Below are 56,356 nucleotides of genomic sequence, written 5' to 3'. Positions count from 1 at the left end.
ATCCGCACGCTGTCGATCGAAGCGCGCATGACCCTGTGCAACATGACCGTCGAGGCCGGCGCGCGCGCCGTGCTGATCGAACCGGACGACACGACCTTCGCGTATCTGCGCGCGCATCGCGGCAATCTGGGCGAAGCGCAAATGGAAGCGGCGATCGCGGCATGGCGCACGCTGCGCACGGACCCCGGCGCGCAGTTCGACGCCGACCTCGCCATCGACGCCGCCGACGTCGCGCCCTACGTCACCTGGGGCACGAGCCCCGACCAGGCGATCCCCGTCGATGGCCTGATTCCCGCGCCCGAAGACAGCGCCGATCACGTCGTGAGCGCGGCGACCGCGCGCGCACTGGACTACATCGGCCTCGCACCGGGTTCGAGCATCGAGGGCACGCCGATCGATCGCGTGTTCATCGGCTCGTGTACCAACGGCCGCATCGAAGACCTGCGCGCGGTCGCGGCGATGCTGCGCGACGGCATGCACGTCGCCCCCACCGTGCGCGCGATGATCGTGCCGGGCTCCGGCGCCGTGCGCGCGCAAGCGGAACAGGAAGGGCTGTCGGATACCTTCATCAAGGCCGGCTTCGAATGGCGCCAACCCGGCTGCTCGATGTGCCTCGCGATGAACGACGACGTGCTGCGCCCCGGCGAGCGCTGCGCTTCGACCACCAATCGCAATTTCGAAGGCCGTCAGGGACGCGACAGCCGCACGCATCTGATGAGCCCGGCAATGGCCGCCGCCGCCGCGATCACCGGACGCATCACCGACATCCGCAAATGGGAGCACCACGATGCCTGATTTCTCGCGCATGGAAGGCGTGGCCGCACCGCTGCCGATCGCCAATCTCGACACCGATCAGATCATGCCGAAGCAGTTCCTGCTCGGCACCGACAAGTCCGGCCTCGCCGCCGGCCTGCTGTACGACCTGCGCTTCCTGCCGGACGGCAGCCGGCGCGACGACTTCGTGCTGAACACGCCGGCCTATGCGGGCGCGAAAGTGCTGGTCGGCGGCGCCAACTTCGGCTGCGGATCGAGCCGCGAGCACGCGGTATGGGGGCTGCTGCAAAGCGGCATCGAAGCGGTGCTCGCGCCGAGCTACGGCGAAATCTTCTACTACAACGCGGCGAACAACCGGCTGCTCGCGATCATCCTGAAGCCGGAAGAGATCGACGAGATCAGCGCTGAAATTTCGAACCCGGCGGCGAACCGTCTGTCGATCGACGTTGCCGCGCAAACGGTGCGCACCGCGTCGGGCCGCACGTATTCGTTCCGGATGGACGAGCGGCACCGGCAGATGTTCCTTGAAGGTCTTGACGTGCTCGGCGCATCGCTGAAGATGCTGCCGCACATCGAAGCATTCGAAGCGCGGCATCGCGCGGAAAACCCCTGGGCGCACGTGCTGCCGCTGCCTGCCGGCGCGGCCTGATCGAGCCCGCGCGGCGCTGCCGCATTGCCCACTTCTCTCAACTACAACCGATATGGAGAACCCCCACATGAAACCGCTGATCGGCCTGATGCTCGGCGACGTCACCGGGATCGGCCCGGAACTGGTCGTCAAACTGCTGTCGCTTCCCGAAACCCGTGAAAAAGCGAACGTCGTGATCATCGGCGACGAGCGTGTGCTTGAACTCGGCATGAAAGACGCCGGCCAGCGCATTCCGTACGTGAAGATCGCGAACGTGAAGGACGCGGTGCACGACGCGGCGGAGATTCCGCTGATCGATCTGCACAACGTCGACCCGGCGCTGTACCCGCGCGGCGAGTTGAATGCCGAGTCGGGCCGCCTCACCGGCGAGACGCTCAAGTACATGACGGACCTCGCGCTCGCGGGCGAACTCGACGGCATCTGCTTCGCGCCGCTCAACAAGGCGGCCCTGCATCGCGGCGGCTGGAACTATCACGACGAACATCAGATGTTCGCCGCCTGGACGAAGCACGAAGGCTACTTCGGCGAAGTCAACATCATTCCGCAGTTCTCGACCTTCCGCGTAACCTCGCACGTCGCGCTGCGCAAGGCCGTCGACATGGTGAAGCCCGACCGCATCGAAGGCGCGCTCACGCTCGCGCACGACACGATGCGCGCGTTCGGCAAGACCGCGCCGCGCATCGGCGTCGCGGCGCTCAATCCGCACGGCGGCGAAAACGGCCTGTTCGGCGACGAGGAAATCACGATCATTCGCCCGACCCTCGAAGCGCTGCGCGCGAAAGGTCTCGCGAGCGAAGGCCCGTTCCCGTCCGACACCGTGTTCATCAAGGCGCGCCGCGGCGATTTCGACGCGGTGGTGATCATGTATCACGACCAGGGGCAGATCGCGACGAAGCTGCTCGGCTTCTCGCAAGGCGTCACGCTGACGGGCGGCCTGAAGACCGTTTATGCGACGCCGGCGCATGGCGTGGCGTACGACATCGTCGGCACCGGCACCGCGGATGTCGGCGCGACCGCCGCCGCATTCGACGTCGCGACGCGCACCGCGGTCGCCCGCAAGAGCGCACGCGCGGCGCTCGCGCACTGAAGCACACGCACCACGATCGCATCGAAAGCCCGCCGCGCCGCCTGGAGACGGCGCGCGCGGCGGACCCGCAATAACCTGCTTACGCATTGCCATAGAGGTCAGTCATGCCCATGTTTGAGAATTTCACCAAAACGACGATCAAAACGAGCGGCGCCGAGATTGTGACGGTCAAGGGCGGCGAAGGCCCGCCGCTGCTGCTGATGCACGGCAACCCGTTCAATCACCTGTCCTGGCACAAGATCGCGCCGCGCCTCGCGAAAGAGTTCACGGTGGTCTGCACCGACCTGCGCGGCTACGGCGACAGCTCGAAGCCGCCCGGCGGCGGCGATCACTCGGACTACTCGTTCCGCGCGATGGCGCAGGACCAGGTCGAAGTGATGGCGGCGCTCGGCTTCGACAAGTTCTATGCGGCGGGCCACGACCGCGGCGCGCGCGTGCTGCACCGCATGTGTCTCGACCATGAATCGACGGTGCTCAAGGCGGCCTTCGTGGACATGCTGCCGCAACACCATCTGCTCAACAACGTGACGCGCCAGTGGGGCAAGTTCTCGTGGCACTGGTTCTTCATGATTCAGGACTATCCGACGCCGGAAAAGATGATGGGCGCGGACCCCGAATTCTTCATCCGCCGCAAGCTGTCGAAGACCGACCAGGGCACGAGCTTCTTCGGCCCGGAAGCGCTCGCGGACTACATCCGCTGCATCAGGAATCCGGACGTGATCCACGCGATGTGCGAGGACTACCGCGCGACCTTCGGCATCGACCTCGACATGGATACCGCCGACTTCGACGCGGGGCGCCGTGTCACCACGCCGTCGATGATCCTGTGGGGCGCGAAAGGCGGCGTCGGACGCAATCACAACGCGGCCGAAGTGTGGAGCCGCTACGCGACGAACATCGTGCGAACCGCAACCGTGCCGTCGGGCCACTATCTGCAGGAAGAATGCCCCGACGAGACCTACGAAGAGCTGAGCAGCTTCTTCCGCCAGTAAATCCCGTGCCATGACCGCCGCGCGCGCGGGCTCCGCTGGTCAGAGAGCCGCGCGCGGCGCGATCGCGCCGTAAAACAATGAATGGAGGAAGACATGTCCCCTTCGCAGCCTACGCGAAGCAGGGCAAGGATCACGTTCGTCCTGCTTTGCATCATGGCGTTCATCATGTACGTCGACCGCACCAATATGTCGGTCGCCGCCCCCGTGATGAGCAAGGAACTCGGTTTTAGCAACACCCATCTCGGCTTCATCTTCTCCGCCTTCGCCCTCGCCTACAGCTGCTTCATGATTCCGGGCGGCTGGCACAGCGACCGTATCGGCTCCCGCAAAGGCCTGTTGCTGTACGGCTCGCTGTGGGCAATCGCGACGATCGCCACCGGGGTCGTCGGCAGTCTGTACGCGCTGGTCGCCGCGCGCTTCTTCGTCGGCGTGGGCGAAGCGCCGATTTACCCGACCGCCGCGCGGATGATCGCCCGCGTGATTCCGGAAGAGCGCCGCGGCGCCGCGCAAGGCCTCATGCACGCGACCGGCCGCATCGCGAACGCGCTTGCTCCGCTGATCGTCACCGGCCTGATCGTCACGTTCTCGTGGCGGCTCACGTTCATCATTCTCGGCGCGGTCACGCTCGTTTACATGGTCGTGATGTATATCGGGCTCAACGAGGCGAAGCGACATGGCGCGACCCTAGGCGACGCAGCAGTTGCCGCGGCTGCGACTCCGGCGCGCAAGCCGATCAACTGGCCGGACATGATCCGCCGCGTATGGCCCGCGACTGCCGCGTGCTTCTGCCATGGCTGGGTCTTGTGGTTCTTCCTCAACTGGATTCCGACGCTCTTCTCGCAACGCTACGGCATGAAGCTCTCGCACAACGCGATCTTCTCCACGCTCGTGCTGCTCGGCGGCTCGCTCGGCACGGCGGTCGGCGGGATGATGACCGACTGGCGCCTCAAGCGCACCGGCAACCGGCTGCGCGCACGCCGCGAAGTCATCATTTTCGGCTTTCTCTCGTCGATCGTTTGCCTGATTCCGCTTCTGCTCACCCGCGATATCACCGTCAGTTCGATCTGCCTCGGGCTCGCCTTCTTCTGCTCGGAACTCGCCGATTCGCCGCTGTGGGTGGTCGGCACCGAGGTTTCTCGCGAACACTCGGCCACGTCGAGCGCATGCACGTTCACCGGCATGGCGTTGGCCGGTGCCGTCTCGCCCATCGTCGTCGGCCTGCTGCTCGACGTGTCGCACGGCAGATGGGTCGTTGCCTTCGCCGCCTCGATCGTCGTGCTGCTGCTCGGTCCGCTTTTCACGTTCTGGATCAAGCTCGACGACGAACCCTCCGCGGCCACCGACCACGCCGACATTCAGGCCATGACATCCCGGCCGGACGTTTCGCACGCCGCGTCGCGCTAACGCGCAGCACGGGAATCCTCAACGCGAACACCACCCGCCGGGTTCGCTGATTCCACACGGCGCGGGCCCGAACCGGCAGCGAACGGCACGCGCCGCACCGCACTACCGAAACGGTGTATCGCCGTTTCGGTAGTGCCAGGTATAACTATCTATCCACCGAAAATCGATCCGTCCCGCCATCAGGTCGGGCGAGCCGGCTATCGACCCCATAAGGAGAACAAGAATGCGTCATCAAGGGATCTTCACCGGAATAAAACCGCTTTTTCTGGGAGCGCTTCTGGCATCGCTGAGCGCGGGTGCCCATGCGCAGTCGAGCGTGACGCTGTATGGCATCGCGGACGCCGGCGTGGAATTTCTCACCGGTGTCCCCAATAGCTCGGGCAAAGCGTCGAATCTGCTGCACATGGAGTCGGGCGGCGTCAAAAGCAGCCGGATCGGACTCAGGGGCGTGGAAGATCTCGGCGGCGGTCTGAAGGCGATCTTCACGCTCGAGGGCGGCATCGACATTACCACGGGCAAGTCGCAGCAAGGCGGACGGCTATTCGGCCGGCAGGCGTTCGTCGGCCTGAGCAGCCGCTACGGGGCGCTCACCTTCGGCCGGCAGAAGGTGCCGATGTATGACTTCTCGGTACGTTACGACCCGCTCAACTACACCGTCTACGGCCTGAAGCAGACCGACGCGCAATTCGCGGGCAGAGCCGACAACTCGGTCAAATACCAGGGCAGTTTCGGCTCGATCCACTACGAGGCGCTGTATAGCACCGGATACGACTCGACGATTGCGAACGGCAGCCAGGTGCCGGGCGAATTCAAGGTCGGGCGGGAAATCGGCGCCGCCGTCGAATATGCGGCCGGCCCATTCGCGGCGATGGTGGTCTACGACCTGCGCAACGGCACTTCTATCGCCACACAATCCGGCAAGGAGCAGCATCTCGCGGCGGCCGCGACCTACCGGATCGGCAAGGCCAAGGGTTTTGTCGGCTACCGGTGGTTGAGCAGCACCTTACCGCTCGATGCGAGCACGCAGGGTCATGCGAACGAGTTCTGGACCGGCCTCGAATATCGCGTGTCCGGCCCGCTCACGCTTGCCGGCGCCGTCTTCTGGACCGACATTACTTCGGCGGGACAGCGGCCGCTGTATCTGGCCGCGACCGCGAAATATCAGTTGTCGAAACGCACGGCACTGTATTCCGAACTCGGCTACGTGAAAAACAGCCATGGCTCGAACCTCGGCCTGAACGGCTACGACACCGACGTCGTCGCGGGCCACAACCAGACCGGCGTGATGATGGGCGTCGTCCATTACTTCTGAGAGCGGCACCGAAACGAGCGAATGCCCAAGCCCCCGGCTCGGGCATTCGTGGCAAGCCCTTGGTCACACCGTTTTCCCGTCGCTTCTTCCTACAGATCTTTCCTCAGTTCTTTCTTCCGTAGACGGCATTGCGCTGCGTCCGTATTCCTGCTGTTAGAATGCTGAGCATGCGACACAGCGCTCGATTCCCCTCCGTTCTCCTGCTCTTTGGTTGGCGTTAAGCCAGCCAACCTTCCTTTGCGGCCCCACCGCGGGCATCCGCGTAACCCCGTGCGACCGGGGCGACAGCGCGGCAAATTTATCCAGGCCCCCAATCCACAGGGGAAAACCCCGGTTCTCTCAGGAATCCAGGAGCAATCATGCTGCTCATGATCGACAACTACGACTCGTTTACCTACAACCTGGTGCAGTACTTCGGCGAACTCGGCGAAGACGTGCGCACCTACCGCAACGACGAAATCACGCTCGACGACATCGCGAAACTCAACCCCGAGCGCATCTGCCTGTCGCCGGGACCGAGCAATCCGCAACACGCGGGCATCACCCTCGACGTACTGCGCGAATTCGCCGGCAAGACGCCGATTCTCGGCGTGTGCCTCGGCCATCAGGCGATCGGCGAGGCGTTCGGCGGGCGCGTCGTGCGCGCGCGGACCATCATGCACGGCAAGGTCAGCACGATCGAAACCGACTGCAGGGGCGTATTCGCAGACCTGCCGAAGCACTTCACGGTGACGCGCTACCACTCGCTCGCAATCGAGCGCGAATCGCTGCCCGACTGCCTCGAAGTATCGGCATGGACCGAAGACGGCGAAATCATGGGCGTGCGCCACAAGGAACTCGCCGTGGAAGGCGTGCAGTTCCACCCGGAGTCGATCCTCTCCGAACACGGCCACGCGCTGCTCGAAAACTTCGTCAAGCAGTCGAAGCTCGCCGCCGCCGGCAAGACACCGGGTCACGCCGCGTCCGGTCACGCCTGACACACAAAGAGAGGAGACCATGTCTATTACGCCCCAGGAAGCCTTGCAGCGGACCATCGAGCACCGCGAAATTTTTCACGACGAAATGCTGCACCTGATGCGCCTCATCATGCGCGGCGAACTCTCGCCCGTGATGTCGGCGGCGATCATCACCGGCCTGCGCGTCAAAAAAGAGACCATCGGCGAAATCACCGCAGCCGCCACGGTGATGCGTGAATTTGCCCGGCACGTCGAGGTGCAGGACAACTCGAACTTCGTCGATATCGTCGGCACCGGCGGCGACGGCGCGCATACGTTCAACATTTCCACCGCGACGATGTTCGTCTCGGCCGCGGCCGGCGCGAAGGTCGCGAAGCACGGCAATCGCGGCGTGTCGAGCAGGTCGGGCAGCGCCGACGTGCTCGAAGCGCTCGGCGTCAACATCGATCTGCAACCGGAACAGGTCGCCGCGTCGATCACGGAAACGGGCATGGGCTTCATGTTCGCGCCGAACCATCATCCGGCGATGAAGAACGTCGCGCCGGTGCGCCGCGAACTCGGCGTGCGCACGATCTTCAACATTCTCGGCCCGCTCACCAATCCGGCCGGCGCGCCGAACCAGTTGATGGGCGTGTTTCACGCGGACCTCGTCGGCATTCAGGTGCGCGTGATGGAGCGTCTCGGCGCAAAACATGTGCTGGTCGTGTATGGTATGGACGGCATGGACGAAGTCTCGCTCGGCGGGGCCACGCTGGTCGGCGAGTTGCGCGACGGCGAGGTCCGCGAATACGAGATCCATCCGGAAGACTTCGGCATGCAGATGGTGTCGAACCGCACGCTCAAGGTCGCCGACGCGAGCGAATCGAAAGTCATGCTGCTCGAAGCGCTCGACAACAAGCCCGGCGTCGCGCGCGAAATCGTCACGCTGAACGCGGGCACGGCGCTCTATTCAGCGAATGTGGCGGCATCGATCGCGGACGGCATCCAGCTTGCGCGCGAGGCGATCGCGAGCGGCAAGGCGCGCGCGAAGGTCGACGAACTCGTGCGCTTTACCCAGCAATTCAGGCAGTAATCACGTAGGGAAATATTGATGAGTGACATCCTCAACCGCATCATCGCGGTCAAACGCGAAGAAATTCGGGCGGCCGAACAAAGTGCGCCGCTCGAAGCACTGCGGCTCGAAGCCTCGTCGCGCGACGTCCGCGACTTCGTCGGCGCGTTGCGTGCCAAGCACGCGGCGGGTCTCGCCGCGGTGATCTCCGAGGTCAAGAAAGCCAGCCCGTCGAAGGGCGTGCTGCGCGAGCACTTCGTGCCGGCCGACATCGCGCGCTCGTACGAGAAGCACGGCGCGGCGTGTCTGTCGGTGCTGACCGACGTGCAGTTCTTCCAGGGCAGCGCCGCGTATCTGCAGCAGGCGCGCGCGGCATGCAATCTGCCGGTGCTGCGCAAGGACTTCATCGTCGATCCGTACCAGATCGTCGAAGCGCGCGCGATGGGCGCCGACGCGATCCTGCTGATCGCCGCCGCGCTCGACACCGCGCAGATGCAGGACTTCGAAGCGCTCGCGCATTCGCTCGGCCTCGCGGTGCTCGTCGAAGTGCACGACAACCACGAACTGAAGGAAGCGCTCACGCTGAAGACGCCGCTGATCGGCATCAACAACCGCAATCTGCGCACGTTCGAAACCTCGCTCGACACGACGCTCGGCATGCTCGACGCGATTCCGGACGACCGCATCGTCGTGACCGAATCGGGCATCCTGTCGCGCGAGGACGTGGAGCGCATGCGCGCGCGGGACGTGCATACGTTCCTCGTCGGCGAGGCGTTCATGCGCGCGGACGAGCCTGGCGTGGCGCTTGAGCAGATGTTTTCCTGAGCGTTGCCGTCTCGAAGTATCGACGTCGACGCATCGGCCGCGCACAAACGCTCGCCACGAGGACACGCATCATGGGCATGGAACGCGAAATCAAGCTGGCGCTGCCGCCCGCGCAGGTGCAGGCGGCGACGCAGTGGTTTGTCGCACGCGCCGGCAAGGACGGTCAGGCGATCAGGCTCGTGAACCTTTACTTCGACACGCCGCAGTTGACGCTGGCGTCGTCGAAGAGCGCGCTGCGTTTGCGGCAGACGCCGGACGGCTGGCTGCAAACCTTCAAGACGGTCGGCCACGCGACGAACGGTTTGCATAGCCGGCACGAATGGGAATTGCCGGTGGCCGATGCGAAGCTCGACATCGACGCGTTGCTGCGCGTCTGCGACGAGCCGGCTGCTGCGGCGGCGTTGCAGCAGGCGGCGCCGTCGCTGATCGAGTTGTTCCGCACCAATTTCACGCGCACGCTGTGGCTGCTCGAAGTGGACGGCGCGCGGATCGAGGCGGCGATCGATCAGGGCAACGTGCTCGCGGAAGTCGGCGGTGAGACGCGTCGCGCGCCGATCTCCGAAATCGAACTCGAACTGAAATCCGGCGACGAAGCGGCGCTTCACACGCTCGCGGCGGAACTCGGTCAACACATTGCCGGCCTCGCGCCGGACGATATCAGCAAGGCGCAGCGCGGCTACCAGTTGCGGGCCGGCGAATGACGCCGACGCGGCGGCGCGAGTCAGTGCTTTAGGCGCTTTAGGCGCTGCTCGCGGTCGAACGCCGTGCACTCATGGCAATCACGGCCAGCCCCGGCAACCGGATTCCCGGCCACGCAATCCCCGCTCCGCCGCACCTTGAGCTAGCCGCCGTTTGCTGCGACACTTCCCCGCCATGACATCCGCTTCCCGTACCCGCTCCAATCCATCGCAGGCTTCGCTGTTCGGCGATGCTGAGGCCGCGTCCCCGACGCCGGCCATGCCCGCCACCGCACCGCAACAGCCGGCCGACCCCACCGCCCCGCCCACGCTCGAAGCCCAATTCGATGTCCTGCCCGCCGCGTGGCACGCGCATCTGAAGCCGTTCATCGACAGCAACGCCTACGCGCCATTGTGCCGTTTCGTCGACGGCGAGCGCGCCGCCGGTAAAACGATCTACCCGGCCGACGTGTTTCGCGCGCTGCGCCTGACGAGCCCCGATGACGTCAAAGTCGTGATCCTCGGCCAGGACCCGTATCACGGCGAAGACCGTGGCACGCCGCAGGCGCACGGGCTCGCGTTCTCGGTCGCGCCGCACGTGCGCCCGCCGCCGTCGCTGCGCAACATCTTCAAGGAAATCGCCGCGAATCTCGGCCATGAAACGCCGCGGCACGGCTGTCTCGACAGTTGGGCCAAACAGGGCGTGCTGCTGCTGAACACCGTGCTGACCGTCGAGCGCGACAGCGCCGCGAGCCATGCGAAACGCGGCTGGGAGAAATGCACCGACACGCTGATCCACGAACTCGCGACACGCCACGATGGCCTCGTGTTCATGCTGTGGGGCGCGCATGCACAGGCCAAGCGCGCGCTGCTCGGCGGCAAGTCGCATTGCGTGCTCGAGGCGCCGCATCCGTCGCCGCTGTCGGCGCATCGCGGCTTTCTCGGCTGCGGGCACTTCGCGACGGCGAACGAGTATCTCGTGAAGCACGGCCGCGAACCGATCGACTGGCGCCTGCCGGACGAAGCGCAGATGCTTGCCTGACTGAACACGCGGTAACCGGCGCGCAGAACCGGTCGCACTGCCAGAAAACAAAAACGCCACGGATGGAGAACCCTATCCGTGGCGTTTTTTCGTTTCACCACCGGCGCCGCGATCAAGCGGCACCACACGGCGCAACGAGATGACTCAGACTGCGGCGATCGCTTCGCGCGCGTTGCTCAGCGCGGCGCTGGCTGCGTCCGGGCCCAGGTTCAGACCTTCGGCGTAGATGAAGTTCACGTCGGTCATGCCGAGGAAGCCGAGGAAGCTCTTCAGGTACGGCGTTTGGCTGTCGTTCGGCGTGCCGATGTACTTGCCGCCGCGTGCCGACACGACGTGCACCTTCTTGCCCGTCACGAGGCCGACCGGGCCGTTCTCGGTGTAGCGGAACGTGATGCCGGCGCGGGCGATGAAGTCGAAGTACGTCTTCAGTTGCGACGAGATGCCGAAGTTGTACATCGGTGCGCCGATCACGACGATGTCGGCGGCTTGCAGTTCGGCGATCAGCGCTTCGCTGCGCGCGGCGATCTCGGCTTGCTCCGGCGTGCGCTGCTCGGCCGGCGTGAAGAACGCGCCAAGCACGGCGTCGTCGAGGTGCGGCAGCGGTTCGGCTTGCAGGTTACGGACGACGACTTGCGCGCCCGGGTTCGATTGTTGCAGCTTCGCGGTCAGCTCGTTGACGAGCATCGTCGAGTTCGCGCCTTGCGAGCGGGCTGCCGAGTTGATTTGCAGGATCGTGGTCATGGTTGACTCCAGTAGGGGGCGCGCTGTGTTGCGCGAGTGGAGCCATTGTGTTTTTTTACCGGTCCGCGAAAAAGCTATCCGGCAGCGAAGGATTGTTGCATTGATAGAACAATCCCCGCCCTCAGCCGTCAATCAATAACGTTAGGCATGACGCTCAGCTTGCAAGCCAGCGTTCGCGAGCGCGGCGCGTGGCGGCCCGCTTGTCGGTGACCGCGAGCTTGTAGCGCGCCACTTCGGGACCGTCGAGCCGCACCTGCGTGACGCGCAGCTCGTCGCGGCGGAATGCGTGGAGCTCGACCTTCGCGCCCGGCTGATAGCGCGCGAGCAGCGCGTCGATATTGCCGCCGGTCACGCGCAGGCCGTCGAGCGCGATCAGCACGTCGCCGGCGGAAAGCCCGGCCTTCTGCGCGGCGCTGCCCTCGTGCACGGCCGCCAGCATGCAATCCGCGCCGCCGCGCAGACGCACGCCGAGCGACGGCTTGCCATTGCGGTCGAAGTCAGGCGCGAGCGCCACGCCGAACGGCGCGAGCAATTCGGCAAGCGGCAAATCGCGCGTGCCGTACACGGCCTCGGCGAACAGCCCGCCGAGCTGCACGCCGGTCGCTTCCGCGAAAATCGCCTCGATCTCGTCTTCCGCGACGCCGGCCGGCTTGCCGCGATAGAAATCGCGACCGAAGCGCTGCCACAGGAGACGCATCACGTCGTCGAGCGATTTGCGGTTGCCCGTTTGCGCGCGGATCGCAAGATCGAACGAGAGCGCGACGAGCGAGCCCTTCGTGTAATAGCTGACGATCGCGTTCGGCGCGTTCTCGTCCTGCCGGTAGTACTTGACCCACGAGTCGAACGAACTTTCAGCGACGCTCTGCTTCAGACGGCCGCTGCCGCGCTGCACGCCGCCGATCACCTTGCCGAGCAGCCCGAAATAGTCGTCCTGCGAAATCACGCCGCTGCGCACGAGGATCAGATCGTCGTAGTACGAGGTGAAGCCCTCGAACAGCCACAGCAGCGAGGTGTAGTTTTCGACGCTCAGGTCGTACGGCGCGAATGCGGCCGGCTTGATGCGCTTCACGTTCCAGGTGTGGAAATACTCGTGGCTGCACAGGCCGAGGTAGGTCCGGTAGCCCTCGTTCATCGCCTCGCGGCCCTGCACCGGCAGATCGGTGCGATTGCAGATCAGCGCCGTCGAGGCACGATGTTCGAGCCCGCCGTAGCCGTCGGTCACGGCCTGCGTCATGAACACGTAGCGCTCGACCGGCGCCTTCTTCGACTTCGGTTCGAACAGCGCGATCTGCGCCTCGCAGATGCGCTTCAGGTCCGCGCACAGCCGCTCCATGTCGAGCCCGATCACGCGCCCGCCGATCACGACGTCGTGCGGCACGCCATGCGCCTTGAACGTCGCGAGCGCGAACGTGCCGAGTGTCACGGGATGGTCGATCAGTTCGTCATAGTTCTGCGCGCGGTACTCGCCGAAGCCGTAGCGCTTCGTGGCGCGCGCTTCCGGCAGCGCGGTCGCGACGCGCCAGTTACGGTACGCCTCGCCTTGGGGCTTCTGAATCTCGACCACGCATGGCGCGTCCTCATGGCCGAGCGGCGAGAGGAACACGCTCGTGCCGTTGAAAAAGCCGGTCGTATCGTCCAGATGCGCGGCGCGCACCGACAGGTCCCATGCGTACACCTCGTAGCGCAGCGTCAGCGCGCCCTTTACCGGCGCGGCCTGCCACGTGTGCTTGTCGATCTTGTCGATGCGCACCTTGCGGCCCGCCTCGTTCACCGCGCGCAGCGTGACGATGTTGCGCGCGAACTCGCGCACCATGTAGCTGCCCGGAATCCATACCGGCAGCATGAAACGCTGCCCGGCCGGATCGGGGTCGGCAACGGTCACGGTAACTTCGAACAGATGGGCGACGGGGTGACTCGGAACGATGGTGTAGCGGATCGGCTTCATCGGCAGCGGTGGGCAAATTGGAATGGGGGAGTCGAAAACGGGGCGGCCTGGGATAACCCGAGATGGCGCCCCTTGATGCGAAAGAAGGCGCTTCCCGCGCCTTCTTTCCGATGATTGTGCGGGGCTCAGTGCACCGCGGAGAGTTCCCGGTCGAGCCGGTCGGCCGGCACGGCGCCGGGCAGGCGGCGACCGTCGGCGAGGAACACCGTGGGCGTGCCGTCCACGTTCATGGCATGACCGAGCGCGAGGTTCTTGTCGATCGCGGCGGTGTCGCAGGTGCCGGCGGCGGTCGGCGCCTGATGGTTCTGCATCCACGATTCCCAGGCCTTCGCGCGATCGGCCGAGCACCAGATCGACTTCGACTTGACGGCCGAGTCCGGCGACAGCACCGGGTACAGGAACGTGTAGACCGTGACGTTATCGATCGACTTCAGCGAGGTTTCGAGCTGCTTGCAGTACGGGCAGTTCGGATCGGAGAACACGGCCATCTTGCGCGAGCCGTTGCCGCGCACGACCTTCACGGCATTCGCGAACGGCAGGCTCGCGAAGTCGATGCGGTTGGTTTCCGACAGCCGCGCTTCGGTCAGATTCTTGCGGGTCTTCGCGTCGACCATGTCGCCGAGCATCAGGTAGTCGCCGTTGGCGTCGCTATAGATGATCTGCGTGCCGAGGTTGACTTCGTACAGCCCGGCGATCGGCGACTTCGTGATGCTCTTGATCGTCACGTCGTTCAGGCGCGTTTGCAGCGTCGCCTTGAGCTTGTCGGTGGTCTGGTCGGCCTGGGCCGAGCAGCCGAGCGTGGCGGCGGCGATCGCGAGTGCGGCGGCGGCCATGCGGAAGGTCGTTTTCATGCTGGAGTCCTGAGTTCAGTCGCGCATCGAGCGCATTTTTTCACGTTCCGGCTGCGCTTTTCAGGCGCACATTGGGTCAGACCGCAAGGCGGCGATCCGCTCATGATACCCGCCCCGACCGCCGCTTATCGGCCATCGGCCATCGGTTCTCCGCACGGCGGCGGCCCCGCGCGCCGTGCCTCATCCGAGCGCGGCCGACACGAGCCAGCGCTTGACGAACGGCTGGGCACCGACGAACGCCATGCCCGTATTGCGCACGACCCGCGCGAGCGGGCCCGGTATCGAGAAGAGTTTTTGCAGACCGTCGGTGGCGATCATCAGCGCGCGGATATCTTCGCGGCGCGAGCGTTCGTAGCGGCGCAGCAGCACCATGTCGCCGAGGTCGCGAAACGCTTCCTTGCCGGCAACCGTGCTCGCGAGCGCCGCGACGTCGCGCAGGCCGAGGTTCATGCCCTGCCCCGCGAGCGGGTGGATCAGATGCGCGGCATCGCCGACCAGCGCGACGCGCGGCGCGACGAGCCGGTCCACGGTTTGCAGCGCGAGCGGGAAGCCTTGCGCGGGCGTCACGCAGTCGAGCGCGCCGAACTGGCCGCCGCTCACCTGCTCCACTTCGGCGGCGAGCCGCTCGGGATCGAGCGCAAGCAGCTGCTCCGCGTGCCCGGTACGCGCCGACCAGACCAGCGACACATGGCCGTCCGGCATCGGCAGCAGCGCGATGATCTCCCCATCGCGGAACCATTGGTAGGCGGTTTCGCCGTGCGGCTTCGCGGCCTTGAAATTGGCGACCACGCCGGTCTGCTTGTAGTCGCGCCGCACCATCTTCGAGCCGATCTGCGCGCGCACCCACGAATGCGCGCCGTCCGCGCCGACCACGAGGTCGGCTTCGAGCACGCTGCCGTTGGCGAGGCCGACGCTCGCGCTGTCGGCGCTGAAATCGAGCGCCTGCGCGCGCGTGTCGATCCACGTGAGATTGGGCTGGAAGCGCAGCGCGGCGTCGAGCGCGCGCTCGATCACCGACGACTCGACGATCCACGCCAGTTGCGGCACCGAAGCCTGGAACGCGGAGAAGTGCAGCTCGGCGTGCGCGTCGCCGTACACGCGCATGTCGTAGACGGGCCCGAGCCGCGCCGGGTCGAGCGCCTGCCAGACCCGCAGCCGTTCGAGCAGGGCCTGCGAACTCGACGACAACGCGTAGACCCGCGAGTCGAAGGCCGCGCCGGCAGGTGGCGCCGCGCAAGGCTGCGCGAGCAGCGCGACGCGCAGCCCGCCTTGCGTGAGCGCGAGCGCCGCGGTCTTGCCGACGAGCCCGCCGCCGATCACGGCGGCATCAAAGGTCTGGTGGTGTGCGTTCATGCGCGCATTATAGCCGCGGGGTTGCGGGCCTTCCGCCCCCATCGGACCCGCTCGGCCCTAGTGCGGCGCGCTCGCCGCAAGCGCCGCGTTGGCCTCGCGGATGCGCATGAAATCCGGATCGGACGACAGGATGCGCCACGCGGCCGCTTCGAGCTGGGCCTTGCGATCGCGTTGATCGCCGCGCACCGCGCAGTCGGGGAACACGCGGTCGTACACGTGCCAGAGCGAATCGAAGTCATTCCTGTCGGCGAACTGCGCGATGCTTGCCCGATCTTCCTGACTCAGGCGGCCCGTCAGGCATTCGATCGTCTGCCGGTCCGTGGTGGCCTGGGCTTCGTCGAAATTCGGCGAGACCCATGTCGCGACCCCGCCCACGATCAGCGCCACGACGACGCCGGTTCCGACCCATCCGATGATTCGCACGTTCTTCCCCCGAAAAGTGGGCTCTGACGGCCCTGATTTAACGATTTTACAGTGGATATGACGAAATGCATCACAGCGGAAAGCCCATCCGGACGGGTTACAATTGCGCTTTCCGTGAAAACTCGCACCCAATCGTCGAGCCAACGCCCCGATTCGGTGACTTGTCCGCTCCGCTGAGCCTGCCGCGCCACGCCCCGCGCGAAGGCTTGCCGAATCCGCGCACAGCGTCGAGCGCCTCACGCAACCTACTGATTCACTGAAGGATTTCCATGAGCCTCAAATGCGGCATCGTCGGCTTGCCTAACGTCGGCAAGTCCACCCTGTTCAACGCGCTGACCAAGGCAGGCATCGCCGCCGAAAACTATCCGTTCTGTACGATCGAGCCGAACGTCGGCGTGGTCGAAGTGCCGGACGCGCGCCTGAAGGCGCTCGCCGAAATCGTCAAGCCCGAGCGCATTCTGCCGGCCGTGGTCGAATTCGTCGACATCGCCGGTCTCGTGGCCGGTGCGAGCAAGGGCGAAGGGCTCGGCAACCAGTTCCTCGCGAACATCCGCGAAACCGACGCGATCACGCACGTGGTGCGCTGCTTCGAGGACGACAACGTGATTCACGTCGCGAACAAGGTCGATCCGCTGTCGGACATCGAAGTCATCAACACCGAACTCGCGCTCGCCGACCTCGGCACCGTCGAAAAGGCGCTCGCGCGCTACTCGAAGGCGGCCAAGTCGGGCAACGACAAGGAAGCGGTCAAGCTCGCCGCGGTGCTCGAGAAGGTCCGCGTGCAGCTCGACCAGGCCAAGCCGGTCCGCGCGCTCGCCCTGACCGACGAGGAACAGGCCACGCTCAAGCCGTTCTGCCTGATCACCGCGAAGCCGACCATGTACGTTGCCAACGTGAAGGAAAACGGCTTCGAGAACAATCCGCACCTCGACGCGGTCACGAAGTTCGCCGCGGCCGAAGGCGCGCCGGTCGTGGCCGTGTGCGCGGCGGTCGAAGCGGAAATCGCCGACCTCGACGAAGCCGACATGGAAGTGTTCCTCGCCGACATGGGCATGGAAGAGCCGGGCCTGAACCGCGTGATCCGCGCGGGCTTCAAGCTGCTCGGCCTGCAAACCTACTTCACGGCCGGCGTGAAGGAAGTGCGCGCGTGGACAATCCATATCGGCGATACGGCGCCGAAGGCGGCCGGCGCGATCCACACTGACTTCGAACGCGGCTTCATCCGCGCGCAGACGATCGGCTTCGACGACTACATCGCCTACAAGGGCGAGCAAGGCGCGAAGGAAGCCGGCAAGATGCGCGCGGAAGGCAAGGAGTACGTCGTGCATGATGGGGACGTGATGAACTTTTTGTTCAACGTCTAAGCCACTTCACGCGCAGCATAAGCACCTGCGACTGCAATCAGGTCCGTGTCGAATCTCGGAACAGTCGCCCCTAACAGTCGCAGGGCATCACATATAATCACCAGCCGCTAAGAAATCGTTCGTTCGATCCTCGCTTTCCATGACCAAGAATATTGCAGACAACCCGGCGCATAGGCTGCACGAGATTCTGAAACAGTGCAAAGAAACCGCGGCCGGGGAAAATTGCCGGTCAGTGTGGCGAAGAATTCTCAGGACCGAGGATGAAGGCGAACTGCTTGCTCGCATCGCGAAACTACTCTACCTCTCGCGAGAGGTCGTTGATATCGTCAACGATTCGTTTTCGAAGCATCTGCAATCCATCCAGACGCTTCACCTGCAACTGAAGACGGGCATCACCCAGCAGAATCTGAACGGGCAGTGGGCCAGCTTCATTTCGCACGTACACGACCATTCGATAGTGTCTCTCGGATTCACCGCATCGTTGCTGGAGGAGCGGGAGAAGCTTCAGGCAGTTGACATCAGCAGCCTTAGCGATCAGCGAGACAAGCTGGTGGAGCTCCGCAAGGAAATTGTCTCGTCCAATGAACTACCGGACGACGTCAAGCTCACTATCGTCCGTTACCTGGGCCGCTTGATTGAGTGCCTGGACGAATATTTCATCACGGGTATATTTCCTGTGCTTGACGCAACGAACACCGCCATCGGCAACGTTGCATTTGATGAGGCCTACGGTCGAGTCCTGCAAGACACCGCACTGGGGCAGAAAGTCGCGAGCGCGTTGGCCAATGTGGCGAACTCCGTGACAATCGCCACCGGCATGTTGCAACTGGCAGAGCCTGTCGCACACCTGCTAAAACTGCTTCCTGGCAATAGCTAGAATGCGAGCGCGCAAAGCACGCGCGCTTTTCCATCGCGGCATGAGCTTTCCGAAAAGCCTGCTCCAAAGCCCGCCCCAAGCGGGCTTTTTCATTGCCGCCGCCTTTCGCCGCATCCCCCATCCCCCGCCCACCACCTCGCCCCGCCTGTTTCCGTTTCCTGACAGCCGGTGTTACATTGCGGCTTCCGGCCCCCGCCAGAAGCGCTTCCACGCCGCCTGGCCGCCGACGCCGGAATGTCATCGAAGCCAAATAGAATCGCGCGATTCGCGTCCGCGCCCGTCCGCATACCGTCATGGAATCGGAGTCAGCGTTAAAGCGCTGACCCCGATCGACACAGGAGACAAATCGATGAATTGCAAGCCGTTGATCCGTTCACTTTCCGTCGCCGCCGTATTGAGCGTCGGCCTCAGCCAGGCGGCCCACGCCGCGACCGAAATCCAGTTCTGGCATGCCATGGAAGCCGCGCTGGGCGAACGTCTGAACGACATCGCGAACGACTTCAACAAATCTCAGAGCGACTACAAGATCGTGCCCGTCTTCAAGGGCTCCTACGACCAGACCCTCGCCGCCGGCATCGCCGCCTATCGCAGCGGCAACGCGCCGGCCATCCTGCAGGTCTACGAAGTCGGCACCGCGACGATGATGCAGGCGAAGAAAGCCATCGTCCCGGTCACGCAGGTCTTCAAGGACGCCGGCGTGCCGCTCGACCAGAAAGCCTTCGTGCCGACCATCGCGAGCTATTACAGCGACTCGAAAACCGGCGAGCTGATCTCGATGCCGTTCAACAGCTCGACGCCGGTGCTCTACTACAACAAGGATGCATTCAAGAAGGCCGGGCTCGATCCGAACCAGCCGCCGAAGACCTGGACCGAACTGCACGCCGACGCGCAGAAGCTGAAGGCCTCGGGCATGTCGTGCGGCTATTCGTCGGGCTGGCAAAGCTGGATTCAGCTCGAGAACTACAGCGCGTGGCATGCGGCGCCGTTCGCGTCGAAGAACAACGGCTTCGACGGCATGGACGCGCAGCTCGAATTCAACAAGCCGCTGCAGGTCGCGCACATCCAGTTCCTGCAGAACATGGCGAAGGACGGCTCGTTCACCTATGTCGGCCGCAAGGACGAACCCGTGTCGAAGTTCTATAGCGGCGACTGCGGCATCATTACGAACTCGTCGGGCTCGCTCGCCACGATCAAGAAATACGCGAAGTTCAACTTCGGCACCGGCATGATGCCGTACGACGAGAGCGTGAAGGGCGCGCCGCAGAACGCGATCATCGGCGGGGCGAGCCTGTGGGTGCTGTCGGGCAAGGACCCGGCCGTCTACAAGGGCGTCGCGAAGTTCCTCGCGTATCTGGCCACACCGCAAGTCGCCGCGAAGTGGCATCAGGACACCGGCTATCTGCCGATCACCACCGCCGCCTACGATCTGACGCGCCAGCAGGGCTTCTACGAGAAGAACCCCGGCAGCGACACCGCGATCCGCCAGATGATGAACAAGCCGCCGCTGCCGTTCACGAAGGGCCTGCGTCTGGGCAACATGCCGCAGATCCGCACCGTGATCGACGAGGAACTCGAACAGGTGTGGGCAGGCAAGAAGACGCCGCAACAGGCGCTCGACTCGTCCGTCGCGCGCGGCGACGATCTGCTGCGCCGCTTCGAAAAGGCCGGCAACTAGACCGGGCATCGCCCGCGGGCGGGTTGCGATGCCGCTGCGCCGCAACCCGCCGCCATTGCAGCCCCCTTGGGAATCCCGATGGAAAAGCGCTCTTACTTCGGCACCAGCGCGCTGCCCTACCTGCTCGTCGCGCCGCAGCTGCTCATCACGCTGGTGTTCTTCCTGTGGCCCGCAGGCGTTGCGCTCTGGCAATCGACGCAAAGCCAGGACGCGTTCGGCACGTCGAGCGAGTTCGTCGGCCTCGCGAACTTCAAACAGCTTTTCGCCGATCCGCTGTATCTGGCCTCGTTCAACACGACGATCGTGTTCTGCACGCTCGTCACCGTGTCGGGCCTCGTGATCTCGCTGCTGCTCGCGGTCTGCGCCGATCGCGTGACGCGCGGCAAAAAGGCCTATCAGACGCTGCTGATCTGGCCGTACGCGGTCGCGCCCGCGATCGCCGCGGTGCTGTGGTCGTTCCTGTTCAACCCGAGCATCGGCCTCGTCACCTATGCGCTCGCGAAATACGGCGTCGTGTGGAATCACGCGCTCAATCCCGGCCAGGCGATGTTCCTCGTCGTGCTCGCCTCGGTGTGGCAGCAGGTCAGCTATAACTTCCTGTTCTTCTACGCGGGCCTGCAGGCGATTCCGCGCTCGCTGATCGAAGCGGCCGCGATCGACGGCGCCGGTCCCGTGCGGCGCTTCTTCGGCATCGCGTTGCCGCTGCTGTCGCCGACCACGTTCTTTCTGCTCGTCATCAACATCACCTACGCGTTCTTCGACACTTTCCCCGTGATCGACGCGGCGACCGGCGGCGGCCCCGGCCAGGCGACTCGCACGCTGATCTACAAGATCTTCGCCGAAGGCTTCCAGGGGCTCGACATCGGCAGCTCGGGCGCGCAGTCGGTCGTGCTGATGGTCATCGTCGTGGCGCTGACCGTCGTGCAATTCCGCTTCATCGAACGCAGGGTTCAATACTCATGATCGAGAACCGCCGCGGTTTCGACCTGTTCTGCCACGCGGTGCTGATCGTCGGCGTCGTGCTGGTGGTGTTTCCGGTCTACGTCGCGTTCTGCGCGGCGACCATGAGCGAGCACGAAGTGTTCACGGTGCCGCTATCGCTCGTGCCGAGCACGCATCTGTTCGAGAACATCGTCACGATCTGGACGCAGGGCACCGGCAACGCGGCCGCGCCGTTCAACCGCATGCTGCTCAACAGCCTCGTGATGGCGCTCGTGATCGCGATCGGCAAGATCGCCGTGTCGATGATCTCCGCGTACGCGATCGTCTATTTCCGCTTTCCGTTTCGCACTGCCGCGTTCTGGCTGATTTTCGTCACGCTGATGCTGCCGGTCGAAGTGCGCATTTTCCCGACCGTGCAGGTCGTGTCGTCGATGCATCTGAGCAATACGTACACCGGCCTGACGCTGCCGCTGATCGCCTCGGCCACCGCGACGTTCCTGTTCCGCCAGTTCTTCAAGACGCTGCCGGACGAGCTGATGGAAGCCGCGCGCATCGACGGCGCGGGCGCGCTGCGTTTCTTCTGGGACGTTGTGCTGCCGCTGTCGCGCACCACGATGGCCGCGCTCTTCGTGATCACCTTCATCTACGGCTGGAACCAGTATCTGTGGCCGATCCTGATCACGAGCCAGCAGTCGCTGATGACCGCCGTGGTCGGCATCAAGGGCATGATCGCCTCGGGCGATACCGCGACCGAATGGCATCTGGTGATGACGGCCACGCTGCTCGCGATGCTGCCGCCGCTCGTCGTCGTGCTGACGATGCAGCGCTGGTTCGTGCGCGGCCTCGTCGATTCGGAGAAGTGATCGACACGGCGCGGCACGGCGGGCCGCGCCGCGAGGCGTCGTTATGCGCCGCATAGAAAAACCCCCGCGCGCCGCCCGTCGAACGGCGCAGAAAGGCAACGCGCGGCAAGCAACTCAAAGGCTGGAACAGCATGGCTGCACTGACTCTGCAAGGCGTGAAGAAAACCTACGACGGCAAACAGTTCGTGTTGCACGGCATCGACGTCGACGTGGCCGACGGCGAATTCGTCGTGATGGTCGGCCCGTCCGGCTGCGGCAAATCGACGTTGCTGCGCATGGTCGCGGGGCTCGAGCGCATCTCCGACGGCCGCATTTCGATCGCCGGCAAGGTCGTCAACGAACTGGAGCCAAAGGACCGCAACATCGCGATGGTGTTCCAGAACTACGCGCTCTATCCGCATATGAGCGTGGCCGAGAACATGGGCTATGCGCTGAAGATCGCCGGCGTCGATCGCGCACAGATCGCGAAGCGCGTCGAAGCCGCCGCGCAGATTCTCGAACTCGGCGCGCTGCTGCAACGCAAGCCGCGCGAACTGTCGGGCGGGCAACGGCAGCGCGTCGCGATGGGCCGCGCGATCGTGCGCGAGCCGGCCGTGTTTCTGTTCGACGAGCCGCTGTCGAATCTCGACGCGCGTCTGCGTGTGCAGATGCGCCTCGAAATCCAGCGTCTGCACGCGCGGCTCAAGACCACGAGCCTGTACGTGACGCACGATCAGATCGAAGCGATGACGCTGGCGCAGCGCGTGATCGTGATGAACAAGGGCCACGCCGAGCAGATCGGCGCGCCGACCGAGGTCTACGAGCGGCCGGCCACGGTGTTCGTCGCGAGCTTTATCGGCTCGCCGGGGATGAACCTGCTCGACGGCCGCGTCTCCGACGACGGCGCGACCTTCGAGGTCGCCGGCAACGGTCCGAAGCTGCCGCTCGCGGGCGTGCCGTCGATCGGCCGCGAAGTCGCGGCGGGCCTCGAATGGACGCTCGGCATTCGCCCCGAGCACATGAGCCCGGGTACGGCCGACGCGCCGACCGCGCCGCTCACGGTCGAATCCTGCGAACTGCTCGGCGCGGACAATCTCGCGCACGGCCGTTGGGGCAAGCACGACGTGACTGCGCGGCTGCCGCATGCGCATCGTCCGGCAGCGGGCGAGACGCTGCAGGTCGTGCTGCCCGCGCAGCATCTGCACTTCTTCGATCCGCAGACCGGACGGCGCGCGAACTGAGCGATGTCGGGATGCCATGACGGCGTCCAGCGGCTCGCGCCGCAGCCGGAACAAAGAACGAACAACAACGCATCACCACGCTTCGGGGAATCATGAAAAGCCTCGCCCTCCGGGCCCTCCGCCCGTATGCGGTGATTGCCGCTGCGCTGCTGTTGAGCGCAGCGCAGGCATTCGCCTACGTCGCGCCGGGCACGAATCCCGACGAATCGAACCTCAGCAACCACCACACCTATACGAATCGCGACGGCAACACCGTGCATGCGCCGGTCCGTTCGCTATCGGGCAGGGCGCCCGAAGGCGCGACCGCGCGTTGCCGCGACGGCAGCTACAGTTTCAGCCAGCATCGCAGAGGCACCTGCTCGCGGCACGGCGGCGTCGCGCAATGGCTCTGAGAATCGGCGGAACGGCGCGCGAGAGGGTGTACAAGACGCTGCCCGGCCCGCCGCGCGAACCGGTCTGCCACTGGAATTCCCGCTGCCTTGCCAGCCCCGCCGCGAAGTACAATGCCACCTGAACCACACGCCGCGCGCGGCAGCGTCGTCCGAGTCCGGCGCCGCGCCGGCCGGCGCCGGGTGTTCCGCCCGGCCCTCACACCGATTACCCATCCACCCTCGACTGCCCGCCCCTCGCGCGGCCGGCGTCGTTAACGTCTACTGCAAGCAAATGGCCCAATACGTTTTCACCATGAACCGGGTCGGCAAGATCGTGCCGCCCAAGCGCCAGATCCTCAAGGACATCTCGCTGTCGTTCTTTCCCGGCGCGAAGATCGGCCTGCTCGGCCTGAACGGCTCGGGCAAGTCGACGCTGATCCGCATCATGGCCGGCGTCGACACCGAGATCGAGGGCGAAGCCACGCCGATGCCGAACCTGAACATCGGCTACCTGCCGCAGGAGCCGCAGCTCGATCCGCAGAAGACCGTGCGTGAAGCGGTCGAGGAAGGTCTCGGCGACGTCTTCAACGCGCAGAAGAAGCTCGACGAAATCTACGCGGCCTACGCCGAGCCGGATGCCGACTTCGACGCGCTCGCCGCCGAGCAGGCGAAGTACGAGGCGATTCTCGCGACGAGCGACGGCAGCGCCGAGCAGCAGATCGAAATCGCCGCCGACGCGCTGCGCCTGCCCGCGTGGGACGCGAAGATCGAACATCTGTCGGGCGGCGAAAAGCGCCGCGTCGCGCTGTGCAAGCTGCTGCTCGAAAAGCCGGACATGCTGCTGCTCGACGAGCCGACCAACCACCTCGACGCGGAATCGGTCGAATGGCTCGAGCAGTTCCTCACGCGCTTCCCGGGCACCGTGGTCGCCGTCACCCACGACCGCTACTTCCTCGACAACGCCGCCGAGTGGATTCTCGAACTCGACCGCGGCCACGGCATTCCGTGGAAGGGCAACTACAGCAGCTGGCTCGATCAGAAGGAAGCGCGCCTGAAGCAGGAAGAAGCGTCGGAATCGGCGCGTCAGAAGGCGATCAAGAAGGAACTCGAATGGGTGCGCCAGAACCCGAAGGGCCGTCAGGCGAAGTCGAAGGCGCGTATTGCCCGCTTCGAGGAACTGAACAGCCAGGAATACCAGAAGCGCAACGAGACGCAGGAAATCTTCATTCCGGTCGGCGACCGTCTCGGCAATGAAGTGATCGAGTTCAAGAACGTCAGCAAGTCGTATGGCGACCGACTGCTGCTCGATAACGTCAGCTTCAAGATTCCGGCCGGCGCGATCGTCGGCATCATTGGGCCGAACGGCGCCGGCAAGTCGACGCTGTTCCGCATGCTGACGGGCCGTGAGCAGCCGGATTCGGGCGAGATCGTCCAGGGCCCGACCGTCAAGCTCGCCTACGTGGACCAGAGCCGCGACGCGCTCGACGGCTCGAAGACCGTGTTCGAGGAAATCTCGGGCGGCGCCGACGTGCTGACGGTCGGCCGCTACGAAACGCCGTCGCGCGCGTATATCGGCCGCTTCAACTTCAAGGGCGGCGACCAGCAGAAGGTCGTCGGCAATCTGTCGGGCGGCGAGCGCGGCCGTCTGCATCTGGCGAAGACGCTGATCGCGGGCGGCAACGTGCTGCTGCTCGACGAACCGTCGAACGACCTCGACGTCGAAACGCTGCGCGCGCTCGAAGACGCGCTGCTCGAATTCGCGGGCTCGGTGCTCGTGATCTCGCACGACCGCTGGTTCCTCGACCGCATCGCGACGCACATCCTCGCGTTCGAAGGCGATTCGCAAATCACCTTCTTCGACGGCAACTACCAGGAGTACGAAGCGGACAAGCGCGCGCGCCTCGGCGAAGAAGCCGCGCGGCCGAAGCGTCTGCGCTACAAGCCGATCTCGCGCTGAGCGGACGGCGGGTGGGTGAGGTGACGTGACGTGAGGTGACGCGGCGTGGCATGGCTCGTCCGGCGAACGCCGGATAGGGTTGCCGACGCGGCACGGGCATTGCTGGCACAGGTGCGGTGACGGCGATCGTTCGCCAAGTCGGCGTGATACCGGCATCACGCCGGTTCATGCGGGGCTCATGCCGCATGACGCCGGCACCACGCCAGTTGCCCGCGCCCCGGTCCATGCGCCCAGCGTGCGCATGGACCGTTCACAGCCATACCGCGCCGCGCGGTGACGAGGAGACAAACATGGCGATGTCGAAGGGCAAGCGCTGGATCGTCATCGTAGGCGGCACGCTGCTGGCATTGATGCTCGTCGCAATCGGCGTGCTGCTGTTCGCGCAACAGGAAGTCAGAACTCGCGTCAACGCGGCGCTCGGCCCGCTCGGCAGCGTCGAACGCATCGACGTCGGCCTCACCTCGGTTCACCTCTCCCACGTTCTGCTGAAGGCACCGCCCGGCTGGCCCGCCGGCGAGCCGCTGCGCGCCGACGACATCACCATCACGCCCGATCTGCGCGATCTGCTCGCGCGGCGCATGCATATCCGCGAAGTGGTCGTGCGCGGCTTCGACCTCGCCGTGCTGCGCACGAAGGACGGCTCGCTCAGGCTACTGCCGAATCTGCGCGAATCGCTGAACCGTGGCAATCCACCCGGCAACGGCGCCGGGCCGTCGACTCCGCGCGAGAAGCAGGTCGATCACATCCGCTTCGAGCAGGGCAACTTCCATTTCTACGACATGACCGTCGGGCCGCCACCGTTCAGAGTGACGGTCAGCAACGCCCATGCGAGCGTCGACAATCTGCATCTGCCGTCGCTCAACGAGCCGACCAGCGTGAGCGTGCGGGGCTCGCTCAAAGGTCCGGTGCATACGGGCACGGTCACGTTCGACGGCTGGATCAGGATCGCAAGCCGCGATTCGCAGACCACGAGCAGGCTGCAAGGCGTCGATATCGCGCTGCTCGATCCGTATCTGCTGAAGAAGGCCGGCGCGCGTGCCCAGGTGACGGGCGGCACGATCGACCTGACGGTGGAATCGACGGTGCGCGACTATCGCCTGCATGCGCCCGGCAGCGTGACGGTGCGCAATCTGCAACTCGCGGAAAGCGACAATCCGCTCGACACCTTCATGTCGATTCCGACGCGCGCCGCCGTCGCCGCGCTGAAGTCGCACAACGGCAACGTCTCGCTGCATTTCGTGCTCGATGGCGATTTGCGCGATCCGAAGTTCTCGGTGCGCGAAGGCCTGCTCGCGCGCATCGGCGCCGGGTTCGCGCAGGCCCTCGGCGTGAGCGTCGAGGGTGTCGCGAAAGGCGCGGGCGAGACCGTAAAGGGGCTCGGGAATGCGTTGAAGAACCTGTTGGGGCAGTAGGCCCGCACGTCCGGCTCAGACCGGCAGCCCCAGCCCGCGCAGCTTCGCGCCGGTTTGCGCGGCGCTCGTGTGATGCACGCCGTGCCAGCCGAGCGCGCTCGCGGCTTCGGCGTTCTTGAGGTTGTCGTCGATAAAGACCAGTTCGGCGGGTTCGATGCCGGGCAGTTGCGCGTCGATGCGCCGGCGCATTTCCGCGAAGATTGCCGGGTCGGGCTTCACGAGCTTCACCCGCCCCGACACGACGATGTCGCGAAACCGCCGCAGCACCGGGTAGTGCTCCCATGCGTACGGAAAAGTCTCGGCCGACCAGTTGGTGAGGCCGAAGAGCGGCACGTTGGCGGCTTCGAGCGTTTCCATCAGCGCGACGCCGTCTGCGAGCACGCCCGCCACCATCTCGTGCCAGCGCTCGTAGAACGCGCGGATCAGCGGCGCGTGGCCGGGAAACCTGGCGATCAGTTCAGCCGTCGCCTCGGCGATCGGCTGGCCGCCGTCCTGGCGAATCACCCAGTCCATCGAGCAGACGTGCGTGAGAAACCAGCGGCGCTCGGCTTCGTCGGGAATCAGTTCGCGGTACAGATACTCGGGACTCCAGTCGATCAGCACACCGCCAAAATCGAACACCACTGCCTTGATCGCCATGCAGGCTCCTCGCTCGGGTCTTGCTTGAGTCTTGCTCGGGTCTCGCTACGTTCAGATCGGCTGCGTGCGCAGTTCGAGCCACGCTTTCGCGTCGCCCGTCACATGCGGCGACAGGCGCGCGCGCACCGTCTCGTGATACGCGTTGAGCCACGCGCGCTCGTCGTCGCGCAGCAGCGCGAGTTCGATGCAGCGCGTGTCGATCGGGCACAGCGTCAGCGTTTCGAACTTGAGGAAATCGCCGAATTCGGTTTTTTCGGCGGCCACGTTCAGCACAAGATTTTCGATCCGCACGCCCCACTTGCCCGACCGGTAGAGACCCGGCTCGTTCGACGTAATCATGCCCTCTTCCATCGCGGTCCACGGCTCGGCGGGCGCGTAGTGCGAGATCACCTGCGGACCTTCGTGCACGTTCAGGAAATAGCCGACGCCGTGGCCAGTGCCGTGGCCGTAGTCCGCACCCGCTTCCCAGATCGGCGCGCGCGCGATCGCGTCGAGCATCGGCGAGCGGATGCCGCGCGGGAATTGTGCGCGCGACAACGCGATCATGCCTTTGAGCACGATCGTGAAATCGCGCCGCTGTGCCTCGCTCGGCGTGCCGATCGGCACCACGCGCGTGATGTCGGTCGTGCCGCTCAGGTACTGGCCACCCGAGTCGATCAGCAGCAGGCCGTCGCCCTCGATCACCGCGTGCGACGCCTCGGTCGCGCGATAGTGCGGCATCGCGCCGTTCGCGTTGAAACCGGCGATCGTCGAAAAGCTCAGCGACACGAAACCGGGACGGCGCGCGCGGGCGGCCGTCAGGCGTTCGTCGATGGTCAGCTCGGTGATGCGCTCGCGGCCCAATGCGCTTTCGAACCACGCGAAAAATTCGGCGAGCGCGGCGCCGTCCTGTTCCATCGTCGCGCGTACGTGGGCGGCATCGGCGGCGGTCTTGCACGACTTCAGGAACGTGGACGGGTTGACCGCCTCGACCACCGTCACCGACGACGGCACCGCCTGCAGCGAGCCGTACGTGATGCGGCGCGGGTCGATCAGCAGCGTGCTGCCGGCCGGCAGCACGGCGAGCGCGGCCGCGGCATTCGCATAGGGCTCGACGCCGATGCCGTCGCGCGCGAGCACCTCGGCGAGCGCCGGCGAAACCTTGCCGTCGGCGATGAACAGCGACACGCGATCCGTGCCGATCAGCGCATGCGCGACGAACACCGGGTTGTAGCTGACGTCGGCGCCGCGCAGATTCAGCAGCCACGCGAGATCGTCGAGCGTCGAGATGAAGTGCCACTGCGCGCCTTTGTCGGCCATCGCGCGGCGCACCTGCGCGAGCTTCTCCGCGCGCGCGACGCCCGCTTGCGGCGCGGCGTGCTCGAACACGGCGTCGGCCGGCAGCGACGGACGCTGCGCCCAGATCGCGTCGAACAGATCGGCGTCGGTGCGCAGTTGCACGCCCCGCGCGCTCAGCGCCGCGCTCAACGCGCGCGCCGCGGCCACGCCGAGCACCGCGCCGTCCACGCCGACCGTGCCGCCGCTCGCGACGTTCTGCGCAAGCCATTCGAAATGCGGCGAGGTCTGCTGGCCGCCCGTCATCTTCATCAGCTCGACGCCGGTGCCGGCCAGTTGCGCGCTCGCCTGCTCCCAGTAGCGGCTGTCGGTCCAGACGCCCGCGAAATCAGCAGTCACGATCAGCGTGCCGGCCGAACCGGTGAAGCCCGACAGCCACTGGCGGCCCTGCCAGCGCCCCGGCAGATATTCGGACAGGTGCGGGTCCGCGGACGGCACGAGGTAAGCGGCGAGGCCTTCGCGCGCCATCGCGGCGCGCAGGCTCGCAAGGCGCTCGGGAATGGAAGAGGTTTCTGGGAGTCGAGCGTTCATGGTGTTACCTGCAAAGATTCATCGATGGATTGATCGGCGCGGCTATGGGTGCGTTCATCGACGCGTTCATCGGCGCACTCGTCAGCACATTCATCGGCGGCGGGTCCGGTCCGCAAAGAGGCCGACCGTCACGCCGACGGCAATGAGCGCAACGGCGGTGCACACCGGCCATTCGAGCATATCGCCGTCATGGAAGAAGCCTGTCACGTTGCCGGCCATGCGCGCGACGCTCGTGCCGAGCACGCCGGCCAGCAGCGCGATCCACCAGCGGACACGGCTCGAGCGGCGCAGCGGATGCAGCCACCAGCCCGCGAGGCCGACCGCCACGCCTAACACGAGGATACCTGGCCAACCCATCAGGAATAGGCTCCTGAACGGAATTCCCAATGAGTTTCCAGATGACCTTCGAAACAGTCTTCGAAGCGAGCGTCAAACCGAGCTTCAAAGCGGTCTTCAAAATGGGCCTGAAGGCGGCCTTCCTGGCGGGACAAAATTATTTTCGGATTTATCTGATAGGCGAAAGTAGCTGGCAAAGCTAGCATTTTTGCCTCGTTAACTATAGAAGTTCAGCACGGCGCTTTCCGCATAGCGGTTGAGTTTAGGGGTCGGGGTTTGGTTAGGCAAGTTGTCAGCGTGACGAAAAAATCGGACTCCCCGCCGCTGCCAGGCTGACGCCGCGCCATGCGCATCGCCCTTATCGAACCGGACGTGCAACACGCCAAACTGGTCGACCGGCTCATCTTCGCCGGCGGCCATGTGTGCCAGCACTTCACCACCAGCGCCAAGTTCCTGCAGCGCGCCCGCGACGAATACTTCGACCTTCTGATCACCGAAAGCTGGGCCGGCGACCATTGCGCCGAGGACGTGATCCCGCGCGCACGCTCGATCCTGCCGGGCCTGCCCATCATGATGATGATCACCGAGCCGCGCGAAAGCCAGATCGTCGCCGCGCTGCACGCCGGCGCCGACGACTGCCTGAGCAAGCCGGTGCGCGGCCCCGAAATGCTGGCGCGCGTCGAGGCGCTGCAACGCCGCGCGGGCCTGCGGCGGCCGGCGAACCGGCGGCGCAACGTCATCGGCGGCTATGCGTTCGACGCCGCCAGCTTTACCGTGACCTTCCGCGATCTGAGCGTCATCCTGACGCCCAAGGAATTCCGTCTCGCCCTGCTGCTGTTCAGCAACCTCGCGCGCCCGGTGCCGCGCGCGCACATCCTCGAAACCGTGTGGACACGGAGCCGCGACGTCAAGTCGCGCACCGTCGACACGCATGCGTCGCGGGTACGCACCAAGCTGCAGTTGCGCCCCGAACTGGGCTATTCGCTGGTGCCGGTCTATGGTTACGGCTACCAGCTCGACCCGGTTCCGCTGGAAAACGCGGCCGACGCGGGCTGACGCATGCGGGGTATGCGGCGTGCAGAATGTGAAAATCGAGGAAACGCTATAATATGGAGCTGAACGATAGCTCCCCAAAATGCAGCTTCTAACGATCGGAATCAACCATCACACTGCGCCTGTCGCCTTGCGCGAACGCGTGGCGTTTCCGCTCGAACAGATCAAGCCCGCCCTCGACACCTTCAAGGGCATCTGGCTGGGCCGCATGGCGCCCAATGCGCCGGAAGCGGCGATCCTGTCCACCTGCAATCGCACCGAACTCTATTGCGTCACCGACGACCTCGCCGCGCGCGAGGCCGCGATCCAGTGGCTGTCGAAATACCACAACCTGCCGATCGACGAACTCGCGCCGCACGTCTACGCACTGCCGCAGTCCGAAGCGGTGCGGCATGCGTTCCGCGTCGCGTCGGGGCTCGACTCGATGGTGCTCGGCGAAACGCAGATCGTCGGACAGATGAAAGACGCGGTGCGCACCGCGTCCGAAGCCGGCGCGCTCGGCACCTATCTGAACCAGTTGTTCCAGCGCACTTTCGCCGTCGCGAAGGAAGTGCGCAGCACGACCGAAATCGGCGCGCAGTCGGTGTCGATGGCTGCCGCCGCGGTGCGGCTCGCGCAGCGCATTTTCGACAAGATCGCGAATCAGCGCGTGCTGTTCATCGGCGCGGGCGAAATGATCGAGCTGTGCGCGACGCACTTCGCCGCCCAGCATCCGCGCGAGCTCGTCGTCGCGAACCGCACCGCCGAGCGCGGCATGCGGCTCGCCGAGCGCTTCAACGGCCGGGCGATTCCGCTGTCGGAACTGCCGGCGCGCATGCACGAATTCGACATCATCGTGTCGTGCACGGCGTCCACGCTGCCGATCATTGGCCTCGGCGCGGTCGAACGCGCCGTGAAAGCGCGCCGCCACCGTCCGATCTTCATGGTCGACCTCGCCGTGCCGCGCGACATCGAACCCGAAGCCGGCCAGCTCGAAGACGTGTTCCTCTACACCGTCGACGACCTCGGCGCGATCGTCCGCGAAGGCAATGCGTCGCGGCAAGCCGCGGTCGCGCAGGCCGAGTCGATCATCGAAACGCGCGTGCAGAACTTCATGCAGTGGCTCGACGCACGCAGCATCGTGCCGGTGATCCGCCACATGCACACGCAGGCCGACGCGCTGCGCCGCGTGGAAGTCGAGCGCGCGCAGAAAATGCTCGCGCGCGGTGACGACCCGGCCGCCGTGCTCGAAGCGCTGTCGCAAGCGCTCACCAACAAGCTGATCCATGGCCCGACGCACGCGCTCAATCGCGCGAGCAGCGACAACCGCGACACGCTCATCGAGCTGATGAGCGGCTTCTACAAACATTCCGGCTCCTCGGAGCGTTAGCGGCGCTCGCCGCATCGTGCGCGCCACACAGCATGTGGCTCGTCACGCGTCTCCGTCCCGGGCCTTCGCCCGCCCCTGGCAGCCTTCCTTTCCGGAGCCCGCTCCGCTACCCGTCCGATGAAAACGAGCATGCAACGCAAGCTCGACCAGCTCACCACCCGGCTGGCCGAACTGAACGACCTGTTGAGCCGCGCCGACATTACCTCGAACCTCGACCAATACCGCAAGCTCACGCGCGAACACGCGGAGCTGGGGCCGGTCGTCGAGCAATACGCGCTGTGGCGCCAGGCGCAGAACGACGCGGCCACCGCGCAGGAACTGCTCGCCGATGCCTCGATGCGCGATTTCGCCGAAGAGGAAATCCGCGCCGCGCGCGAGCGCATGGAGACACTCGGCGTCGAGTTGCAGAAAATGCTGCTGCCGAAAGACCCGAACGACGACCGCAACATCTTCCTCGAAATCCGCGCGGGCACCGGAGGCGACGAATCCGCGCTGTTCGCGGGCGACCTCTTGCGCATGTATCTGCGCTTTGCCGAGCGCAATCGCTGGCAGGTCGAGATGATGTCGGCGAGCGAGTCGGACCTCGGCGGCTACAAGGAAGTGATCGTGCGGATCGCCGGCGAGGCCGCGTATTCGAAGCTCAAGTTCGAGTCGGGCGGACATCGCGTGCAACGCGTGCCGGCCACCGAAACGCAGGGCCGCATCCATACGTCGGCCTGCACGGTCGCGGTGATGCCCGAGGCGGACGAGATCGGCGAAGTCGAAATCAATCCGGCCGACCTGCGCATCGACACGTTCCGCGCGTCGGGCGCGGGCGGCCAGCACATCAACAAGACCGACTCGGCGGTGCGCGTCACGCACTTGCCGACCGGCATCGTCGTCGAATGTCAGGACGACCGCTCTCAGCACAAGAACAAGGACCGCGCGCTGAAGGTGCTCGCCGCGCGCATCAAGGACAAGCAGGCCAACGAGCAGCAGGCGAAGGAAGCGGCCACGCGCAAGAACCTGATCGGCTCGGGCGACCGCTCGGAGCGGATTCGCACCTACAACTTCCCGCAGGGACGCCTCACCGATCACCGCATCAACCTGACGCTGTATCGCCTCGATGCGATCATGGACGGCGATCTCGGCGAACTGATCGCGGCGCTCGTCAGCGAGCATCAGGCCGAGCTGCTGGCCTCGCTCGGCGACGCGGACTGACGCCGCGCCGGCCCGAATGACTGAATGAAGCCTCGACGATGAGCGACGCCCCCTCGCCTCCCCTCACGCCGCCCGCCACGGCTGGCGCGTTGTTGCGCGCGTCGCCGCTGCCGCGGCTCGAAGCGCGGATTCTGCTCACGCACGTGCTCGGCTGGCGGCAAACGCAGCTGATTACGCGCGGCGACGAAGCGCTCGATCCCGCGAGCGTCGAGCGTTACCGCGTGCTCGAAGCGCGCCGCGCGGCCGGCGAGCCGGTCGCGCAACTGGTCGGCACGCGCGAGTTTTTCGGGCTCGAATTCGCCGTCACGCCGCACGTGCTGATCCCACGTCCCGAAACCGAACTGCTGGTCGAAACCACGCTCGCGGCGCTGGAACACCGGTCGCGGCCGTGCGTGCTCGATCTCGGCACCGGCACCGGCGCAATCGCGGTGGCGCTCGCGGCAACGCGGCCCGACGCGCGGCTCTGGGCGCTCGACCGCTCCGCCGACGCGCTCGCGGTGGCCTCGCGCAACGGTATGCGTCTGCTCGACGGCAATCGCCCGGGCGGCCCCGTGACGTTTATGCAAAGCGACTGGTACGGCTCGCTCGACGCGGCGCTGCGCTTTGACGTGATCGTCAGCAATCCGCCGTATATCGCGAGCGGCGACCCGCATCTGCAGCAAGGCGATCTGCGTTTCGAGCCGCGTGGCGCGCTCACCGACGAAGCGGACGGCTTGAGCGCGATCCGCGCGATCGTCGCCGGCGCGCCCGCCCGCCTCGTCGCCGACGGCGTGCTATGGATCGAGCACGGCTACGACCAGGCTGAAGCCGTGCGCGCGCTGCTCGCCGCGCGGGGTTTCGCAGCGGTCCGTTCGGAGCGTGACCTCGCCGGCATCGAGCGGATCAGCGGCGGCACGTGGCGCGGCGGAGCGGCCTGACCGCGCGCGCCAGCGGAGAGGAAATCGCGCACGCACGGCCCGCCGCACGAACCCTGCCGGACGATGCGGCCCCGGCTCACCGTACCGAAATCCGCTATCATTTCAGCCTATTCCCTACACATATCGGAACCGCAAGGTCAGCCATGGATACACAACAACGCATCAAGCAAATCGTCGACGGCAACAACGTCGTCCTCTTCATGAAGGGCTCGGCCCAGTTTCCGATGTGCGGCTTTTCCGGCCGTGCCATCCAGATCCTGAAGGCATGCGGCGTCAGCGAAATCGAGACCGTCGACGTTCTCAAAGACGACGAAATCCGCCAGGGCATCAAGGTGTTCTCGAACTGGCCGACCATTCCGCAGCTGTACGTGAAGGGCGAATTCATCGGCGGCTCTGACATCATGATGGAGATGTACGAATCGGGCGAACTGCAGCAGCTGTTCGCGGCCGCCTGACGTTCGCTCCCCACGGGCGCCGCAAGCCATGGAAACACGCGCTGCGGCGCCCCGCCGGCTGATCGTCGCGATCACCGGCGCGACCGGCGCCATCTACGGCGTCCGGCTGCTCGAAACACTGCGCCGGCTTGGCGGCGTCGAAAGCCATCTGCTGGTTTCAAGCGCGGGATGGCTCAACATCCAGCACGAACTCCAGTTGGGCAAGGAAGACGTGCATCCGCTCGCGGATGTCGTCCATTCGGTACGCGACATCGGCGCGAGCATCGCGTCGGGCTCGTTCGCGACCGACGGCATGATTGTCGCCCCCTGCTCGATGAAGACGCTCGCGAGCGTCGCGCACGGTTTCTCCGACAACCTCGTCACGCGCGCCGCCGACGTCACGCTGAAGGAACGCCGCCGGCTCGTGCTGCTCGTGCGCGAAACGCCGTTCAACCTCGCGCATCTGCGCAATATGACGGCCGTCACCGAAATGGGCGGCGTAATCTTTCCGCCGCTCCCCGCCTTTTATAACCAACCCGCTTCGATCGACGAGATGGTCGATCACACGGTCGCGCGCGTGCTCGATCTGTTCGCGCTCGGCCCGGCGCTGTCCCCCGCCTGGAAAGGGCTGCGCAACGCGCAGGACTGACGCCCGGCACCGCGGCTCGCGGCACCGGCGTACGTGCCGCGCCCTCTGGCGGCTCTGGCAGCGACACGGGACGATTAACAACATCGGCGACACAATCAAATCCGCTTTGGCCCGTTTATCAAGCAGCCGTGCGGACTTATATTCGTGGTAATTCAATCTCCACGCCGCGACCGCAAGGCCGCGTTGTCGCCATGAACCGCTTACCTTCGCTTTTTCTGTCCCACGGTGCGCCTACGTTGCCGATCGATCCGTCGATGCCGTCCGCTGAATTCGGCGCGCTGAGCGCGCAACTGCCGCGTCCCGAGGCCGTGCTGATGCTGTCCGCCCATTGGGGCAGCGCCCAGCCGCTCGCGAGCATCGCGACGGCGCCCGAGACCATCCACGATTTCTACGGCTTTCCGCGCCAGTTGTACGAAATCCAGTACCCGGCGCCGGGCGCGCCCGACGTCGCGCGCAGCGCCGCCGCGCTGCTCGGTGCGAACGGTATCGCCGCCGACGTTCAGCCGCACGGCCTCGACCACGGCGCATGGGTGCCGATGCTGCTTATGTTCCCGCATGCCGACGTGCCGATCGCGCAACTGTCGATCCAGCCGCATCTGAACGCGGAACATCATTTCCGCGTCGGCCGCGCGCTGCGGGCGCTGAAGGACGAAGGCGTGATGGTGATCGGCTCCGGCCAGATCACGCATAACTTGCGCGCCGCCGATTTTTCGGCGCGTCCGGAAGATGCCGATCCGCGCGTCGCCGAATTCACCCGCTGGTTCGAGGAGAAGCTCGCCGCACGCGACATCGACGCGCTGCTCGACTATCGCCGCCAGGCGCCGCACGCGGTGCTGATGCACCCGACCGACGAGCATCTGCTGCCCGTCTTCGCCGCACTCGGCGTCGCGGACGACGATTACTCGCTGGCGATCCAGTCGCTCGGCACTTACCAGCGCTCGCTGGCGATGACCAACTACGTGTTCGGCTCCGCCTGATCCGGCTTCGGCGCGCGCGGGCCCAACCGGCAACGGATCGCCAACACGCCCGCCGCCGCGCAGCGTCAACAAAAAAGCCCGCCTGAGCAACTCAGGCGGGCTTTGTTTCGTCCGGACCAGACCGACCGCGGTTGCGGTCCGGCAGCTCGGGAGCGCAGCGCTTAATGCGCGCCGATCCCTTCGAGCACTTCGTCGTGCTCTTCGCGCTCGTCGAGATACTCCGAGCGATAGCCGCTATTGACGCCCCAGTAGTAGAACGCCAGCGAGAAGGCGATCACGACCAGCATGTCCCAGCCGTACGGCAGGACGCCGAAGCCGCCGAACTCCTTGCTGCCGATCAGCGACAGAACCGCCATGACCGGCAGATACGCGACCAGCCACCATGCGGCCTTCAGATCGCGGCCCCAGCCCTCGAAGCCCGACTTCGCCTGGAAGTAGAAGTACACCGGCAGCGCGACGACCATCAGCAGGATGATTTCGCCGGTCAGCGGCCACTTCGCCCAGTACAGGATCAGCGAGGCGCAGACGAACGCGAACGGGGCGATCACCTTCATGCCCGCGATCTTCAGCGGACGCTCGAGATCGGTCGCGGCGCGGCGCAGCGCCATCAGGCTGATCGGGCCGGTCAGGTAGGAGATCACGGTCGCGACCGAGATCACCGCCGCGAGCGAGCTCCAGCCGCGGAAGAAGAACAGGAAGATGAACGACACGAACAGGTTGAACCACATCGCCGGACGCGGCACGCCATAGAACGGATGCACCTGGCCGAAGATCTTCGGCATCGTGTTGTTGCGCTCCATGGCGTAGATCATGCGCGTCGTGGTCGCCATATAGGTCGTACCGGTGCCGCTCGGGCTCACGAACGCATCGACGTACAGCAGGATCGCGAGCCAGTTCAGGTTCAGCGCGATCGCCAGTTCCGCGAACGGCGACGCGAAGCTGAAGTGGCTCCAGCCCTTCATCACGTCAGCCGGGTTCACCGAGCCAATGTAGGCGATCTGCAGCAGCACGTAGATCACGAGCGCGAGCAGGATCGAGCCGATCACCGCGAACGGCACGCTCTTCGCCGGATTGCGCGCTTCGCCGGCGAGGTTGATCGGACTCTGGAAGCCGTTGAACGCGAACACGATGCCGCTCGTCGCGACGGCGGTCAGCACCGCCGACCAGCCGTACGGCGCAAACGCGGTGGTCTGCCCGAAGTTCTCGGTGTGGACGCCGGTCAGCATCAGCCCGAGGATCGTGGCGCCGGGAATGATGAACTTGAAGATCGTGATCGCCGTATTGGCGCGCGCGAACAGCTTCACGCCCCAATAGTTCAGCAGGAAGTAGATGATCACGAGCCCGGCGGACAGCAGCAAGCCGTTCGTGGTCAACGATCCGTTGACGAAGAGCGCATGAGCCCAGTCGTAAGGCCACGTGCTCATGTATTGAATGGACGCCTCGGCCTCGATCGGAATCACCGATACGATCGCGATCCAGTTGGCCCACGCGCTGATGAAACCGACCAGCGCCCCGTGCGAGTAGCGCGCGTAGCGCACCATCCCGCCAGATTCCGGAAACATCGCGCCGAGTTCCGCGTAGGTCAGCGCAATCGCAAGAATCACAACCGCCCCGATGATCCAGGCGCAGATAGCGGCCGGACCGGCAATCTTTGCGGCCTTCCACGCGCCAAACAGCCAGCCCGATCCGATAATCGAGCCCAAACCGGTCAGCATCAGTGCGAATGGCCCGATGTTCCGTTGTATAGAACTTTTCACGTCTTCTCCTAAATCAGAACCATGCCGGCACCGCGTGACATCGCTTGTGGCGCTAGGAACGGGTGACACGCATGAATGCGCGTCGAAAGAGGCAAATCAGGTGCAACCGACGCGCGGCGCGTAGTTTAACGGTTGCACCGTATTACTGCAGCGAAATCAAGGGTTCTCCCTAACAAAAAGATGTCCAGATCCGCAAGCTTTGTAAGAAATTTACGACCAAGTCTGTCAAAGTATGGCCGAGAGTCTCACAGACTGTTGACCTTTTGGCGAAATCGCCGTATAAAGTTGGAGCAGGATTTCAAGTGGCGAGTGAAGTGGTTCTTTCGTAGGTCGCCCATCAACGGTACTCCGGTTGGTCCCATTACCCCTTCCTTGATTTTCATGCACCCCCGGGCTTCGGCCTTATTTACCATTTTTAGGAAAAAGTAATATGGAAACCGGTACCGTCAAGTGGTTCAATGACGCAAAGGGCTTTGGCTTCATCACGCCGGATGGCGGCGGCGAAGATCTGTTCGCGCATTTCTCGGAAATCCGCACGGAAGGCTTCAAGACGCTGCAAGAAAACCAGAAGGTGACGTTTGAAGTGAAGACGGGCCCGAAGGGCAAGCAAGCGGCTAACATCAAGCCGGTGTAAGCTCCGCGCTTCCTTCTGGACGCACCCCAAACCCCGCTTCGGCGGGGTTTTTTATTATCCGTCACAAATTGAATGCGCGGATTAACTTCGCAATCCGCTACGGTTTATTTGACGATTATTCGAGATTATCCAAACACGCGCCGGGCATGAATGCCGAGGCCGGTCGCCACACTCGCGAGCCGGTCGCCGAACACCGCTTTCGCATCCGGAAATGCCGCCGCCAGCGCGCCCGACAAAAACGCGAGGCCCGTCGAGCCGCCCGTGAAGTAGACCGCGTCGACATCGCGCGCCGCGACGCCTGCCGCCTGGACCGTATCGCGCGCCGCCTGCACGATGCGCCGCGTTTCGTCATCGCCGGCCTTGATGAGCTGCGCTTCGTCGAACGCGAGGCGCAGGTCGTCTTCCACTTCCTCGAGATCGATCACGGTCTCGCCGCCCGCCGCGACGCCGATTTTCGCCTCCTCCGCATGCGCGGCGAGCGCATGGCCAAAGCGCTGCTCGACGACGCGCATCAGCCGGTCGTGATGCCTTGCGTCGCTGAAAAGATGCCGCATCAGCGCCAGCTCGCTGACGCGCTTCGGCGTGTACACGGTGTTGATCAGGTGCCAGGTCGCGAGATCGAAATAGATCCGGTTCGGAATTTCGCGGCCTTCCGGATCGAGCGACTGATAGCCGAGTTCGCGCAGGATCGTCGAGAGTTCGACGCGGCGGTCGAAGTCCGTGCCCGCGACGTGCACGCCGTGATGAGCCAGCACGTCGTCCTTGCGCTCGACGCGCTTCATCCGCTGCGGCCCGACGCGCACGAGCGAAAAGTCCGACGTACCGCCGCCGATGTCGGCCACGAGCACGAGCCCCTCTTCCGTCAGATGCGATTCGTAGTCGAACGCGGCGGCGATCGGCTCATACTGGAAATGAATGTCGCGCAAACCGACCGTGCGAGCTGCGGCTTCGAGCTGCTGCTGTGCCATCTGGTCGGCGCGCGGGTCGTCGTCGACGAAAAACACCGGACGGCCCAGCACCGCGCGGTCGATCGCCTCGCCGGCGCTCGTTTCGGCCGAGCGCTTCAGGTGATTCAGGAAAATCGCGATCACGTCCGTATATTTGATCGCGGAGCCGTCGCCGAGATCGGTCGAATTCTCGGCGAGCGGCGAGCCGAGAATGCTTTTCATCGAGCGCATCAGACGCCCGTCGAAACCGTCGATGTAGGCCGCGAGCGCCGCGCGCCCGAATTCGCTGGTGTTTTCGTCGGTATTGAAAAAGACCGAGGTCGGCAGCGTTGTGTAGGCGCCCTCGACCGGCGCGAGCCTTAGCTGCACACCATCGGAAATCGCGACGGCCGAGTTGGAAGTACCGAAGTCAATCGCGCAATAGTTCATGGCAGGAATCGCCGCTCACGGCTGGCGCGGACAGAAAGGGGAGCGGCTTTGTATCACGAAAACTCGGCCAGTATCAACTGAGGTATCCGCGGTGGTCGGGACATCGCAAAACGCGAGCCGAACCAGAGCGAACGAAAGCGGGCAAAAACACACGGAACAGATATTGCTCCTTCGGGCAGGATACACCACCAGAATTCGCCATCACGGAGACTTCGAGCAATGAGCGCGCCGCCCACCGCCGCCATCGACGAGAAAAACGCCACGCTCATCGAGACCGATCTGCCCTCGCGGCTCGACCGCCTGCCGTGGGGCCGCTTTCATACGCTGATCGTCGTGGCGCTCGGCGTGACGTGGCTGCTCGACGGCCTTGAAGTGACGCTGGCCGGCGCGGTCGCGAGCGCGCTGAAAACGAGCCCGGCGCTGCGCTTCTCGAATGCCGACGTCGGCTTGGCCGGCAGCGCGTACATTGCCGGCGCGGTGCTCGGCGCGCTCGGCTTCGGCTGGCTGACCGACCGGCTCGGCCGCCGCAAGCTCTTTTTCATCACGCTCACGCTGTATCTGGCCGCGACCGCGGCCACCGCGCTGTCGTGGAATCTCGCGAGCTTCATGCTGTTTCGTTTCCTGACCGGCGCGGGCATCGGCGGCGAATACACGGCGATCAATTCGACGATCCAGGAATTCACGCCGGCGCGCGTGCGCGGCTGGACCGACCTCGGCATCAACGGCACGTTCTGGGTCGGCGCCGGACTCGGCGCGGCGGGCTCGCTGGTGCTGCTCGACCCGCACCTGCTGCCGGCCGATTGGGGCTGGCGCGCCTGCTTCTTCATCGGCGCGGTGCTCGCGCTCGCGATCCTGCCGATGCGCGTCTGGGTGCCCGAAAGTCCGCGCTGGCTACTCACGCACGGCGGCGAACGCGATGCGCGGGAGATCGTCGCCGGCATCGAGACGCGCTTTCGCAACGAAGGCCACACGCTCGCCGACGACAGCCTCACGCGGCTGCGGCTGCGCGCTCGCGGCCATACGCCATTGCGCGAGGTGTTCCATACGCTCTTTAACGTGCATCGACGTCGTGCGCTGGTCGGCCTCACGCTGATGACCGCGCAGGCGTTCTTCTACAACGCGATTTTTTTCACCTACGCGCTCGTGCTGACCGATTTCTATGGCGTGCCGGGCGGCCATATCGGCTGGTATCTGCTGCCGTTCGCGCTCGGCAATTTCCTCGGACCGATCGTGCTCGGCCGGCTCTTCGACGTGATCGGCCGGCGCAAGATGATCGCGACGACCTATGCGCTGTCGGCGATCCTGTTGACGCTCTCCGGTTACCTGTTCGAGCGGCAACTGCTCACCGTCGTCACGCAGACGGCCGCATGGATGGTGATTTTCTTCTTCGCGTCGGCGGCCGCGAGTTCGGCGTATCTGACGGTGAGCGAATCGTTTCCGCTCGAAATCCGCGCGCTCGCGATCGCGGTGTTCTACGCGTTCGGCACGGCGCTCGGCGGCATCGTCGGGCCGGCGTTTTTTGGCCGGCTGATCGACACGCACCAGCGCGGCGAAGTGTTTTTCGGCTATCTGGTCGGCTCGGCGCTAATGCTGGCGGCGGCGATCGTCGCGGCGATCTGGGGGGTGGATGCGGAGCGTAAATCGCTCGAACAGGTGGCGGCGCCGCTGTCGAGGGTGGGGGACGACGAGGATCAGCATGGGTAGTCAACGGGACTTTCGACGACCCGGCTCTTTCGCTCATGCCCGATATGTTCGCCACTCATGTTCACGACTCCGCGTCTACGCGCTGTAACGTCACGCGAGTTTTGACACTGTTTCACGAATAAGCAGGTGCCAGCGCCGAGTCATCTTGCGCGCCATGAGCGGCGCAGTGACATTGTGATCCCCGTCCACACAAGGCTTTTCAGCCACGAGGGTTGTGAACGACCACGCAAACAACGCATTCCTATGCGCTCACCACTCTATCCCGAAAAAAATATTCAAATCGCCCTTGGTAGCATGGTTCGGCACTTTTTTTGAGCTATAGACCTTTTCGGTCCGTATTGGGTGAAAGAGAAGATAAATTGAACAACGCGTACGGAGATTTTTGCATGGCCGATATTTTTTTAAAGATTGGCGGCATGGCAGGCGAATCGCAGGATGTCATTCATAAAGGTGAAATCGAACTCATTAGCTGGCACTGGAAGATGGCCCAGTCATCTTCGATGGTCTCCGGCTCAGGTGGTGGCATGGGCAAAGCTACGATCAATGATCTGCAATTCGTTCACCAAATCGATCGCGCCAGCCCCAATCTGATGCGTGATTGTCTCACCGGCCGTCGTATCCCCGAAGCTACTCTGTCGGTACGAAAATCCGGAGGACAGCCGCTCGACTTTCTGACAATCACAATGGGGGATGTTCTTATTACAGCTGTTGAGCCGATTGTTTTCGATTACAACTACCACGAAAGTGTCACCCTTTCCTTCGCTCGCGTAAAGCAGGAATATAAGATCCAGTCTCAGTCGGGCGGCAGTGCTGGTACCGTTACCGCCAGCTTTGATATCAGAGAGAATCGTGAACAATGAAAAGGTCTTATAACTACGTCGCACTGGCAATTGGCGGCGTCTTATTGATTATGGCGGCGCTTGTTGGTTTAAACACGATGGTTTTTTACCGAACCTCTGCTGTTGGTATAGCCAGAGTAGCCCGTCTGAATGCGGGTAACCATCACCCTCAAATAGAATTCGATGCCACCAATGGACAGCATTACCGCTTGCCTGCCAGTTCATGGCAGGCAGTAGAAATTGGCCAGAAATTAAGGATTCGCTATTGCGCTGATGCTCCCCGGGCATCTGTGGTAATCGACAGCATCATCGATATCTGGATATGGTTTTTCTTCTTGCTCTTTCTCGCGGCCATGTTTTTGATTGGTGGAGTAAGAGACTTGAGATTTGAGCGAGTAAGTATCAGATGAAGATATTGAGAAAAAGTGGTTGGACATTTGATACGAGTGCCGGCGGTGGGGCTGGCTACGGTATGTTTTCCACCGAAGGTGGAATATTTGTTCTCGATGATCTCGAAGGGAATAGACATCGATATTTTTTTAGTGCGTTCGGCCCCTCGCTTTCATGGGCGCTAACGTCACTTCTGCGTATTCCGAAACTGGCGCTCCCCAAGATTATTGTCAAAGGAGATGAATTGAGTGGATCGGCGGCTACGTCCAATTTCAAAAGCTATGGAAAACTTTTTCTAACCGAAAGCTTCAAAGGGGTGGATTTGAAGGACCCGCGGAGCCTCGAGGGTGGAACGGTATATCTGGAAGGGGCAGGAGGATATCTGCTGGGCGGCAACGGATCGTTAATGATGCAAGGGATCAGCCGAGCCTTGCTTTTGATGGGAGTCGCCAAACCAGATTTGATCGGCATGGCGATTCGAAGCGCTCCAGCAGCTTTGACAATGGCAGGCGTCAACGAAGGCCTACAGAATATGGCTGCCCTGGCATTCATGCCAGGGCAAATTACCTATTAGAGCCTTTACTCCGACGACTCCGACTGACATCGCTCCTGTACGCCCCGCATAACCCCACGAAAAAAACGCGCGAACAATGCCGCGCGTTTTTTATAGCCACTCACGGCAAGTGCCGCGAATCAGCCTCTCAAAAAGCCTTCTTCCACCCACCGCCATACGCGATGTCCGCGAACGGCGCACGCTGGCGCGCCGCCTTCTCGCGTTCGCGCAGCACCGGGTCCAGTTTCTCGACGTCACCATAATGGCCCAGCGAAATGACCGCGATCGGCTCGACGTCGCTCGGCAACTCGAAGGCCGTGCGGAATGCGTTCACGTCGAAACCGCTCATCTGATGCGCGGCCAGCCCCAGCGCATGCGCCTGCAATACCAGCGACATGGCCGCCGCGCCCGCATCGTATTGCGCGCAGCGATTCACCTCGCCCTTGTTCGTGAGCGTGTGCGCGGTCACCACGATCAGCACCGGCACGGGTGCATTCCAGCCTTGGTTGAACGGTACCAGCGTGGCAAAAGCCTTCTTGAATGCAACTTCGTCGACGCTGCGATCGAAGACGAGAAAACGCCAGGGCTGCGCGTTGTACGAAGACGGCGCCCAGCGCGCCGCTTCGAGCACGGCGCGCAGCTGCTCGCGGCTCACCGGCTCGCTCGAATACGCGCGCGGGCTCCAGCGGCCTGCAATCAGCTCGTGAATGGCAACTTCAGTAGAGGCGGGTTTGTTGGTCATGCGCTTCTCTCGGTGGAAATCCATGATCGCCGGGCGGCTGCCCGGGGCCACATAGGATAACGGGCTTTCGGCACACGCTCCACCGGGCGGGACGGTCGTATGCGCGCTAGCCGCAAAAAGCGGACGGCCCCGTTGCGGGGCCATCCGCTGCTGCGTGTTTTACGACGCCATCACACTGGGCAAACAGCGTTAGACCGCCTGCGGCGTCGGCACCTTGGCCGGCCGGTTGATACGCAGCACGATCACCGCGGCGACGAGGCACAAGCCGCCCGAGATCATCGACGCCACAGTGTAGGTGCCGAGGCTCGCGCGCAGCATGCCTGCGCCGAGCGCCGCAAACGCAGCACCGAGCTGGTGGCCCGCCACCACCCAGCCAAACACGATCGGCGCCGATTCCTTGCCGTAGACGTCGGTGGCAAGACGCACGGTAGGCGGCACCGTGGCAATCCAGTCGAGGCCGTAGAACACCGCGAACAGCGGCAAACCGAAGAAGTCGATACCGAACGCGTGCGGCAGATACATCAGCGACAAACCGCGCAGGCCGTAGTACCAGAACAGCAGTACGCGGCTATTGAAACGGTCCGACAGCCAGCCCGACAGCGTCGTGCCGAACAGATCGAACACGCCCATCGCAGCGAGCAGCGACGCGCCCTGCACCTCGGTCATGCCGTAGTCTCCGCACATCGCGATCAGATGGGTGCCGACATAGCCATTGGTGCTCGCGCCGCAAATAAAAAAGCTGAAGAACAGCAGCCAGAAATCGCGCGTCCGGCTCGCCGACGCGAGCGTGCCGAATGCGATCGCCAGCGGATTCTGCTTCGTGACGGTCTTGGCGAGCGGCGCATCGTGCGGCTCGCCGTACGGGCGCAGTTTCATGTCTTCCGGATGCTCGGGCAGCAGGAACGCGACGAGCGGAATCACGATGCCGGCCGCGAGCGCCACGACCCACACGACCTGGCGCCAGCCGTAGTGCTCGGCGATCGCCGCGAGCATCGGCAGGAACACGAGCTGGCCCGTGGCCGAACTGGCCGTCAGGATACCCATCACGAGACCGCGGCGCGTCGTGAACCAGCGCGTCACGACGGTCGCCGACAACGATAGCGCCGCCACGCCGGTCGAGCCGCCGACCATCACGCCCCAGATCAGCACCATCTGCCACGGGTGCGCCATCAGCGACGACAGCGCCACGCCCGCCGCCATCGTGGCGAGCGCGGTCAGCAGCGTGGGACGCACGCCGAAGCGCTGCATCGCGGCCGCCGCGAACGGCCCCATCAGGCCGTACAGCGCAATGTTCACGGAGATCGCCAGCGAAATCGTCGCGCGGCTCCAGCCGAATTGGTGTTCGAGCGGCACCATCATCACGCTCGGCGTGGCGCGCGTGCCCGCCGCGGCGAGCAGCACCAGAAACACCACGGCGACGGTCAGCCACCCGTAGTGGAAACGCCCGCCTATCAGTCTCGCAGCCCAGTTCATCGGTTCTCCAGTCGACGCGCGCCGTGCAGCAGCGCCGCGCGTATCGTTACGGCTTCGGCAAAGGAACTTGTGACAGAGCGGTCACAATAGTGTTGCGATCTTAGTTACCGATCGGTAACATGTCAAGGCGTCAATTTCAGCAGGTATCCATCCATGTCCGATAGCGAAACTCCCAAGCCTTCTCCGGCACGGCGCGCGCGCGGCGTGCCGACGGCCGGGCCGCAGGCGCAGCGCAATCTGTTGCGCGCCGCGAGCGAACTGTTCTATCGCGAAGGCGTGCGCACGGTCGGCGTCGATGCGGTGGTCGAGCATGCCGGCGTGAACAAGATGAGTCTGTACCGGCAGTTTTCGTCGAAAGACGAGCTCGTGATGGCCTATCTCGAACAGAAGGACGAGCAGTTCTTCGGCTACGTGGAAAAAAGCTTCGCCAAACATCCGGGCGAACCGGCAAAGCAGCTTCAGCAGTATTTCGACGATCTCGCGGTGCGCGCATCCATCGAGAACTATCGCGGCTGTCCGTTCGTGAACGTCTCGGTGGAATTCGCAGATACCGGGCATCCGGCGCGGCAGTTCGTGTTCCGCAACAAGGAGCGTCTGATGGCGCGTCTGCTCGACCTGTCGACGGCGGCCGGCGCGGACGATCCGGCCGCGCTCGCGAATGCGCTCGGCTTGCTGATCGAGGGCGTGTATGCGGCGAGTCAGACGTACGGGCCAGGATGCGGACCGATTCTGGCCGCGCCGAAGGTTGCCGCGCAGTTGATCGCCGCAGCGTGCGGTGGGCCGCAAGCGCGTTGAGTTGGCGCCGATCCCCGCCGCTAAAATGGCGTTTTTACCCGCCTCGCTCATCCCATGCCGTTGCCCGCCGAATCTCACGACACCGTTATCGCCGCAACCCGCCACTGGCTGACCGAGGCCGTGATCGGGCTCAACCTGTGCCCATTCGCCAAAGCCGTGCATGTGAAAGGGCAGATTCGCTACGCGGTCAGCGACGCCGAAGACATGGAAGCGGTGCTGGCCGATCTCGAAGCCGAGCTTCAGGCACTCGTCGATGCCGATCCGAATGCCGTCGACACCACGCTGCTGATCCTGCCGCGCGCACTCGGCGATTTCCTCGACTTCAACGATGGCCTCTACTTCGCGGACCGGCTCATCAAACAGTTGCGACTCGAAGGGATCATCCAGATCGCGAGCTTTCATCCGTATTACCAGTTCGAAGACAGCGAGCCCGACGACATCGAGAATTACACGAACCGGGCGCCCTATCCGATCCTGCATCTGCTGCGCGAAGACAGCATCGATCGGGCCGTGGCAGCGTTCCCCGAGGCGGAAGAGATCTACGAGCGCAATCAGGACACGCTGCGGCGCATCGGTCTCTCGGGCTGGAATGCGTTGATGAAACGGTGAAGCGGTAAAGCGCGCCACGCTAACGGCTATTCACGCCGCGCGCCAAACCGCCTGCCCACCAAACCGACGAACTCAAAGAAACGTCAAGCAAAGACTTCAAGCCGGCAAAAAGAACCGCTCTTTCAACGCCTCGAGCCCGAGCGTGTCCATCACCTCGGTCAGCCGTTCGGCCGGCCGGCGCCGCGGCAGATCCTTGTAGTGCGCGACGATCAGCTCGTTTTTCATCGAGTGTTCCCAGCCGACCAGCTCGGTCACGCTGACCTGATACCCGTGCGCCTCGAGTTGCAGACAGCGCAGCACATTGGTGATCTGGCTGCCGAATTCGCGCGTATGCAGCGGATGCCGCCAGATTTCCGTCAACGCATTCTTCAGCGACCGTCCCTTGTTCTGCCGCAACACGCCGGCCACTTCAGCCTGACAACACGGCACGACGACGATGTACTTCGCGTGCTTTTCGAGCGCGAAGCGGATCGCATCATCGGTCGCGGTATTGCACGCGTGCAGCGCCGTGACGATGTCGACCTGCGCGGGCAGACGCGTCGACGTGATCGACTCCGCCACCGACAGATTCAGGAACGACATCCCCTTGAAGCCGAGCCGCGCGGCCAACTCTTCGGACTTCGTAACGAGTTCTTCGCGCGTTTCGATGCCGTAAATGTGCGAAGCCCCACCTGCGGTGTCCTGAAACTCCTTGAAAAAAAGGTCGTACAGAATAAAACCGAGGTAGGACTTGCCCGCGCCGTGATCGACGAGGGTCAGGCCGTCTTGTGCGCTCTTGAGGTCTTTGAGCAGCGGCTCGATGAACTGAAACAGGTGGTAGACCTGCTTCAGCTTGCGGCGGCTGTCCTGATTCATCTTGCCGTCGCGCGTGAGGATATGGAGTTCCTTCAGGAGCTCGACGGACTGGTTAGGACGGATTTCGTGAGATTTACCTGACATCGTGTAAGCCGGCATCAATTACAACGCGAACGTGCGACAGATGACGGAAAAAGAGAAAAGTTGCTGCCAGTTTACCCAAAGTGCGACGCTCCCCGCGAGGAAGCCGTACGAATCATGCAAGGCATGCCATCAACCTGGAACACTTCCTGCTCGGAAAGCGACGCGCGGAGGCGTCGCGGGAATGGCCTGAAGACAGCTTATGCGCCGGCCGGGCTCCCGGGTCCAAGCCGTGTCGCCAGAAACAGGACGCTGCAGGCGCAACGCCGGACACGCGAACCGAAAGCATGTGGGGAGGACGGTCCCGGAACACGGACCGAACGTTACGTAACCAGCGGCACGTCCGGATCGCAACCGGACGTGTGCTCGGATGATAGATGAGGCAGCAATGGATACGGTACCCAACGGCAACGTTGAACAGAAGTTTCAGGAAATGCTGGCAAAGCTCACCACGACGCCAGCCTGGTCGGAGAAACAGCAGCTCGAACTGGAGATGGCGCGAGACATCTCCACCGAAATGCTGCGGCTCGCGGAAATCATGCGCGACGGCAGCGTCGATCTCGAAACGTGCCTCACGATGCTCAAGTACGCGAAAGTACTCGACTTCGTGATGACTACGCTGGCGTCGCGGCGCGACATCAAGCCGCAAACACTGCGCGTCATCTTCAAGCTCGCCGGGCTGAAAGTGGACGAAGCCTACCCCGGCTAGCGGTTCGGGAGCGCGGCGCGAATCGCCGGATGCCTGGCATTGCGTAACGAACTCCCATTCACGACGATCCGCCATGACAATGCGCGAGCGGCTGGACGCCGCTCGCGATGCAAGGCCTCTGCTCTTTTGAGTCGCTCGCGACGCTGCCTTCCATTCACGCCTGCGGCGCTTCGAGCGGCGGCGTTCCCTCATGAAATAGCGTTTTGAGCTGCGTGCGCAGTTCCGGCGAATCCGCATGTTTGTGAACCGAGACCGCGTGCTGGACGGCAGCTTCGAGCAATTCGCTCTCGCTGTCGGCGGACAACGCAACGGTGCAATGCATTTCGCTCGGAAACTCGCGACAGTCGATGTATTGGCGGCTCATGGCAATCTCCTTGATAGAGACGATCGGCCCTTCCATCGATTGAACGCGCGAAGCGCGTCGGCTGCCATCTGACGCGATGACGCTGCCGCGCATGGCGACGGCGGGCGACACGGCGCAGCAAAGCGAGGGGATCAACGCGGTGATCGACGGGGGAACGACGCGAACGGCGTCCGATGGAAGGTGTTTGAAAAGTATAGGTCGCGAGGGTCGGCAGCGATGCGGCGAACGCCATGCACAGCAACGCCGGGGGCGACGGAATCCAGTATTTTCCGGCCCATCCGCACCGCGCCGAACGTCGTGTCTGTGCCGGTATCGGTACCCGGCCGCGTTTGCTCCCTGCTGCGTGCGATGTGACAATGACGCCCTTCGCGCTGCGGTCCGCTCGTTCCGCGAACCCGGCGCTGCCAGCCCCGCTTATCCGCAGAACCGCATGCCATCCTCGCTCGATTCCCCCTGCGTCGCCGTGATCGGCGGCGGCCCCGCCGGCCTGATGGCCGCCGAGACGCTTGCCCGGCGCGGCGTGCAAGTCCACGTGTATGACGCGATGCCGTCGGTCGGCCGCAAGTTTCTGATGGCGGGCAAAGGCGGCATGAACATCACGCATTCGGAACCGCTCGAACCGTTTCTTGGACGCTACGGCGCACGCCGCGCGCAGATCGAGCCGCTCCTCGACGCGTTCGGCCCCGATGCGCTGCGCGCGTGGCTGCACGACCTGGGCGTCGAGACGTTCGTCGGCAGTTCGGGGCGAGTCTTCCCGTCCGACATGAAGGCCGCGCCGATGCTGCGCGCGTGGCTGCATCGGCTGCGCGAAGCGGGTGTGCAGTTTCATATGCGCCATCAATGGAGCGGTTGGGCCGCGACTCCCGGCGACGCCGCGGCTCACTCGCTTCGGTTCGACACACCGGGCGGCGAAGAGACCGTCTGCTGTGACGCCGTGGTGTTCGCGCTCGGTGGCGCGAGCTGGCCGCGCCTCGGCTCCGACGCCGCATGGGTGCCGCTGATGGCCGCGCGCGACATACCGGTGACGCCGCTGCGCCCCGCGAACTGCGGCTTCGACGCGGACTGGAGCCCTTATCTGCGCGAGCGTTTCGCGGGTCAGCCGCTCAAGCCCATCGCGATCACACTCACCGATTTAGACAAAAAAGTCCACAATCGACAAGGTGAAGCACTTCTGACTGAAACGGGCCTCGAAGGGAGCCTGATTTACGCGTTGTCGGCGCCGATCCGCGAGCGGATTCTGGCCGACGGCGACGTCACGATTTCGCTGGATCTCGCGCCAGGCTTGCCTCTCGAGCGAGTCGTCGCGGAAGTGACGCGACCGCGCGGCTCGCGTTCGATTGCGAGCCATCTGCATGGCCGGATCGGGATTGGCGGGGTCAAACTGGCGCTGCTGCACGAAATTCTGCCAAAGGAAGCCTTCACCGACGCCACCGCTCTCGCGCAGGCGATCAAGGCGCTGCCGGTACGGCTCGTACGGACGCGGCCGATCGAGGAAGCGATCAGCACCGCCGGCGGCATTCCGTTCGAAGCGCTCGACGGCAATCTGATGATCGGGCAGATGCCCGGCGCGTTCTGCGCCGGCGAAATGCTCGACTGGGAAGCGCCGACCGGCGGATATCTGCTGACGGCGTGCTTCGCGAGCGGGCTCGTGGCGGGTCGGGGCGCGTGCGCGTACCTGGAAGCGCGCGCGGCTTCGGTGTGAGGCGCGGATTGTGATTGGGGTGCGGACCGGGGCGCAAATCAAGTGGCAAATCGAGTGGCAAGGATACAGCGCCCCTCACGCCGTTTTCCTTCACCGCACCTTAAGCCGCCACAACGAAGTCACCTCGGCCGCCCGTGCCGCATGGAGCGGATCGTTCCTGTCGCTCGCCTTCGGATGCCGCGGACGAATATCCTCGCGCCCCGCGACGCTGAGCCCCGCGTTGTCGATGGCGGCCAACAGCCATTCGCGCGAGCGCAGACCGAGATACTCGGCGAAATCGGAAATGATCAGCCAGCCTTCGCCGCCCGGCGACAGATGATCCGCGAGACCGTTGAGGAAACCGAGCAGCATGCGGCTGTCCGGATCGTAGACCGCGTATTCGAGCGGCGATGCGGGCCGCGCCGGCACCCACGGCGGATTGCAGACGACGAGCGGTACCTGCCCTTGCGGAAACAGATCCGTCTGCACGATCTCGACTTGCTGCGCGTAACCGAGACGCGCGAGGTTTTCGCTCGCGCACGCGAGCGCGCGCGGGTCCTGATCGGTCGCGACGATTTTCTGCACGCCGCGTTTGGCGAGCAGCGCGGCCAGCACGCCCGTGCCAGTGCCGATGTCGAAGGCTTTGTCGAGCGCGGGCAGCGGCGCGCGCGCGACGAGATCCACGTATTCGCCGCGCACCGGTGAAAACACGCCGTAGTGCGGATGGATGCGCTCGCCGAGCGCGGGAATCTCCACGCCCTTCTTGCGCCATTCGTGCGCGCCGATCAGACCGAGCAGTTCGCGCAGTGACACGACCGAGGCTTCATCAACGGCTGGCCCGTAGGCTTCCTCGCACGCCTGCCGCACGTCCGGCGCGCGGCGCAGCGAAATGCCGTAATCGGCGTCGAGCGGAATCAGGATCATGCCGAGCGTGCGTGCGCGTTGCGACTGTGCCTGCCGATGCAGATTGAACGCATCGAGCGGCGTCGCGCCCTGCTTGCGCGGCTTGCGTTCGAGCCGGCGCGTAACGGCTTGCAGCAATTGGCGCGCGTTCTGGAAGTCGCCGCGCCACAGCAGGGCCGAGCCTTCGCAGGCGAGCCGGTAGGCCGAGTCGGCGGTGGTGCGGTCATCGGCGACGACGACGCGCTTCGGCGGCGGCACGGCCGCCTCGGAACGCCAACGCGCGGTGCGCGGGCCGTCGGCTTCGGGCCAGGTGATGGTTGCGGAAGTTGCGGCGCTGGTCATGAGATCGGGTGGGGTCGATGGTGCGTCGCCGGAGCCGTTGCCCGCTGCTGCGAGCCGGAACGTCCGCGGGCCATACCGGGCGACGCCCGAATAGTACCGTACCGGTGGTGCGTGGACCGGTGGAGCGAGGTGTACAGGGCGTACCGGTGCAGAGGTTAAGGTGAGTTCCGTAGTGCGGTTAGCACGGAAAATAGACTAAAAAGTCCACAATCGACAAGGTGAAAGAGATATCTCTATTTCGAAGTGGTATGGAATGCTCTCCATCCATGCGAAGTCACCATAAAATTCTCATTTACCACGATATTTCATTGAATATTTTCTCAGAAAAACAAAAAACGCCGTCAAAACATCGACGGCGTTCTTTTTTCTCACGGTTCGAGCCAGCCACGCGAAATCAGGCACCAGCGGGCCCCGCCCGCCGGTGCCGGGCCGCATCAACCGGTCAGCACCGAGTTGTAGGCCGTACCCGCGATCACCACGTTGTTCAGCGTGATGCCGTTCGTGTTGGCGACGAAAACCGGTCCCGGCACCGTCGACGATGCCGGTCCGACGCACACCGGCGTACCGAGGTTGCAGTTCGTGATCGTCACGCCTGTGATCGGCGTGACGGTCGGCACCGGCAGCGGACCGTTGTAGTCGGCGGCCACCGGACCCTGCGCGACGATCGCCTGGAAGCACGAATTCGCGCCGGCGGTGAAGCCCGACGTCATCGCGTACGTTACGCTGCCCGACACGTCGGTCGCGGTCACGTTCGAGATGTTGACGTTGTTGATCGTCGCCGGATTCCAGCGCACCGCATCGCCCGACGCGCTGTAGTCGCAGTCGAACGTGATGAGGCCGCCCTGCCCCGTCGACGGGTTCGCCGCGAGGCCGACCGTGCCCGTGCCCGGCACCGAACCCGGGAAAGCCGAGCCGAGCGCGCCGCCGCCGAACTTGCCCGCGAGGTTCACGCCGTTGGGCAGCGTCACGCCGTTGATCCACACGTTGTTGATGAAGCCGCCGCGGTTCATGTTGGTCTTGAAGCGCAGCGCGATGTTCAGCGGATTGCTGGCCCAGTTCTCGTTCTGCATCGTCAGATTGCGCGCGTAGACGTTTTCCACGCCCGCGCTCATTTCGCTGCCGATCGTGAGACCGCCGTGGCCGCTTTGCATCGTGCAGTTCTGGACCACGATGTTCTGCATCGGACCGTACTCGGTGTCGAGGCACTTGCCGGACTTGATCGCGATGCAGTCGTCGCCGGTATTGAACTGGACGTTCTGCACGAGCACGGTGTTGCACGCGTCCGGATCGAAGCCGTCGTTGTTCGGGCCGACGCTGTCGGCGAACACGCCGTCGATCACGACGTTCGAGCAGGCGGTCGGATGGTGCTGCCAGAACGGCGTGTTCTGCGTGTGGTAGTTCTGCAGCAGCACGTTGGTGCAGCCGATGAACTCGATCATGCACGGACGCAGATAGTGGCCGTTGCCGAACACGCGGTTCAGCACCGGCACGCCGAGCTCGGACAGCGCGGGCAGATAGTTCTGATCCTGATTCCAGCCGGTGCCGGTGAGCAGCGTCATCAGCGTCGTGGTGGTGCCGTCCTGGTTCGTGAACGACACGTTGGCCTTCGGATTCGTGATCTGCGACGAGGGAAGGCTCGTCAGCGCGACGTTGTTCGGATTCGCGTAGGCCTGCGTCGTCGTGGTCGAGCTGGTGCAGCCGTAGGTGCTGCTCGATCCCTTGAACGTCCACCAGCACGAAGTCGGCGGCTGGGTGCTGAGCTGGATCGGCGTCATGGCCTGGCCGTTGAGCACGCAGCTGTTGTCGTCGGCGGTCACGGCGATGTTCTTCTGCTGATACGCGTAGATCGGCGAGCCGAAGTTCAGGCAGTCGTTGGCCTGCCAGCGCGTCCAGTACAGGTTGCCGTTTGCGGTCGGATACGGGCCGTTCTTCGCGTAATCGGCCGGGTTCGGGCTGAAATAGATGGTGCAGCCCGCGGTGAGGTGGAAATTCACGTTGCTCAGCAGCACGATCGGGCCGCCGCAATACCAGTTGCCGGCCGGCACGACCACGCGGCCGCCGCCGGCCTGGTTCGCGGCGCGGATCGCGGCGTTGAACGCGGAGCACGCATCGTAGGCCGAGTCTGTGTAGTCGCACGGCACCATGATGTTCGAGCCGGGGCTTTGCAGGTCGCTCGTCGGATGCGCGGTCTGCTCCGAGCCGCCGGTCACCCAGGGAATCGGGCCGCCCGGCCACGCGGTCGACAGGATCAGGGCCGCCGCGGGCAGCGGCTGCGCGCCGTAGCTCGTCACCTGAAAATCGGTCGACGCGAACATCGACGGTGTGATGTTGGCGAGCTTGTTGATGATCGCCGTGGCTTCGCCGCTCGGCCCCCAGATCGGATCGGCTGCCGCGGTCGGCGGCGGGGTGGTGGCGGGCGGCGTGGTGCTGCCGCCGTTGCTGGCGGAAGGCGAGTCGGAACTGCCGCAGCCGGGCAAGCCGGCAATCAGCCCGGCCCCGGCCGTGGCGCCGGCGAACGCGAGAAAGCTGCGGCGAGCCGGCGATTGCGGGCGCTCCTGCAGCGCGTCGTTGCATGATGCGTCTACTTTTTTTGTCATGAAGCTCTAGTCTCCTGTCACTTATATGGTGTGCCCGACACGTGCCGCAGCGCCTACGAACGCGGATATTTCAATCCTATCTTGTAAGACGACATACAAATAATCGAGGTTTACCTGAATAGGAAAGGCAGCGAATTTGCTTATTTCTGTCGGGAGATTTTTCGTTTTATGACGGAAACTGGGCTATGTGCGTGAGTACACCACACATCATGATGTAAGACATACGATAACAATGAACAAAAGTTAGCGTGATGAGGGCGAGCTCCCGAGAAGCGCGGGACGCGCAACAAAAACCCCGTAAACCATTGGGTTCTACGGGGTTGCAGATACCGCCGAAATTCAGCGCGCCAGAAACGCGGCCGGTGGCACGAAGCGTCGAACGGCTCGACTCCGCTCAACTCAACGCATCGCGCGACATCACGGCCAACTTCAGCCAGCCCGCCGGCGCAGCTTCAATCGCCGTCTTCGTCGTCCGGCTTCTTGAGCCGCTTCCGATGTGCGGCAACTTTCGCGCGATTGCCGCAAACCGCCATGCTGCACCACCGCCGGGCATGTCCGCGTGTGTGATCGACAAACAGCAGCGTGCAACGAGGACCTTCGCACGCTTTCACCTGCGTGAAATCCTCGTTGCACACGAGCTGCGCCAATGCCTGCGCAATCGGCATCAACAAAGATTCGGGCGATTTCCAGCGGCGGCTCTCGCGAAATTCCAACGCGGCATCTACGCCGGGCACGACTTCGCCATATCGCTCGTCCCGCCCGAGAAGCTGATTCAAGGGCTCGAGCCCGACGAGATCGGCGGCAGCCAGCGGCCGCCCTTTGTTCTCGCTGACGAAGCGCCTGAACCACTCGCGTAACGCTCGCGCCTGCCCGGCGACCACATCGAATTCGTGCGATGCGAATTGCGCGCGCAATGCCGCCTGCGCCTCGGGCGGCATCATTCGCGCCTGCTCGAGCCAGGCCAGCAGCCCTTCGCCGTCGCTGATCCAGTCGACTTCCTCATCCCCAGGAGTCGCGACCGAGTTCAGGAAATCGAGGCCCGGCGCGTCGGCCACGAACATCGCAGGAATCTGACGGTAGTCCATCTCTCGCGTGAAGACAGGTAGTTTCGATGTCTACCATCGTAACCACTAAAAATCGCCTTGACAAGTTACACACCAGATTAGTAACCTCTAAAAACAAATTTAACAGGTTACTTTGGTGCTGCATGTTGATGCGGCAGACAGACGTTTCTTCCGTTCGGAGACGAGCCCTGCCTCGAATCGTGTTCAGCCTGTTCCGATCCGCCACGCTGTGTCCCACTGTCCGCATGGAGAGAAGTCATGACCGCTATCCGCTATCGCCACGCCAACGTCGACGGTTTCAAGGTGTTCTATCGTGAAGCCGGAGCCCGGCACGCTCCAAAGCTATTGCTGCTGCATGGTTTTCCGAGTTCGAGCCATATGTTTCGCGACCTGATTCCGAAGCTCGCCGACCGTTTCCATATCGTCGCGCCCGATCTGCCCGGATTCGGACAGTCGGACATGCCGGCGCGCGACACCTTCGCCTATACGTTCGACCACATCGCCGAGGTGATCGAACGTTTCACCGAGGTCGTCGGCTTCGACCGCTTTGCCGTGTACGTAGTCGAGCCTGAACAATCCTCGAAGCCTTATGGTGCAAGGCTTTGCGCTCTGAATGGGGTTGAGGGAATTGCAGGAAGCAGGCATATTAACGCGTAATTCCTGCATTTTTTGACGAGGTGCGGAT

The 56,356-nt window shown here is 64.2% G+C and carries 54 protein-coding genes and 1 pseudogene (1 of these 55 cut by a window edge); 38 read left to right on the top strand and 17 right to left on the bottom strand.

Annotated elements, in window-relative coordinates; translation table 11 throughout:
- The 11 genes from leuC to G3N58_RS19230 form a co-directional block, all read left to right on the top strand.
- A protein-coding gene (gene leuC, locus G3N58_RS19280; protein ID WP_205999947.1) for a 3-isopropylmalate dehydratase large subunit crosses the window boundary here: on the top strand, positions 1-795 show its 3' portion. The gene continues 630 nt to the left of window position 1, outside the view; 795 of the gene's 1,425 nt are visible here — the last part of the coding sequence; its start codon lies off the left edge, out of view; it ends in the stop codon at positions 793-795.
- A complete protein-coding gene (gene leuD / locus G3N58_RS19275; protein WP_167045805.1) occupies positions 788-1,423 on the top strand; it encodes a 3-isopropylmalate dehydratase small subunit in 636 nt (211 codons plus the stop codon). Before leuC ends, leuD begins: the two co-directional genes overlap by 8 nt.
- A gap of 67 nt (positions 1,424-1,490) precedes the next feature.
- The gene (locus G3N58_RS19270) at positions 1,491-2,510 is read left to right on the top strand and encodes a 4-hydroxythreonine-4-phosphate dehydrogenase PdxA (RefSeq protein ID WP_167045802.1); all 1,020 of its coding nucleotides are present in this window, start codon (positions 1,491-1,493) and stop codon (positions 2,508-2,510) included.
- A 110-nt stretch (positions 2,511-2,620) separates the two neighbouring features.
- A complete protein-coding gene (locus G3N58_RS19265) occupies positions 2,621-3,502 on the top strand; it encodes an alpha/beta hydrolase (RefSeq protein WP_167045800.1) in 882 nt (293 codons plus the stop codon).
- A gap of 81 nt (positions 3,503-3,583) precedes the next feature.
- Positions 3,584-4,906 carry an MFS transporter gene (locus tag G3N58_RS19260; protein WP_346778279.1) on the top strand — a complete coding sequence of 441 codons (1,323 nt, stop codon included), beginning with the start codon at positions 3,584-3,586 and terminating at the stop codon, positions 4,904-4,906.
- A 223-nt stretch (positions 4,907-5,129) separates the two neighbouring features.
- Positions 5,130-6,218 carry a porin gene (locus G3N58_RS19255; protein WP_167045794.1) on the top strand — a complete coding sequence of 363 codons (1,089 nt, stop codon included), beginning with the start codon at positions 5,130-5,132 and terminating at the stop codon, positions 6,216-6,218.
- Positions 6,219-6,577: 359 nt separating this feature from the next.
- The gene (locus G3N58_RS19250) at positions 6,578-7,195 is read left to right on the top strand and encodes an aminodeoxychorismate/anthranilate synthase component II (protein WP_205999945.1); all 618 of its coding nucleotides are present in this window, start codon (positions 6,578-6,580) and stop codon (positions 7,193-7,195) included.
- A 19-nt stretch (positions 7,196-7,214) separates the two neighbouring features.
- On the top strand, positions 7,215-8,246 hold the full coding sequence (gene trpD, locus G3N58_RS19245; RefSeq protein WP_205999944.1) for an anthranilate phosphoribosyltransferase: 1,032 nt from the start codon (positions 7,215-7,217) through the stop codon (positions 8,244-8,246).
- An 18-nt stretch (positions 8,247-8,264) separates the two neighbouring features.
- A complete protein-coding gene (gene trpC / locus G3N58_RS19240; RefSeq protein WP_167045784.1) occupies positions 8,265-9,050 on the top strand; it encodes an indole-3-glycerol phosphate synthase TrpC in 786 nt (261 codons plus the stop codon).
- Between the two features lie 71 nt (positions 9,051-9,121).
- Entirely contained in the window at positions 9,122-9,751 is a 630-nt protein-coding gene (locus G3N58_RS19235) for a CYTH domain-containing protein (protein ID WP_205999943.1), read from the top strand.
- A 172-nt stretch (positions 9,752-9,923) separates the two neighbouring features.
- Positions 9,924-10,769: a uracil-DNA glycosylase gene (locus G3N58_RS19230; protein ID WP_205990003.1), complete on the top strand. Its 846-nt coding sequence runs from the start codon at positions 9,924-9,926 to the stop codon at positions 10,767-10,769.
- Positions 10,770-10,913: 144 nt separating this feature from the next.
- Here G3N58_RS19230 and G3N58_RS19225 read toward each other — a convergent pair whose 3' ends face one another.
- The 5 genes from G3N58_RS19225 to G3N58_RS19205 form a co-directional block, all read right to left on the bottom strand.
- Positions 10,914-11,510, bottom strand: a complete 597-nt coding sequence (locus G3N58_RS19225; RefSeq protein ID WP_167045775.1) for an NAD(P)H-dependent oxidoreductase — start codon at positions 11,508-11,510, stop codon at positions 10,914-10,916.
- 154 nt (positions 11,511-11,664) lie between these two features.
- On the bottom strand, positions 11,665-13,455 hold the full coding sequence (locus G3N58_RS19220) for a PDZ domain-containing protein (protein ID WP_205999942.1): 1,791 nt from the start codon (positions 13,453-13,455) through the stop codon (positions 11,665-11,667).
- 125 nt (positions 13,456-13,580) lie between these two features.
- Positions 13,581-14,306, bottom strand: a complete 726-nt coding sequence (locus G3N58_RS19215) for a DsbC family protein (protein ID WP_167045769.1) — start codon at positions 14,304-14,306, stop codon at positions 13,581-13,583.
- Positions 14,307-14,486: 180 nt separating this feature from the next.
- Positions 14,487-15,659 (bottom strand): UbiH/UbiF family hydroxylase, encoded by a 1,173-nt coding sequence (locus tag G3N58_RS19210; protein ID WP_167284163.1) that lies wholly within the window; start codon positions 15,657-15,659, stop codon positions 14,487-14,489.
- Positions 15,660-15,716: 57 nt separating this feature from the next.
- Complete coding sequence (locus tag G3N58_RS19205; protein ID WP_345889900.1) at positions 15,717-16,082, bottom strand: hypothetical protein; 366 nt, start codon at positions 16,080-16,082, stop codon at positions 15,717-15,719.
- Between the two features lie 269 nt (positions 16,083-16,351).
- On the opposite strand from G3N58_RS19205, the gene ychF reads away from it, so the two are divergent.
- From ychF to G3N58_RS19160, 9 genes are all read left to right on the top strand, one after another.
- On the top strand, positions 16,352-17,446 hold the full coding sequence (gene ychF / locus G3N58_RS19200; protein ID WP_167284162.1) for a redox-regulated ATPase YchF: 1,095 nt from the start codon (positions 16,352-16,354) through the stop codon (positions 17,444-17,446).
- A 139-nt stretch (positions 17,447-17,585) separates the two neighbouring features.
- A complete protein-coding gene (locus G3N58_RS19195; RefSeq protein WP_167045761.1) occupies positions 17,586-18,323 on the top strand; it encodes a hypothetical protein in 738 nt (245 codons plus the stop codon).
- Between the two features lie 349 nt (positions 18,324-18,672).
- Positions 18,673-19,998, top strand: coding sequence for a sn-glycerol-3-phosphate ABC transporter substrate-binding protein UgpB (gene ugpB, locus G3N58_RS19190; RefSeq protein ID WP_205999941.1), 1,326 nt, complete (start codon positions 18,673-18,675; stop codon positions 19,996-19,998).
- A 78-nt stretch (positions 19,999-20,076) separates the two neighbouring features.
- Positions 20,077-20,961 (top strand): sn-glycerol-3-phosphate ABC transporter permease UgpA, encoded by an 885-nt coding sequence (gene ugpA, locus G3N58_RS19185; protein WP_167045755.1) that lies wholly within the window; start codon positions 20,077-20,079, stop codon positions 20,959-20,961.
- Entirely contained in the window at positions 20,958-21,803 is an 846-nt protein-coding gene (ugpE, locus tag G3N58_RS19180; protein ID WP_205999940.1) for a sn-glycerol-3-phosphate ABC transporter permease UgpE, read from the top strand. The genes ugpA and ugpE overlap by 4 nt, the downstream gene beginning before the upstream one ends.
- A gap of 131 nt (positions 21,804-21,934) precedes the next feature.
- A complete protein-coding gene (locus G3N58_RS19175) occupies positions 21,935-23,023 on the top strand; it encodes a sn-glycerol-3-phosphate import ATP-binding protein UgpC (RefSeq protein WP_205999939.1) in 1,089 nt (362 codons plus the stop codon).
- A 92-nt stretch (positions 23,024-23,115) separates the two neighbouring features.
- The gene (locus G3N58_RS19170) at positions 23,116-23,415 is read left to right on the top strand and encodes a DUF3761 domain-containing protein (protein WP_205999938.1); all 300 of its coding nucleotides are present in this window, start codon (positions 23,116-23,118) and stop codon (positions 23,413-23,415) included.
- A gap of 271 nt (positions 23,416-23,686) precedes the next feature.
- Complete coding sequence (gene ettA, locus G3N58_RS19165; RefSeq protein ID WP_167045743.1) at positions 23,687-25,351, top strand: energy-dependent translational throttle protein EttA; 1,665 nt, start codon at positions 23,687-23,689, stop codon at positions 25,349-25,351.
- 290 nt (positions 25,352-25,641) lie between these two features.
- Positions 25,642-26,763: a DUF748 domain-containing protein gene (locus G3N58_RS19160; RefSeq protein ID WP_205999937.1), complete on the top strand. Its 1,122-nt coding sequence runs from the start codon at positions 25,642-25,644 to the stop codon at positions 26,761-26,763.
- 15 nt (positions 26,764-26,778) lie between these two features.
- Here the strand turns inward: G3N58_RS19160 and G3N58_RS19155 are convergent, their stop codons facing one another.
- From G3N58_RS19155 to G3N58_RS19145, 3 genes are all read right to left on the bottom strand, one after another.
- On the bottom strand, positions 26,779-27,402 hold the full coding sequence (locus G3N58_RS19155) for an HAD family phosphatase (RefSeq protein WP_205999936.1): 624 nt from the start codon (positions 27,400-27,402) through the stop codon (positions 26,779-26,781).
- Between the two features lie 51 nt (positions 27,403-27,453).
- Positions 27,454-29,268: an aminopeptidase P family protein gene (locus tag G3N58_RS19150; RefSeq protein WP_205999935.1), complete on the bottom strand. Its 1,815-nt coding sequence runs from the start codon at positions 29,266-29,268 to the stop codon at positions 27,454-27,456.
- A gap of 90 nt (positions 29,269-29,358) precedes the next feature.
- Positions 29,359-29,625, bottom strand: coding sequence for a hypothetical protein (locus G3N58_RS19145; RefSeq protein WP_167284153.1), 267 nt, complete (start codon positions 29,623-29,625; stop codon positions 29,359-29,361).
- A 29-nt stretch (positions 29,626-29,654) separates the two neighbouring features.
- Here G3N58_RS19145 and G3N58_RS19140 point away from each other — a divergent pair, with 29 nt between their 5' ends.
- From G3N58_RS19140 to G3N58_RS19105, 8 genes are all read left to right on the top strand, one after another.
- On the top strand, positions 29,655-29,807 hold the full coding sequence (locus G3N58_RS19140; RefSeq protein ID WP_205988947.1) for a hypothetical protein: 153 nt from the start codon (positions 29,655-29,657) through the stop codon (positions 29,805-29,807).
- 142 nt (positions 29,808-29,949) lie between these two features.
- Entirely contained in the window at positions 29,950-30,660 is a 711-nt protein-coding gene (locus G3N58_RS19135) for a response regulator transcription factor (protein ID WP_167045725.1), read from the top strand.
- 79 nt (positions 30,661-30,739) lie between these two features.
- Positions 30,740-32,026: a glutamyl-tRNA reductase gene (hemA, locus tag G3N58_RS19130; protein ID WP_167045721.1), complete on the top strand. Its 1,287-nt coding sequence runs from the start codon at positions 30,740-30,742 to the stop codon at positions 32,024-32,026.
- A 117-nt stretch (positions 32,027-32,143) separates the two neighbouring features.
- Entirely contained in the window at positions 32,144-33,226 is a 1,083-nt protein-coding gene (prfA, locus tag G3N58_RS19125; RefSeq protein WP_167045718.1) for a peptide chain release factor 1, read from the top strand.
- Positions 33,227-33,264: 38 nt separating this feature from the next.
- A complete protein-coding gene (prmC, locus tag G3N58_RS19120; protein WP_205999934.1) occupies positions 33,265-34,143 on the top strand; it encodes a peptide chain release factor N(5)-glutamine methyltransferase in 879 nt (292 codons plus the stop codon).
- Positions 34,144-34,286: 143 nt separating this feature from the next.
- Positions 34,287-34,598 (top strand): Grx4 family monothiol glutaredoxin, encoded by a 312-nt coding sequence (grxD, locus tag G3N58_RS19115; RefSeq protein WP_167045712.1) that lies wholly within the window; start codon positions 34,287-34,289, stop codon positions 34,596-34,598.
- A gap of 28 nt (positions 34,599-34,626) precedes the next feature.
- Positions 34,627-35,226: a UbiX family flavin prenyltransferase gene (locus tag G3N58_RS19110; RefSeq protein ID WP_167045709.1), complete on the top strand. Its 600-nt coding sequence runs from the start codon at positions 34,627-34,629 to the stop codon at positions 35,224-35,226.
- Between the two features lie 191 nt (positions 35,227-35,417).
- Positions 35,418-36,203: a class III extradiol ring-cleavage dioxygenase gene (locus tag G3N58_RS19105; RefSeq protein ID WP_205999933.1), complete on the top strand. Its 786-nt coding sequence runs from the start codon at positions 35,418-35,420 to the stop codon at positions 36,201-36,203.
- A gap of 161 nt (positions 36,204-36,364) precedes the next feature.
- Here the strand turns inward: G3N58_RS19105 and G3N58_RS19100 are convergent, their stop codons facing one another.
- Positions 36,365-37,960, bottom strand: coding sequence for an APC family permease (locus G3N58_RS19100; protein ID WP_167045703.1), 1,596 nt, complete (start codon positions 37,958-37,960; stop codon positions 36,365-36,367).
- A 430-nt stretch (positions 37,961-38,390) separates the two neighbouring features.
- Here G3N58_RS19100 and G3N58_RS19095 point away from each other — a divergent pair, with 430 nt between their 5' ends.
- On the top strand, positions 38,391-38,594 hold the full coding sequence (locus G3N58_RS19095) for a cold-shock protein (protein ID WP_007180251.1): 204 nt from the start codon (positions 38,391-38,393) through the stop codon (positions 38,592-38,594).
- A gap of 125 nt (positions 38,595-38,719) precedes the next feature.
- Here G3N58_RS19095 and G3N58_RS19090 read toward each other — a convergent pair whose 3' ends face one another.
- Entirely contained in the window at positions 38,720-39,970 is a 1,251-nt protein-coding gene (locus G3N58_RS19090) for an Hsp70 family protein (protein ID WP_205999932.1), read from the bottom strand.
- A gap of 219 nt (positions 39,971-40,189) precedes the next feature.
- Between G3N58_RS19090 and G3N58_RS19085 the strand changes: the two genes are divergently transcribed.
- The 4 genes from G3N58_RS19085 (at position 40,190) to G3N58_RS19070 (ending at position 43,477) form a co-directional block, all read left to right on the top strand.
- The gene (locus tag G3N58_RS19085) at positions 40,190-41,674 is read left to right on the top strand and encodes an MFS transporter (RefSeq protein ID WP_205999931.1); all 1,485 of its coding nucleotides are present in this window, start codon (positions 40,190-40,192) and stop codon (positions 41,672-41,674) included.
- A 386-nt stretch (positions 41,675-42,060) separates the two neighbouring features.
- Positions 42,061-42,534: a type VI secretion system tube protein Hcp gene (locus tag G3N58_RS19080; protein WP_167045696.1), complete on the top strand. Its 474-nt coding sequence runs from the start codon at positions 42,061-42,063 to the stop codon at positions 42,532-42,534.
- Positions 42,531-42,923: a DUF3592 domain-containing protein gene (locus tag G3N58_RS19075; protein ID WP_167045691.1), complete on the top strand. Its 393-nt coding sequence runs from the start codon at positions 42,531-42,533 to the stop codon at positions 42,921-42,923. The genes G3N58_RS19080 and G3N58_RS19075 overlap by 4 nt, the downstream gene beginning before the upstream one ends.
- Positions 42,920-43,477, top strand: coding sequence for a hypothetical protein (locus G3N58_RS19070; protein WP_205999930.1), 558 nt, complete (start codon positions 42,920-42,922; stop codon positions 43,475-43,477). Before G3N58_RS19075 ends, G3N58_RS19070 begins: the two co-directional genes overlap by 4 nt.
- Positions 43,478-43,604: 127 nt before the next feature.
- Here G3N58_RS19070 and G3N58_RS19065 read toward each other — a convergent pair whose 3' ends face one another.
- Complete coding sequence (locus G3N58_RS19065) at positions 43,605-44,198, bottom strand: nitroreductase family protein (RefSeq protein WP_205988941.1); 594 nt, start codon at positions 44,196-44,198, stop codon at positions 43,605-43,607.
- A 189-nt stretch (positions 44,199-44,387) separates the two neighbouring features.
- Positions 44,388-45,671: an MFS transporter gene (locus G3N58_RS19060; protein WP_167045683.1), complete on the bottom strand. Its 1,284-nt coding sequence runs from the start codon at positions 45,669-45,671 to the stop codon at positions 44,388-44,390.
- 153 nt (positions 45,672-45,824) lie between these two features.
- Between G3N58_RS19060 and G3N58_RS19055 the strand changes: the two genes are divergently transcribed.
- Together G3N58_RS19055 and G3N58_RS19050 are read left to right on the top strand one after the other, a co-directional pair.
- On the top strand, positions 45,825-46,466 hold the full coding sequence (locus tag G3N58_RS19055; RefSeq protein ID WP_205999929.1) for a TetR/AcrR family transcriptional regulator: 642 nt from the start codon (positions 45,825-45,827) through the stop codon (positions 46,464-46,466).
- A gap of 54 nt (positions 46,467-46,520) precedes the next feature.
- Positions 46,521-47,075 (top strand): DUF1415 domain-containing protein, encoded by a 555-nt coding sequence (locus G3N58_RS19050; RefSeq protein ID WP_167284143.1) that lies wholly within the window; start codon positions 46,521-46,523, stop codon positions 47,073-47,075.
- Between the two features lie 96 nt (positions 47,076-47,171).
- Here G3N58_RS19050 and G3N58_RS19045 read toward each other — a convergent pair whose 3' ends face one another.
- Complete coding sequence (locus G3N58_RS19045; RefSeq protein WP_167045674.1) at positions 47,172-48,014, bottom strand: SAM-dependent methyltransferase; 843 nt, start codon at positions 48,012-48,014, stop codon at positions 47,172-47,174.
- A gap of 385 nt (positions 48,015-48,399) precedes the next feature.
- On the opposite strand from G3N58_RS19045, the gene G3N58_RS19040 reads away from it, so the two are divergent.
- A complete protein-coding gene (locus G3N58_RS19040; RefSeq protein WP_167045671.1) occupies positions 48,400-48,720 on the top strand; it encodes a DNA-binding protein in 321 nt (106 codons plus the stop codon).
- A gap of 154 nt (positions 48,721-48,874) precedes the next feature.
- On the opposite strand, the gene G3N58_RS19035 is transcribed toward G3N58_RS19040, so the two are convergent.
- Entirely contained in the window at positions 48,875-49,084 is a 210-nt protein-coding gene (locus G3N58_RS19035) for a DUF1059 domain-containing protein (RefSeq protein WP_167045668.1), read from the bottom strand.
- 430 nt (positions 49,085-49,514) lie between these two features.
- Between G3N58_RS19035 and G3N58_RS19030 the strand changes: the two genes are divergently transcribed.
- On the top strand, positions 49,515-50,786 hold the full coding sequence (locus tag G3N58_RS19030; protein WP_205999928.1) for a TIGR03862 family flavoprotein: 1,272 nt from the start codon (positions 49,515-49,517) through the stop codon (positions 50,784-50,786).
- Between the two features lie 90 nt (positions 50,787-50,876).
- Here the strand turns inward: G3N58_RS19030 and G3N58_RS19025 are convergent, their stop codons facing one another.
- The 3 genes from G3N58_RS19025 to G3N58_RS19015 all read right to left on the bottom strand — a co-directional run bounded on the left by G3N58_RS19025 (position 50,877) and on the right by G3N58_RS19015 (position 55,692).
- Entirely contained in the window at positions 50,877-52,010 is a 1,134-nt protein-coding gene (locus G3N58_RS19025; protein WP_205999927.1) for a class I SAM-dependent methyltransferase, read from the bottom strand.
- A 434-nt stretch (positions 52,011-52,444) separates the two neighbouring features.
- Positions 52,445-54,607, bottom strand: coding sequence for a glycoside hydrolase family 28 protein (locus G3N58_RS19020; protein ID WP_205988937.1), 2,163 nt, complete (start codon positions 54,605-54,607; stop codon positions 52,445-52,447).
- A gap of 452 nt (positions 54,608-55,059) precedes the next feature.
- Positions 55,060-55,692, bottom strand: coding sequence for an ABATE domain-containing protein (locus G3N58_RS19015; protein WP_205999926.1), 633 nt, complete (start codon positions 55,690-55,692; stop codon positions 55,060-55,062).
- Between the two features lie 237 nt (positions 55,693-55,929).
- Between G3N58_RS19015 and G3N58_RS19010 the strand changes: the two are divergent.
- Positions 55,930-56,232, top strand: a pseudogene (locus G3N58_RS19010) (alpha/beta fold hydrolase); the annotation flags it as partial.
- Positions 56,233-56,356: the final 124 nt, after the last annotated feature.

Source organism: Paraburkholderia sp. Ac-20342, from assembly GCF_017104985.1.
Classification (GTDB): Bacteria; Pseudomonadota; Gammaproteobacteria; order Burkholderiales; family Burkholderiaceae; genus Paraburkholderia.
Note: the sequence above shows the minus strand (reverse complement) of the source record. Positions and strands in the feature narration are given on the sequence as shown.

Excerpts from the sequence above, each read along its gene's own strand:
- leuD (WP_167045805.1), top strand. The coding sequence starts at position 788 with ATGCCTGATTTCTCGCGCATGGAAGGCGTGGCCGCACCGCTGCCGATC.
- G3N58_RS19270 (WP_167045802.1), top strand. The coding sequence starts at position 1,491 with ATGAAACCGCTGATCGGCCTGATGCTCGGCGACGTCACCGGGATCGGC.
- G3N58_RS19265 (WP_167045800.1), top strand. The coding sequence starts at position 2,621 with ATGTTTGAGAATTTCACCAAAACGACGATCAAAACGAGCGGCGCCGAG.
- G3N58_RS19260 (WP_346778279.1), top strand. The coding sequence starts at position 3,584 with ATGGAGGAAGACATGTCCCCTTCGCAGCCTACGCGAAGCAGGGCAAGG.
- G3N58_RS19255 (WP_167045794.1), top strand. The coding sequence starts at position 5,130 with ATGCGTCATCAAGGGATCTTCACCGGAATAAAACCGCTTTTTCTGGGA.
- G3N58_RS19250 (WP_205999945.1), top strand. The coding sequence starts at position 6,578 with ATGCTGCTCATGATCGACAACTACGACTCGTTTACCTACAACCTGGTG.
- trpD (WP_205999944.1), top strand. The coding sequence starts at position 7,215 with ATGTCTATTACGCCCCAGGAAGCCTTGCAGCGGACCATCGAGCACCGC.
- trpC (WP_167045784.1), top strand. The coding sequence starts at position 8,265 with ATGAGTGACATCCTCAACCGCATCATCGCGGTCAAACGCGAAGAAATT.
- G3N58_RS19235 (WP_205999943.1), top strand. The coding sequence starts at position 9,122 with ATGGGCATGGAACGCGAAATCAAGCTGGCGCTGCCGCCCGCGCAGGTG.
- G3N58_RS19230 (WP_205990003.1), top strand. The coding sequence starts at position 9,924 with ATGACATCCGCTTCCCGTACCCGCTCCAATCCATCGCAGGCTTCGCTG.
- G3N58_RS19225 (WP_167045775.1), bottom strand. The coding sequence starts at position 11,510 with ATGACCACGATCCTGCAAATCAACTCGGCAGCCCGCTCGCAAGGCGCG.
- G3N58_RS19220 (WP_205999942.1), bottom strand. The coding sequence starts at position 13,455 with ATGAAGCCGATCCGCTACACCATCGTTCCGAGTCACCCCGTCGCCCAT.
- G3N58_RS19215 (WP_167045769.1), bottom strand. The coding sequence starts at position 14,306 with ATGAAAACGACCTTCCGCATGGCCGCCGCCGCACTCGCGATCGCCGCC.
- G3N58_RS19210 (WP_167284163.1), bottom strand. The coding sequence starts at position 15,659 with ATGAACGCACACCACCAGACCTTTGATGCCGCCGTGATCGGCGGCGGG.
- ychF (WP_167284162.1), top strand. The coding sequence starts at position 16,352 with ATGAGCCTCAAATGCGGCATCGTCGGCTTGCCTAACGTCGGCAAGTCC.
- G3N58_RS19195 (WP_167045761.1), top strand. The coding sequence starts at position 17,586 with ATGACCAAGAATATTGCAGACAACCCGGCGCATAGGCTGCACGAGATT.
- ugpB (WP_205999941.1), top strand. The coding sequence starts at position 18,673 with ATGAATTGCAAGCCGTTGATCCGTTCACTTTCCGTCGCCGCCGTATTG.
- ugpA (WP_167045755.1), top strand. The coding sequence starts at position 20,077 with ATGGAAAAGCGCTCTTACTTCGGCACCAGCGCGCTGCCCTACCTGCTC.
- ugpE (WP_205999940.1), top strand. The coding sequence starts at position 20,958 with ATGATCGAGAACCGCCGCGGTTTCGACCTGTTCTGCCACGCGGTGCTG.
- G3N58_RS19175 (WP_205999939.1), top strand. The coding sequence starts at position 21,935 with ATGGCTGCACTGACTCTGCAAGGCGTGAAGAAAACCTACGACGGCAAA.
- G3N58_RS19170 (WP_205999938.1), top strand. The coding sequence starts at position 23,116 with ATGAAAAGCCTCGCCCTCCGGGCCCTCCGCCCGTATGCGGTGATTGCC.
- ettA (WP_167045743.1), top strand. The coding sequence starts at position 23,687 with ATGGCCCAATACGTTTTCACCATGAACCGGGTCGGCAAGATCGTGCCG.
- G3N58_RS19160 (WP_205999937.1), top strand. The coding sequence starts at position 25,642 with ATGGCGATGTCGAAGGGCAAGCGCTGGATCGTCATCGTAGGCGGCACG.
- G3N58_RS19155 (WP_205999936.1), bottom strand. The coding sequence starts at position 27,402 with ATGGCGATCAAGGCAGTGGTGTTCGATTTTGGCGGTGTGCTGATCGAC.
- G3N58_RS19150 (WP_205999935.1), bottom strand. The coding sequence starts at position 29,268 with ATGAACGCTCGACTCCCAGAAACCTCTTCCATTCCCGAGCGCCTTGCG.
- G3N58_RS19145 (WP_167284153.1), bottom strand. The coding sequence starts at position 29,625 with ATGGGTTGGCCAGGTATCCTCGTGTTAGGCGTGGCGGTCGGCCTCGCG.
- G3N58_RS19140 (WP_205988947.1), top strand. The coding sequence starts at position 29,655 with ATGAGTTTCCAGATGACCTTCGAAACAGTCTTCGAAGCGAGCGTCAAA.
- G3N58_RS19135 (WP_167045725.1), top strand. The coding sequence starts at position 29,950 with ATGCGCATCGCCCTTATCGAACCGGACGTGCAACACGCCAAACTGGTC.
- hemA (WP_167045721.1), top strand. The coding sequence starts at position 30,740 with ATGCAGCTTCTAACGATCGGAATCAACCATCACACTGCGCCTGTCGCC.
- prfA (WP_167045718.1), top strand. The coding sequence starts at position 32,144 with ATGAAAACGAGCATGCAACGCAAGCTCGACCAGCTCACCACCCGGCTG.
- prmC (WP_205999934.1), top strand. The coding sequence starts at position 33,265 with ATGAGCGACGCCCCCTCGCCTCCCCTCACGCCGCCCGCCACGGCTGGC.
- grxD (WP_167045712.1), top strand. The coding sequence starts at position 34,287 with ATGGATACACAACAACGCATCAAGCAAATCGTCGACGGCAACAACGTC.
- G3N58_RS19110 (WP_167045709.1), top strand. The coding sequence starts at position 34,627 with ATGGAAACACGCGCTGCGGCGCCCCGCCGGCTGATCGTCGCGATCACC.
- G3N58_RS19105 (WP_205999933.1), top strand. The coding sequence starts at position 35,418 with ATGAACCGCTTACCTTCGCTTTTTCTGTCCCACGGTGCGCCTACGTTG.
- G3N58_RS19095 (WP_007180251.1), top strand. The coding sequence starts at position 38,391 with ATGGAAACCGGTACCGTCAAGTGGTTCAATGACGCAAAGGGCTTTGGC.
- G3N58_RS19090 (WP_205999932.1), bottom strand. The coding sequence starts at position 39,970 with ATGAACTATTGCGCGATTGACTTCGGTACTTCCAACTCGGCCGTCGCG.
- G3N58_RS19085 (WP_205999931.1), top strand. The coding sequence starts at position 40,190 with ATGAGCGCGCCGCCCACCGCCGCCATCGACGAGAAAAACGCCACGCTC.
- G3N58_RS19080 (WP_167045696.1), top strand. The coding sequence starts at position 42,061 with ATGGCCGATATTTTTTTAAAGATTGGCGGCATGGCAGGCGAATCGCAG.
- G3N58_RS19075 (WP_167045691.1), top strand. The coding sequence starts at position 42,531 with ATGAAAAGGTCTTATAACTACGTCGCACTGGCAATTGGCGGCGTCTTA.
- G3N58_RS19070 (WP_205999930.1), top strand. The coding sequence starts at position 42,920 with ATGAAGATATTGAGAAAAAGTGGTTGGACATTTGATACGAGTGCCGGC.
- G3N58_RS19065 (WP_205988941.1), bottom strand. The coding sequence starts at position 44,198 with ATGACCAACAAACCCGCCTCTACTGAAGTTGCCATTCACGAGCTGATT.
- G3N58_RS19060 (WP_167045683.1), bottom strand. The coding sequence starts at position 45,671 with ATGAACTGGGCTGCGAGACTGATAGGCGGGCGTTTCCACTACGGGTGG.
- G3N58_RS19055 (WP_205999929.1), top strand. The coding sequence starts at position 45,825 with ATGTCCGATAGCGAAACTCCCAAGCCTTCTCCGGCACGGCGCGCGCGC.
- G3N58_RS19050 (WP_167284143.1), top strand. The coding sequence starts at position 46,521 with ATGCCGTTGCCCGCCGAATCTCACGACACCGTTATCGCCGCAACCCGC.
- G3N58_RS19045 (WP_167045674.1), bottom strand. The coding sequence starts at position 48,014 with ATGTCAGGTAAATCTCACGAAATCCGTCCTAACCAGTCCGTCGAGCTC.
- G3N58_RS19040 (WP_167045671.1), top strand. The coding sequence starts at position 48,400 with ATGGATACGGTACCCAACGGCAACGTTGAACAGAAGTTTCAGGAAATG.
- G3N58_RS19035 (WP_167045668.1), bottom strand. The coding sequence starts at position 49,084 with ATGAGCCGCCAATACATCGACTGTCGCGAGTTTCCGAGCGAAATGCAT.
- G3N58_RS19030 (WP_205999928.1), top strand. The coding sequence starts at position 49,515 with ATGCCATCCTCGCTCGATTCCCCCTGCGTCGCCGTGATCGGCGGCGGC.
- G3N58_RS19025 (WP_205999927.1), bottom strand. The coding sequence starts at position 52,010 with ATGACCAGCGCCGCAACTTCCGCAACCATCACCTGGCCCGAAGCCGAC.
- G3N58_RS19020 (WP_205988937.1), bottom strand. The coding sequence starts at position 54,607 with ATGACAAAAAAAGTAGACGCATCATGCAACGACGCGCTGCAGGAGCGC.
- G3N58_RS19015 (WP_205999926.1), bottom strand. The coding sequence starts at position 55,692 with ATGGACTACCGTCAGATTCCTGCGATGTTCGTGGCCGACGCGCCGGGC.